Source organism: Paenibacillus hemerocallicola (assembly GCF_006265175.1).
GTDB classification, from domain to species: Bacteria; Bacillota; Bacilli; order Paenibacillales; family NBRC-103111; genus Paenibacillus_AB; species Paenibacillus_AB hemerocallicola.
In genome coordinates, this window is record NZ_VDCQ01000064.1 from 514 (window position 1) to 55,608 (window position 55,095).

General features: G+C 52.2%; 69 protein-coding genes and 1 other annotated feature. Of the genes, 67 read left to right on the forward strand and 2 right to left on the reverse strand.

Annotated features, from left to right (window positions below; translation table 11 throughout):
* Positions 1-121 precede the first annotated feature (121 nt).
* Both FE784_RS31810 and FE784_RS31815 read left to right on the forward strand, forming a co-directional pair.
* Positions 122-847, forward strand: coding sequence for a hypothetical protein (locus tag FE784_RS31810; RefSeq protein WP_139606297.1), 726 nt, complete (start codon positions 122-124; stop codon positions 845-847).
* Positions 831-1,445 (forward strand): hypothetical protein, encoded by a 615-nt coding sequence (locus FE784_RS31815; RefSeq protein WP_139606298.1) that lies wholly within the window; start codon positions 831-833, stop codon positions 1,443-1,445. Before FE784_RS31810 ends, FE784_RS31815 begins: the two co-directional genes overlap by 17 nt.
* Positions 1,446-1,460: 15 nt before the next feature.
* Here FE784_RS31815 and FE784_RS31820 read toward each other — a convergent pair whose 3' ends face one another.
* A complete protein-coding gene (locus FE784_RS31820; protein WP_139606299.1) occupies positions 1,461-2,714 on the reverse strand; it encodes a mannosyltransferase family protein in 1,254 nt (417 codons plus the stop codon).
* 290 nt (positions 2,715-3,004) lie between these two features.
* Between FE784_RS31820 and FE784_RS31825 the strand changes: the two genes are divergently transcribed.
* The 7 genes from FE784_RS31825 to pssA all read left to right on the forward strand — a co-directional run bounded on the left by FE784_RS31825 (position 3,005) and on the right by pssA (position 11,209).
* On the forward strand, positions 3,005-3,466 hold the full coding sequence (locus tag FE784_RS31825) for a CtsR family transcriptional regulator (RefSeq protein WP_138883771.1): 462 nt from the start codon (positions 3,005-3,007) through the stop codon (positions 3,464-3,466).
* A gap of 75 nt (positions 3,467-3,541) precedes the next feature.
* On the forward strand, positions 3,542-4,063 hold the full coding sequence (mcsA, locus tag FE784_RS31830; RefSeq protein ID WP_139606300.1) for a protein-arginine kinase activator protein McsA: 522 nt from the start codon (positions 3,542-3,544) through the stop codon (positions 4,061-4,063).
* 59 nt (positions 4,064-4,122) lie between these two features.
* Positions 4,123-5,142, forward strand: a complete 1,020-nt coding sequence (gene mcsB, locus FE784_RS31835; protein ID WP_139606363.1) for a protein-arginine kinase McsB — start codon at positions 4,123-4,125, stop codon at positions 5,140-5,142.
* 80 nt (positions 5,143-5,222) lie between these two features.
* Positions 5,223-7,649 carry an ATP-dependent protease ATP-binding subunit ClpC gene (gene clpC, locus FE784_RS31840; RefSeq protein WP_139606301.1) on the forward strand — a complete coding sequence of 809 codons (2,427 nt, stop codon included), beginning with the start codon at positions 5,223-5,225 and terminating at the stop codon, positions 7,647-7,649.
* Between the two features lie 159 nt (positions 7,650-7,808).
* Positions 7,809-9,176, forward strand: a complete 1,368-nt coding sequence (gene radA, locus FE784_RS31845; protein WP_139606302.1) for a DNA repair protein RadA — start codon at positions 7,809-7,811, stop codon at positions 9,174-9,176.
* A 98-nt stretch (positions 9,177-9,274) separates the two neighbouring features.
* Entirely contained in the window at positions 9,275-10,351 is a 1,077-nt protein-coding gene (gene disA / locus FE784_RS31850) for a DNA integrity scanning diadenylate cyclase DisA (protein WP_176706669.1), read from the forward strand.
* 99 nt (positions 10,352-10,450) lie between these two features.
* A complete protein-coding gene (pssA, locus tag FE784_RS31855; RefSeq protein WP_139606303.1) occupies positions 10,451-11,209 on the forward strand; it encodes a CDP-diacylglycerol--serine O-phosphatidyltransferase in 759 nt (252 codons plus the stop codon).
* 91 nt (positions 11,210-11,300) lie between these two features.
* On the opposite strand, the gene FE784_RS31860 is transcribed toward pssA, so the two are convergent.
* Entirely contained in the window at positions 11,301-11,696 is a 396-nt protein-coding gene (locus tag FE784_RS31860) for a DUF1573 domain-containing protein (protein ID WP_139606304.1), read from the reverse strand.
* Between the two features lie 164 nt (positions 11,697-11,860).
* Between FE784_RS31860 and FE784_RS31865 the strand changes: the two genes are divergently transcribed.
* The 58 genes from FE784_RS31865 (at position 11,861) to rpsI (ending at position 55,074) form a co-directional block, all read left to right on the forward strand.
* Positions 11,861-12,946, forward strand: a complete 1,086-nt coding sequence (locus FE784_RS31865; RefSeq protein ID WP_139606305.1) for a PIN/TRAM domain-containing protein — start codon at positions 11,861-11,863, stop codon at positions 12,944-12,946.
* Positions 12,947-13,002: 56 nt separating this feature from the next.
* Positions 13,003-13,713 carry a 2-C-methyl-D-erythritol 4-phosphate cytidylyltransferase gene (gene ispD, locus FE784_RS31870; RefSeq protein WP_139606306.1) on the forward strand — a complete coding sequence of 237 codons (711 nt, stop codon included), beginning with the start codon at positions 13,003-13,005 and terminating at the stop codon, positions 13,711-13,713.
* Positions 13,710-14,192, forward strand: coding sequence for a 2-C-methyl-D-erythritol 2,4-cyclodiphosphate synthase (gene ispF / locus FE784_RS31875; RefSeq protein WP_139606307.1), 483 nt, complete (start codon positions 13,710-13,712; stop codon positions 14,190-14,192). The genes ispD and ispF overlap by 4 nt, the downstream gene beginning before the upstream one ends.
* 36 nt (positions 14,193-14,228) lie before the next feature.
* A complete protein-coding gene (gene gltX / locus FE784_RS31880; protein WP_139606308.1) occupies positions 14,229-15,695 on the forward strand; it encodes a glutamate--tRNA ligase in 1,467 nt (488 codons plus the stop codon).
* A 423-nt stretch (positions 15,696-16,118) separates the two neighbouring features.
* A complete protein-coding gene (cysE, locus tag FE784_RS31885; protein ID WP_139606309.1) occupies positions 16,119-16,802 on the forward strand; it encodes a serine O-acetyltransferase in 684 nt (227 codons plus the stop codon).
* Positions 16,783-18,180 (forward strand): cysteine--tRNA ligase, encoded by a 1,398-nt coding sequence (cysS, locus tag FE784_RS31890; RefSeq protein WP_139606310.1) that lies wholly within the window; start codon positions 16,783-16,785, stop codon positions 18,178-18,180. Before cysE ends, cysS begins: the two co-directional genes overlap by 20 nt.
* A 16-nt stretch (positions 18,181-18,196) precedes the next feature.
* Positions 18,197-18,607 carry a Mini-ribonuclease 3 gene (locus tag FE784_RS31895; protein WP_139606311.1) on the forward strand — a complete coding sequence of 137 codons (411 nt, stop codon included), beginning with the start codon at positions 18,197-18,199 and terminating at the stop codon, positions 18,605-18,607.
* A 3-nt stretch (positions 18,608-18,610) separates the two neighbouring features.
* Complete coding sequence (gene rlmB / locus FE784_RS31900) at positions 18,611-19,354, forward strand: 23S rRNA (guanosine(2251)-2'-O)-methyltransferase RlmB (protein ID WP_139606312.1); 744 nt, start codon at positions 18,611-18,613, stop codon at positions 19,352-19,354.
* A gap of 19 nt (positions 19,355-19,373) precedes the next feature.
* On the forward strand, positions 19,374-19,886 hold the full coding sequence (locus FE784_RS31905; protein ID WP_139606313.1) for an NYN domain-containing protein: 513 nt from the start codon (positions 19,374-19,376) through the stop codon (positions 19,884-19,886).
* A gap of 92 nt (positions 19,887-19,978) precedes the next feature.
* Positions 19,979-20,623, forward strand: coding sequence for an RNA polymerase sporulation sigma factor SigH (gene sigH / locus FE784_RS31910; RefSeq protein ID WP_138883756.1), 645 nt, complete (start codon positions 19,979-19,981; stop codon positions 20,621-20,623).
* A gap of 249 nt (positions 20,624-20,872) precedes the next feature.
* Complete coding sequence (gene secE / locus FE784_RS31915; RefSeq protein WP_138883755.1) at positions 20,873-21,082, forward strand: preprotein translocase subunit SecE; 210 nt, start codon at positions 20,873-20,875, stop codon at positions 21,080-21,082.
* An 18-nt stretch (positions 21,083-21,100) separates the two neighbouring features.
* Entirely contained in the window at positions 21,101-21,634 is a 534-nt protein-coding gene (nusG, locus tag FE784_RS31920; RefSeq protein WP_139606314.1) for a transcription termination/antitermination protein NusG, read from the forward strand.
* A gap of 147 nt (positions 21,635-21,781) precedes the next feature.
* Positions 21,782-22,207, forward strand: coding sequence for a 50S ribosomal protein L11 (rplK, locus tag FE784_RS31925; protein WP_139606315.1), 426 nt, complete (start codon positions 21,782-21,784; stop codon positions 22,205-22,207).
* Positions 22,208-22,287: 80 nt separating this feature from the next.
* Positions 22,288-22,980 carry a 50S ribosomal protein L1 gene (rplA, locus tag FE784_RS31930; protein ID WP_139606316.1) on the forward strand — a complete coding sequence of 231 codons (693 nt, stop codon included), beginning with the start codon at positions 22,288-22,290 and terminating at the stop codon, positions 22,978-22,980.
* Positions 22,981-23,044: 64 nt separating this feature from the next.
* Positions 23,045-23,201: a sequence feature (ribosomal protein L10 leader region), on the forward strand.
* 54 nt (positions 23,202-23,255) lie between these two features.
* Positions 23,256-23,765, forward strand: coding sequence for a 50S ribosomal protein L10 (gene rplJ / locus FE784_RS31935; protein WP_139606317.1), 510 nt, complete (start codon positions 23,256-23,258; stop codon positions 23,763-23,765).
* A 40-nt stretch (positions 23,766-23,805) separates the two neighbouring features.
* Positions 23,806-24,168 carry a 50S ribosomal protein L7/L12 gene (gene rplL, locus FE784_RS31940; protein ID WP_139606318.1) on the forward strand — a complete coding sequence of 121 codons (363 nt, stop codon included), beginning with the start codon at positions 23,806-23,808 and terminating at the stop codon, positions 24,166-24,168.
* Between the two features lie 107 nt (positions 24,169-24,275).
* A complete protein-coding gene (locus tag FE784_RS31945; protein ID WP_139606319.1) occupies positions 24,276-24,872 on the forward strand; it encodes a class I SAM-dependent methyltransferase in 597 nt (198 codons plus the stop codon).
* Positions 24,873-25,352: 480 nt separating this feature from the next.
* Positions 25,353-28,889, forward strand: a complete 3,537-nt coding sequence (gene rpoB, locus FE784_RS31950; protein WP_139606320.1) for a DNA-directed RNA polymerase subunit beta — start codon at positions 25,353-25,355, stop codon at positions 28,887-28,889.
* Positions 28,890-28,935: 46 nt separating this feature from the next.
* Positions 28,936-32,556: a DNA-directed RNA polymerase subunit beta' gene (rpoC, locus tag FE784_RS31955; RefSeq protein ID WP_139606321.1), complete on the forward strand. Its 3,621-nt coding sequence runs from the start codon at positions 28,936-28,938 to the stop codon at positions 32,554-32,556.
* A gap of 96 nt (positions 32,557-32,652) precedes the next feature.
* A complete protein-coding gene (locus FE784_RS31960; protein WP_139606322.1) occupies positions 32,653-32,904 on the forward strand; it encodes a 50S ribosomal protein L7ae-like protein in 252 nt (83 codons plus the stop codon).
* 188 nt (positions 32,905-33,092) lie between these two features.
* Positions 33,093-33,512, forward strand: a complete 420-nt coding sequence (gene rpsL / locus FE784_RS31965) for a 30S ribosomal protein S12 (RefSeq protein WP_139606323.1) — start codon at positions 33,093-33,095, stop codon at positions 33,510-33,512.
* 69 nt (positions 33,513-33,581) lie between these two features.
* Entirely contained in the window at positions 33,582-34,052 is a 471-nt protein-coding gene (gene rpsG, locus FE784_RS31970; RefSeq protein ID WP_139606324.1) for a 30S ribosomal protein S7, read from the forward strand.
* Positions 34,053-34,128: 76 nt separating this feature from the next.
* Positions 34,129-36,201 (forward strand): elongation factor G, encoded by a 2,073-nt coding sequence (gene fusA, locus FE784_RS31975; protein WP_139606325.1) that lies wholly within the window; start codon positions 34,129-34,131, stop codon positions 36,199-36,201.
* A 32-nt stretch (positions 36,202-36,233) separates the two neighbouring features.
* Positions 36,234-37,424 (forward strand): elongation factor Tu, encoded by a 1,191-nt coding sequence (tuf, locus tag FE784_RS31980; RefSeq protein ID WP_139606326.1) that lies wholly within the window; start codon positions 36,234-36,236, stop codon positions 37,422-37,424.
* A gap of 465 nt (positions 37,425-37,889) precedes the next feature.
* Entirely contained in the window at positions 37,890-38,198 is a 309-nt protein-coding gene (gene rpsJ / locus FE784_RS31985) for a 30S ribosomal protein S10 (RefSeq protein WP_006212922.1), read from the forward strand.
* Positions 38,199-38,304: 106 nt separating this feature from the next.
* Positions 38,305-38,931: a 50S ribosomal protein L3 gene (gene rplC, locus FE784_RS31990; RefSeq protein WP_139606327.1), complete on the forward strand. Its 627-nt coding sequence runs from the start codon at positions 38,305-38,307 to the stop codon at positions 38,929-38,931.
* 24 nt (positions 38,932-38,955) lie between these two features.
* The gene (gene rplD / locus FE784_RS31995; RefSeq protein ID WP_139606328.1) at positions 38,956-39,579 is read left to right on the forward strand and encodes a 50S ribosomal protein L4; all 624 of its coding nucleotides are present in this window, start codon (positions 38,956-38,958) and stop codon (positions 39,577-39,579) included.
* Entirely contained in the window at positions 39,579-39,869 is a 291-nt protein-coding gene (gene rplW, locus FE784_RS32000; RefSeq protein ID WP_139606329.1) for a 50S ribosomal protein L23, read from the forward strand. Before rplD ends, rplW begins: the two co-directional genes overlap by 1 nt.
* A gap of 26 nt (positions 39,870-39,895) precedes the next feature.
* A complete protein-coding gene (rplB, locus tag FE784_RS32005) occupies positions 39,896-40,726 on the forward strand; it encodes a 50S ribosomal protein L2 (RefSeq protein ID WP_139606330.1) in 831 nt (276 codons plus the stop codon).
* 40 nt (positions 40,727-40,766) lie between these two features.
* A complete protein-coding gene (gene rpsS, locus FE784_RS32010) occupies positions 40,767-41,039 on the forward strand; it encodes a 30S ribosomal protein S19 (protein WP_139606331.1) in 273 nt (90 codons plus the stop codon).
* 36 nt (positions 41,040-41,075) lie between these two features.
* Entirely contained in the window at positions 41,076-41,408 is a 333-nt protein-coding gene (rplV, locus tag FE784_RS32015; protein WP_139606332.1) for a 50S ribosomal protein L22, read from the forward strand.
* A 13-nt stretch (positions 41,409-41,421) separates the two neighbouring features.
* Complete coding sequence (gene rpsC, locus FE784_RS32020) at positions 41,422-42,084, forward strand: 30S ribosomal protein S3 (RefSeq protein WP_138883735.1); 663 nt, start codon at positions 41,422-41,424, stop codon at positions 42,082-42,084.
* A 2-nt stretch (positions 42,085-42,086) separates the two neighbouring features.
* Positions 42,087-42,524, forward strand: a complete 438-nt coding sequence (gene rplP, locus FE784_RS32025) for a 50S ribosomal protein L16 (protein ID WP_139606333.1) — start codon at positions 42,087-42,089, stop codon at positions 42,522-42,524.
* Positions 42,511-42,708, forward strand: a complete 198-nt coding sequence (gene rpmC / locus FE784_RS32030) for a 50S ribosomal protein L29 (protein ID WP_139606334.1) — start codon at positions 42,511-42,513, stop codon at positions 42,706-42,708. The genes rplP and rpmC overlap by 14 nt, the downstream gene beginning before the upstream one ends.
* Positions 42,709-42,732: 24 nt before the next feature.
* Positions 42,733-42,996, forward strand: coding sequence for a 30S ribosomal protein S17 (gene rpsQ / locus FE784_RS32035; RefSeq protein WP_139606335.1), 264 nt, complete (start codon positions 42,733-42,735; stop codon positions 42,994-42,996).
* 39 nt (positions 42,997-43,035) lie between these two features.
* Positions 43,036-43,404 carry a 50S ribosomal protein L14 gene (gene rplN, locus FE784_RS32040; RefSeq protein WP_139606336.1) on the forward strand — a complete coding sequence of 123 codons (369 nt, stop codon included), beginning with the start codon at positions 43,036-43,038 and terminating at the stop codon, positions 43,402-43,404.
* Positions 43,405-43,510: 106 nt separating this feature from the next.
* Positions 43,511-43,864, forward strand: a complete 354-nt coding sequence (gene rplX / locus FE784_RS32045) for a 50S ribosomal protein L24 (RefSeq protein WP_139606337.1) — start codon at positions 43,511-43,513, stop codon at positions 43,862-43,864.
* 32 nt (positions 43,865-43,896) lie between these two features.
* Positions 43,897-44,439 carry a 50S ribosomal protein L5 gene (gene rplE / locus FE784_RS32050; protein ID WP_139606338.1) on the forward strand — a complete coding sequence of 181 codons (543 nt, stop codon included), beginning with the start codon at positions 43,897-43,899 and terminating at the stop codon, positions 44,437-44,439.
* Positions 44,440-44,473: 34 nt separating this feature from the next.
* Positions 44,474-44,659: a type Z 30S ribosomal protein S14 gene (locus FE784_RS32055; protein ID WP_138883731.1), complete on the forward strand. Its 186-nt coding sequence runs from the start codon at positions 44,474-44,476 to the stop codon at positions 44,657-44,659.
* Between the two features lie 33 nt (positions 44,660-44,692).
* Positions 44,693-45,091, forward strand: coding sequence for a 30S ribosomal protein S8 (gene rpsH / locus FE784_RS32060; protein ID WP_139606339.1), 399 nt, complete (start codon positions 44,693-44,695; stop codon positions 45,089-45,091).
* Positions 45,092-45,121: 30 nt separating this feature from the next.
* On the forward strand, positions 45,122-45,664 hold the full coding sequence (gene rplF, locus FE784_RS32065; RefSeq protein WP_139606340.1) for a 50S ribosomal protein L6: 543 nt from the start codon (positions 45,122-45,124) through the stop codon (positions 45,662-45,664).
* Positions 45,665-45,759: 95 nt separating this feature from the next.
* On the forward strand, positions 45,760-46,128 hold the full coding sequence (gene rplR / locus FE784_RS32070; RefSeq protein WP_139606341.1) for a 50S ribosomal protein L18: 369 nt from the start codon (positions 45,760-45,762) through the stop codon (positions 46,126-46,128).
* Between the two features lie 29 nt (positions 46,129-46,157).
* Positions 46,158-46,655, forward strand: coding sequence for a 30S ribosomal protein S5 (rpsE, locus tag FE784_RS32075; protein ID WP_138883727.1), 498 nt, complete (start codon positions 46,158-46,160; stop codon positions 46,653-46,655).
* 12 nt (positions 46,656-46,667) lie between these two features.
* The gene (gene rpmD / locus FE784_RS32080; RefSeq protein ID WP_139606342.1) at positions 46,668-46,850 is read left to right on the forward strand and encodes a 50S ribosomal protein L30; all 183 of its coding nucleotides are present in this window, start codon (positions 46,668-46,670) and stop codon (positions 46,848-46,850) included.
* 62 nt (positions 46,851-46,912) lie between these two features.
* The gene (rplO, locus tag FE784_RS32085) at positions 46,913-47,353 is read left to right on the forward strand and encodes a 50S ribosomal protein L15 (protein WP_139606343.1); all 441 of its coding nucleotides are present in this window, start codon (positions 46,913-46,915) and stop codon (positions 47,351-47,353) included.
* The gene (secY, locus tag FE784_RS32090) at positions 47,353-48,660 is read left to right on the forward strand and encodes a preprotein translocase subunit SecY (protein WP_139606344.1); all 1,308 of its coding nucleotides are present in this window, start codon (positions 47,353-47,355) and stop codon (positions 48,658-48,660) included. The genes rplO and secY overlap by 1 nt, the downstream gene beginning before the upstream one ends.
* A gap of 50 nt (positions 48,661-48,710) precedes the next feature.
* Positions 48,711-49,361, forward strand: a complete 651-nt coding sequence (locus tag FE784_RS32095; protein ID WP_139606345.1) for an adenylate kinase — start codon at positions 48,711-48,713, stop codon at positions 49,359-49,361.
* A complete protein-coding gene (gene map, locus FE784_RS32100) occupies positions 49,361-50,125 on the forward strand; it encodes a type I methionyl aminopeptidase (RefSeq protein WP_139606346.1) in 765 nt (254 codons plus the stop codon). Before FE784_RS32095 ends, map begins: the two co-directional genes overlap by 1 nt.
* On the forward strand, positions 50,125-50,445 hold the full coding sequence (locus tag FE784_RS32105) for a KOW domain-containing RNA-binding protein (protein WP_139606347.1): 321 nt from the start codon (positions 50,125-50,127) through the stop codon (positions 50,443-50,445). Before map ends, FE784_RS32105 begins: the two co-directional genes overlap by 1 nt.
* A 2-nt stretch (positions 50,446-50,447) precedes the next feature.
* The gene (gene infA, locus FE784_RS32110) at positions 50,448-50,666 is read left to right on the forward strand and encodes a translation initiation factor IF-1 (RefSeq protein ID WP_110843848.1); all 219 of its coding nucleotides are present in this window, start codon (positions 50,448-50,450) and stop codon (positions 50,664-50,666) included.
* A gap of 57 nt (positions 50,667-50,723) precedes the next feature.
* Entirely contained in the window at positions 50,724-50,837 is a 114-nt protein-coding gene (rpmJ, locus tag FE784_RS32115) for a 50S ribosomal protein L36 (RefSeq protein WP_022738894.1), read from the forward strand.
* A gap of 20 nt (positions 50,838-50,857) precedes the next feature.
* On the forward strand, positions 50,858-51,226 hold the full coding sequence (gene rpsM, locus FE784_RS32120) for a 30S ribosomal protein S13 (protein WP_139606348.1): 369 nt from the start codon (positions 50,858-50,860) through the stop codon (positions 51,224-51,226).
* A gap of 18 nt (positions 51,227-51,244) precedes the next feature.
* On the forward strand, positions 51,245-51,643 hold the full coding sequence (rpsK, locus tag FE784_RS32125) for a 30S ribosomal protein S11 (protein ID WP_139606349.1): 399 nt from the start codon (positions 51,245-51,247) through the stop codon (positions 51,641-51,643).
* A 126-nt stretch (positions 51,644-51,769) separates the two neighbouring features.
* Positions 51,770-52,714 carry a DNA-directed RNA polymerase subunit alpha gene (locus FE784_RS32130; RefSeq protein ID WP_139606350.1) on the forward strand — a complete coding sequence of 315 codons (945 nt, stop codon included), beginning with the start codon at positions 51,770-51,772 and terminating at the stop codon, positions 52,712-52,714.
* Between the two features lie 71 nt (positions 52,715-52,785).
* Entirely contained in the window at positions 52,786-53,154 is a 369-nt protein-coding gene (rplQ, locus tag FE784_RS32135) for a 50S ribosomal protein L17 (RefSeq protein ID WP_139606351.1), read from the forward strand.
* Positions 53,155-53,286: 132 nt separating this feature from the next.
* Positions 53,287-54,045, forward strand: coding sequence for a tRNA pseudouridine(38-40) synthase TruA (truA, locus tag FE784_RS32140; protein ID WP_139606352.1), 759 nt, complete (start codon positions 53,287-53,289; stop codon positions 54,043-54,045).
* Positions 54,046-54,224: 179 nt separating this feature from the next.
* Positions 54,225-54,662, forward strand: coding sequence for a 50S ribosomal protein L13 (gene rplM / locus FE784_RS32145; RefSeq protein ID WP_139606353.1), 438 nt, complete (start codon positions 54,225-54,227; stop codon positions 54,660-54,662).
* A gap of 19 nt (positions 54,663-54,681) precedes the next feature.
* Positions 54,682-55,074, forward strand: coding sequence for a 30S ribosomal protein S9 (gene rpsI / locus FE784_RS32150; RefSeq protein ID WP_138883714.1), 393 nt, complete (start codon positions 54,682-54,684; stop codon positions 55,072-55,074).
* The last annotated feature ends 21 nt before the right edge of the window (positions 55,075-55,095 follow it).

Below are 55,095 nucleotides of genomic sequence, written 5' to 3' on the forward strand. Positions count from 1 at the left end.
CAAAGCCTTTTTGGATATTGCATCCGAGAGGGCTTTTTTGTTTTCATGAATATCCACTCCGTTTTATTTTCTGGAAACTTTTTGTGGGATTTAACAGTCTCATATATGTGAGGTGATTCCAATGGACAAAGAACCGGAAAGACCCGATAGCTCCCGCCGCCCCACTCGAATCGCCCGAGTTGGCGTAATTGTTTTGACTGCAGGCATCGTAGGAGTTCTATTGCTTGTTGCGGCGTGCAGCGAGCAGTCACAACCGGCAGAGGAGGCTGCATCCGCCAGCAACGGATTACCGAAGCAAGCAGCGGATAAAAAAATCGAACAGCAGCAAGGAAGGGAAGAACAACTAAACGAAGGTTTGTATCTCGTGAAGAACGGAAGAGACGTTGGCAAAGGGCCGGTATCCGCAATGTACACAACGGTCGGCGGTGTTCGGCTAGGCGATACGCAGGAACAAGTGCTGGCTTTACTGGGCGAACCCAGCGAGCGGTCGCAAGCCCGCAGTACTCCATATCCCCTGTGGCACTACATGGATCAGGATTTATACATCATGTTTTACCGAAATGGGGAGAACGAATCGGCAGGTGGAGTAATTTCCGTTCGCCTCGGTGGCCGTTCAACCTTAAAGTTGAACGATCGTCGGTCCGCTCCTTCGATCGCCATAGGCGACGGATTGGATCGAGTGCTGGAGCTGTACCGCCCCATAGGCGGAACTCCGGACGAAGGTGCGGTGCGAAATTTCTGGGTTCGGGGGGAAGATCGGGCACAGACCGGATTATATAAGCCGTCTGTACATGTACTTCATGAAAGAAGGACGTATTACGAGTATTTCATTGGAAAACGAAGATGAAGATCCCGGTCTGTCGCCTCTGGCCGGTACCGTCAACGGTAAAATCCCGAGAGCGGCCGCCAAGTCCGAATATGGCGAGCTATACGTTATTCCTGACACCACGGAAAAAATCGATCTGCTGGGCGCACCTTCATGCATGGGGAGGGAAAACGACTATCGATTCGAAGGGGCTTATCGCGCTTATTTTCAAACATCGGATGGAACGGCAACATCGTTGTCGGCGACTCCGATACCGGTCCTGATTTATCCTTCGCTCGAGCAAATATCGATATCGAAGCTTCAATTCGGTACGTTCGAAGCGTTTTACTTCATTCCGGAGTACGCCGATTGTCACGGGTTGACGTTTTATTTGTACGGGGCAAACGAAGAGGGTGCATTTCCATTTCGATTCGAGCTGGAGAATGGAGCCGCCTCCGATACGTTTTACGTGCTTCCTTCCGATAAGCCGCGAATGGAAGACGGAATGCTGGTAACGTATGGAGGCGGGGGTGCGGGCACTGACGGCTACTTGAAATATACGTTCAAGCCCGATTTGGCGAACAAAACGATGATTTTGCTCCGCAAGGAGCAGATTGCGCAAAAGCCGGCTTTGGAGTAACAGGCTCAAGCCGCATTAAGCCATGAAATAATAATCGTTGAAAAACCCGATTGTCGTGATCACATTTGTAACGACAAATAACATTTGATACGCAAACAGTACATTTTCGCGCTTGTCCGTCAATTTGATCAGATAGAGGAAGAATGGGATGCAGATCATCAAATAACGGACGACGCTCGCCAAATACCAGGGTTGGCTGGAGAAAGGGATTACGATTAGCAAAGCCCCGTATACCCACATGAGCAGCTGTTTCGGATCCCGGAACAGCTTTTTCCATTGCGTAATCAAGAATGCCAGGTACACAAGAAATACCGCCGTAGAAATGACGAACGCGATAAAACCGTTATCCCATCCGCCGGGAGCCATGAAATAAGGCTTTGTGAAGTAATTGACGTAATTTTCGAACGGGATGGCCGTTAACCGGTACCACGAAACTTGCTCATGGAATGGAGCCAGAACATCTCCGGTCAGCCACTTCATATATACTAGATAGGCGCCCATCGGTATCAGAGACAGAAGCGAGTACAACGCGTACCGGATGTATCGTTTCGAGAATGTGAAACCGACGTCCAGCACGACCGTACCCATGACGAAAAACAAGTTGATAAAGCCGGGCACCCGGGTTACAGTCGAGAGACTCGCGGCCAAAAATGCGAGCGCATATCGCTTATCCGATGCATAATAGATGGAAGCCGCAGACAAGAGCAGGAACAAGCTTTCCGTATACGGCAGCGAATAAAAAAGAGAAGTAGGAAAGATGAGCATCAAAATGAGCATCGTTCTCGCCTTATTCTCGCTCAATTGCTGCTGCAAACCGATCGCATAAATGTAAACGAGCGCGAAAAACAACAGGATGTTGGAAAGAATGCCGCCGATAATAGCCGGGTTGACAGCCCCGAGCAAACTAACCGCTTGTCCGATCACGGATAAAATAATCGGGTAAAGAGGGAAGAACACCCAGTTGGCGGGCGGATGCGGTTCGTCTATGCGATAGTCGTCGTAACCGTTTGCCGCAATGTTCAAATAAGCGAAGCTGTCGAATTTGACGAATTGCTTCAAGGTAAAAAGCTTGGTGTCGGATAAATCAAACGGGAGCTTCATGGCGTAATCCGGCATCACTCCCGGATACTGCTGTTCGTATGCCGAGGGCTCCGTGTAAGTGGAAAACAAATTGTTGCCGACATATCCGGTGAATAAAAGCATCACCCTGCTGATAAGAAGAAGCAGAAGCAGGGAGAGCATCAATTTCCCAGTCAAACCTTTGATCAACTCGTTCTAATCCCCTTTCTATGTACCCGCTATGCGGCTCGCCATAATAACGGAATCGAAAATAAACATGAATTGGTCGATTCCTCCCCGGTAAACGGGGGTAAAAGTGTATATACTTATTATCATACATTTCACGACGCTTTGCCGCAAAAAGTTATCGATACGATACTTGGCAAATCGGAAAAAAGCGGGTATAATAAATCTAAAGTCAAAGAAAGTCAAAGTCAGAATGTTTGAACTTTCCGACTTTTTCGAGCCGGCCGTACAACTTTCATTTGGGAGGTCTTTGGATGCGTAATGTCTCCGATATCATCGAACAATATCTGAAGAACATTTTGCAGCAAAGCCCGGGTGGAGTCGTCGAGTTGCAGCGAAGCGAGTTGGCCGACCGGTTCCAGTGCGTGCCTTCGCAGATTAATTATGTGATCAGTACGAGGTTTACGCTGGAGAAAGGTTATTTGGTCGAAAGCAAAAGGGGCGGCGGAGGTTATATCCGCATTCAACGAGTGGAGCTGCCATCCAAGGAAGCGATACACGTGCATATTTTCAGCACGGTCGGATTGCAAATCGATCAGGCTTCGGCCGAAGGCATCGTGTACCAGCTGGAGGAAGGCTGCCTGATTACGGCACGCGAAGCCAATTTGCTCAAGGCGGCTATTTCAAGAGACGTCTTAAACCTCAAGCTTCCGCTAAGAGACGAAGTTCGGGCAAGATTGCTGAAGGCGATGCTGACTACGCTGCTCAGCAAGTAGTTAGACTAGTTAGACGATTACTCGTATACATCATTCGATCCAGTCGCGATCTATGCAAAGGAGGGGACATTAACCGTGCTCTGCCAAGAATGCAATAAGAAACCGGCAACGTTACATTTTACAAAAATTATTAACGGGGAGAAGACCGAATTCCACATTTGCGAATCGTGCGCCCGCGAGAAGGGCGAGCTTATCCCTGGGACTGCTAACGGCTTCTCGATCCATAACCTGCTGTCGGGACTGCTGGATTTCGACCCGAGCCAAGCCGCGGTCGGAACGAAGCCGCAAACGCTGCGCTGCGATAAATGCGGCTTAACTTATAGCCAGTTCAGCAAGCTGGGCCGTTTCGGATGCAGCTCGTGCTATGAGCATTTTTCCGAAAGATTGGATCCATTGTTCAAAAGAGTTCACGGCAACAATGTTCACGTAGGCAAGGTGCCTAAGCGAACAGGGGGCCTTATTCAATATAAGCGGGAAATCGATAAGCTGAAGCATGATATGCAGAAGCACATAACCCGCGAGGAATTCGAGCAGGCGGCGAACATCCGCGATCAGATTCGCGAGCTGGAAACGAAGCTCAACGGTTCGAACGTATAGGGAAGGAGGCGTCGATATTGGATCGATCGAACATTTTCGTTCAAGCGCTCAGCGAATGGATGAGGGGAAATAGCCCGGAGTCGGACGTAGTGATCAGCACCCGTATCCGGCTTGCCCGTAATTTGCGAAGTCTTCCTTTCCCGATGCTGGCCACGAACGCCCAATCCAAAGAAGTGCTGGATCAAATCGTTCCGGTACTGAACAGCGATGATTTGCAGCAAATAAGCGGGTTCGATCTGTTTACTCTGGATCAGCTGGGCGAACTGCAGAAGAGGGTGCTCGTCGAGAAGCATCTGATCAGCCCCAACCTGGCGGACGAATCCCGCAATGGCGCCGTCATGATCAACGAGAACGAATCCGTGAGCATTATGGTGAACGAAGAGGACCATTTGCGCATACAGTGCCTCTGTCCGGGATTTCAAATTCGGGAAGCTTGGGATTTGGCCAACCGGATCGACGATATTTTCGAATCGCAGGTCGATTACGCTTTTGAAGAGCGTCGAGGCTTTATGACCAGCTGCCCGACGAACGTAGGTACGGGGATCCGGGCATCCGTCATGATGCATTTGCCCGCGCTTGTCCTTACCCAGCAGATGAACCGGATTTTGCAGGCGATCAATCAGGTCGGTCTTGCCGTGCGGGGCATTTATGGGGAAGGCAGCGAAGCGATCGGCAATGTATTCCAGGTGTCGAATCAGATTACGCTCGGCCAATCCGAGGAGGAAATCATCGACAATTTGCACAGCGTGGCCAAACAAATCATCGAGCATGAAAGGGCGGCCCGCCAAAAGCTGCTGGGAGAATCCAAAATGCGCATTACGGATCGGGTCAAACGGTCGTACGGGATTTTATCCCATGCCGCCATTATGGATTCCAAGGAAGCCGCGCAGCGGTTGTCCGATGTCCGGCTCGGTGTCGATCTGGGGCTTCTGAAGAACGTCTCGCCGCACGTGCTCAATGAGCTTATGGTGATGACTCAGCCCGGGTTTTTGCAGCAGTACGCCGGGGCCAAGCTATCGGCTGACGACCGTGATATCCGAAGGGCCGAATTGATTCGGGAGAAAATACTCAGCTCATGATTAAGCGGCAGAGCAACGAGATAACAAGTTGAGATCAACTTTTAAATATATATACTTTCTAATTTTCGGAGGTGTTTTTCATGATGTTTGGCAGATTTACGGAACGCGCGCAAAAAGTATTGGCACTGGCGCAAGAAGAAGCCGTACGGCTTGGTCACAACAATATCGGCACGGAGCATATCCTGCTCGGTCTGATCCGCGAAGGCGATGGCATTGCCGCCAAAGCATTGGTCGCTCTGGGACTGAGCTTGGAGAAAATCCAGGACGAAGTGGAATCCCTCATCGGAAGAGGGCAGGAACAGCCGAGCAACATCGCGTATACGCCCAGAGCGAAAAAAGTAATCGAGCTATCGATGGATGAAGCCCGCAAGCTCGGTCATACCTATGTCGGTACGGAGCATATTCTTCTCGGTCTGATCCGTGAAGGCGAAGGCGTCGCCGCCCGCGTGCTGAACAATTTGGGCGTCAGCCTGAACAAGGCCCGCCAACAAGTGCTTCAACTGCTCGGCAGCAGCGAAGCCGTCTCTTCCAGCCATTCGGCGCCGGCTAACGTCAATACGCCTACGCTCGACGGGCTCGCCCGCGATTTGACTGCGTATGCCAAGGAAGGGAACTTGGATCCGGTTATCGGACGAAGCAAAGAAATCGAGCGCGTCATTCAGGTATTGAGCCGCCGCACGAAAAATAATCCGGTGCTCATCGGGGAACCGGGCGTCGGCAAAACGGCGATTGCCGAAGGATTGGCGCAAAAAATCGTAAACAACGAAATTCCCGAAACGCTTCGCGACAAACGGGTCATGACGCTCGATATGGGTTCGGTCGTAGCGGGCACCAAGTATCGCGGGGAGTTCGAGGATCGCTTGAAAAAAATTATGGATGAGATTCGCGCGGCGGGGAACATCGTCCTGTTCATCGACGAGCTGCATACGCTGATTGGAGCGGGCGGTGCGGAAGGCGCAATCGACGCGTCGAACATTTTAAAGCCGGCTCTGGCAAGGGGCGAGCTGCAGTGCATAGGGGCGACGACGCTCGACGAGTACCGCAAATATATCGAGAAAGACGCCGCGTTGGAGCGCCGGTTCCAGCCGATCACCGTAGATCAGCCTACGCCGGAAGAAGCGATCCAAATTCTTCATGGTCTTCGCGATCGTTACGAAGCGCATCATCGCGTGAAAATTACGGATGAAGCGATCGAACAGGCGGTCAAACTGTCGGACCGGTACATCTCCGACCGATTCCTGCCCGACAAAGCAATCGACTTGATCGACGAGGCGAGCTCGAAGGTGCGGCTCCGCTCGTACACGATCCCGCCGAATTTGAAGCAGTTGGAAACGCAGCTGGATAATATACGCAAGGAAAAAGATGCGGCCGTGCAAAGCCAGGAGTTCGAGAAAGCGGCATCGCTCCGGGATACCGAGCAAAAAATGCGCGATGAGCTCGATTCCACGAAAAATGAGTGGAAGGAAAAGCAAGGCCGCACCGATTCCGAGGTGACTCCTGAAGATATCGCGCAAGTCGTCGCCAGCTGGACCGGAATTCCGGTCGTCAAAATGGCCGAAGAAGAAACCGAACGTTTGCTGAAGATGGAAAGCATCCTTCATGAGCGCGTGATCGGCCAAGATGAAGCCGTCAAGGCGGTTAGTCGCGCCATCCGCAGAGCACGGGCGGGCTTGAAAGATCCGAAGCGTCCGATGGGCTCCTTCGTCTTCCTCGGCCCGACAGGCGTAGGGAAAACGGAGCTGGCCAGAGCGCTGGCGGAATCGCTCTTCGGGGACGAGAATGCGGTTATCCGGATCGATATGTCCGAGTATATGGAGAAGCATTCGACTTCGCGTCTCGTCGGAGCGCCTCCGGGATATGTCGGTTACGAGGAAGGCGGGCAATTGACCGAGAAAGTGCGCCGCAAGCCTTATTCGGTCGTATTGCTCGACGAAATCGAGAAAGCCCACCCGGAAGTATTCAACATTTTGCTGCAGGTGCTGGAGGACGGCAGATTGACGGATTCCAAGGGCCGCACGGTCGACTTCCGCAATACGCTGATTATTATGACATCCAACGTCGGCGCGGATATGATCAAGAAAAATTCGACGCTCGGCTTTACGGCTGCAGCCGATGCCGGACGCGACTACACGAATATGAAAGACAAGGTTATGGGCGAGCTGAAGAAAAGCTTCCGTCCGGAGTTCCTGAACCGGATCGACGAAATTATCGTGTTCCATTCCTTGGACGAAGAGCATATCGGTCGTATCGTAAGCCTGATGTCCGACGAGCTGAGCAAACGTCTGCGCGAGCAAAACGTCGAGTTTACATTAACCGACAAAGGAAAGGCGTTCTTGGCCAAGGAAGGCTTCGACCCGACTTACGGTGCGAGACCGCTTCGCCGGGCCATACAGAAGCATATTGAAGACCGTTTGTCCGAGGAGCTGCTGAGGGGATCGATTTCCAAAGGCGATACGCTAACGATCGACGAAGTAGACGGCGAATTGGTCGTAACGAAAAACGGATAAGGCGAAGTACGATAGAAATGAAAAGGCATTTTGGCTGTCCCGACGGATGGCCGAAATGCCTTTTGTTCGTTCAACTTGTAAATTGATTGTATGCGGGGTTTTCATTGGTACGGCGAAATGGTACACTTTGGATACTATTGATCGATGAGGGAAGCGCTTATGTCGAAAGTGAAAACGAAATTTTGTTGCCAGGAATGCGGATACGAAACCCCGAAATGGCTTGGCAAATGCCCGGGCTGCAACGCATGGAACAGTATGGTCGAGGAAGTGGAGATGACCGGCAAAGCAAAAGGATTCCAATCCTCCTTGACCCAGACGAAAGAAAAGGCGACTTCGATCATACATATAGAAAGTAGTCACGAAAAACGAATATTGTCCCAGATGAACGAATTGAACCGTGTATTGGGCGGAGGAGTCGTCCCGGGTTCTTTGATTTTGGTGGGTGGGGACCCGGGTATCGGCAAATCGACGCTGCTGCTGCAAATGTCTCATCATATGGCTACGGTAGGCTTGAAGGTGCTGTATATATCGGGGGAAGAGTCGGTCCGCCAAATCAAGCTCCGGGCGGATCGATTAAACGCCTTGTCCGAACGTTTGTTCGTTCTGTGCGAGACGAGCGTCGAACAAATCGAGGAAGCGATCGAAAACGTACAACCCGATTTCATGGTCGTCGACTCGATCCAAACCGTATTCCACCCGGCTGTCACATCGGCTCCCGGAAGCGTTGCGCAAGTTCGCGAATGTACGGGGCATTTTATGAGAATAGCTAAAATAAAAGGTATCGCTACCGTCCTCGTTGGTCACGTAACGAAAGAAGGGGCGATCGCCGGACCTCGGCTGCTGGAGCATATGGTCGATTGCGTGCTTTATTTCGAAGGCGAGCGGCACCATTCGTACCGACTGCTGCGGGCGGTCAAAAACCGGTTCGGCTCCACGAACGAGATAGGTATTTTCGAAATGATCGAAGACGGCCTCCGAGAAGTGACCAACCCGTCGGAGCTGTTTTTATCCGAACGTCCGCTTGGCGTATCGGGCTCTACCGTGGTTGCCAGCATGGAAGGCACCCGGCCGGTTCTAGTCGAGCTTCAAGCGCTCGTATCCAGTACGAATTTCCCTAGCCCGCGGCGGATGTCAGCGGGAATCGATCATAACCGGCTCTCGCTAATTATTGCCGTTTTGGAGAAGCGGGTCGGGATGTTTTTGCAAAATCAGGACGCTTATTTGAATGTGGCGGGCGGCGTCAAGCTGGACGAACCGGCAGTCGATCTGGCTGCGGCGGTAGCCATAGCCTCGAGCTTCAAGGACCGGCCCACCCAGCCGTTCGATGTCGTGTTCGGCGAAATCGGGCTTACCGGCGAAGTGCGGGGAGTATCGCGTATCGATCAGCGGGTGAAGGAAGCGCAGAAGCTCGGATTTAAACGCATCATTATGCCGCGCAAAAGCATGAAAGGGTGGACACCGCCCCAAGGCATCGAAATCATCGGCGTCGAGACGGTATCGGAAGCGCTGACGGCCGCTTTGGAATAAACGAAGTACACTGGGTCCCCAAAAAGTAACCGGCATAAGCTACGGAGCTGCGCGTCACTTTTTGGGGAGGGAACAGGGAGCGATAAGGGGGATAAGAAGTGAAGGACGATACGAAGCGGGACGTCATGACGCAAATTTTGCAGTTGGTCGCTCCCGGCACACCGTTTCGCGAAGGGTTGGAAAACGTGCTTCGAGCCAAGACCGGCGCTTTGATCGTAGTCGGCTACAGCCCGGGAGTCATGGAGATCGTAGACGGGGGCTTCTCGATAAATTGCGATTTCTCGCCAAACTACTTATACGAGCTCGCCAAAATGGACGGGGCGATCATTTTAAGCGAAGACATCAAGCGCATTTTGTATGCCAACACGCAGCTTATCCCGAATTCCTCGATATCCTCGATCGAGACGGGCATCCGACACAGGACGGCGGAACGGGTTGCCAAGCAAACCGGGAAGCTGGTCGTATCGATTTCGCAGCGCAGGAACATCATTACGGTATATCAGGGCAATTTGCGCTATGCGCTTAAAGATATCGGCGTCATTTTGACGAAAGCGAATCAAGCGATTCAGACGTTGGAGAAGTATAGGTCCGTGCTGGACCAATCTTTGACCAATTTGGGCGCGTCCGAGTTCGAGGAGCTCGTTACACTGTACGAGGTGGCGGGTGTCATCCAGCGGTTTGAAATGGTCCTTCGCGTCAAAATGGAAATCAAGCGGTACATCAACGAGCTCGGAACCGAAGGCCGTCTGATAAGCATGCAGCTGGATGAGCTTGTCGGCAGCATCGAGCACGAGGCCGTACTCCTGATCAAAGACTACTGCCGGGAATGCAGCGAGGAGAAAATCAAAGAAGTGTCGGGCGGCTTAAGACGTCTCAATTCCGAGGAGCTGCTGGATCAGCAGCATATCGTGCGAATGCTCGGCTACCCCCCTACGAATACGATGCTGGAAGAAAACGTTTCTCCGCGCGGGTACCGGATGTTGCATAAGCTGCCGCGACTGCCTGCGATTATTATCCAAAATTTGGTGGAGCGATTCGAACGGCTCCCGCACATGGTTATGGCGACGATCGAGGAGCTGGACGAGGTGGACGGCATCGGAGAGGTGCGGGCCCGGGCGATCAAGGAAGGGCTGAAGCGGATCCAAGAGCAATTGTTCATTGACAGACATATTTAATTTGTCTACAATCGTAAGATAGGGTTCGCATTGCCCGAGAGCGCGGAGGATGCTTCGCATCACTTTGGGGTATAGTAAAGGGTAGAGGTGGAGCCTTTCATGATTAGAAATTCAATTCCCAGCATATTTACGGTAGGAAATTTGTTTCTGGGGATTATCGCAATCATTTTGGCGTTTAATTCCGGCACCGACAACAAAAACGCCGAGCTTGCCGCCATCTTCGTTATCGTGGCCATGCTGCTGGACGGTTTGGACGGACGGGTCGCTCGGGCTTTAAATGCACAGAGCGAATTCGGCAAAGAGCTTGATTCGTTATCCGACGTTATTTCGTTCGGCGTTGCGCCGGCTTTTATTATGTATGTAGTAGCTTTTCAAAGCATGGATGCTTCCGCCTTGGCATGGATCGTGACGGCCATATTCCCGATCTGCGGAGCGCTCCGTCTGGCCCGCTTCAACGTCATTGCCGGGACGCCCGGATACTTTATCGGATTGCCTATTCCGGCTGCGGGAAGCGTACTTAGCACATTGGCGCTGTTTCACAACGAGATTCCGTCCGCGATTTTGCTTGCCAGTACGTTGGTTCTGTCGTTTTTGATGGTCAGCACGGTGAAATATCCGAACTTCAAAAAGGTCGGCATCCCGAAGACGGCTATTTGGCTGACGCCGATCATCGTCGCCGGAGCGGTGACGCTTGCCATCATTTATCCGGGCCTGCTGTCGAAGCTCATATTTATACCGCTTGTTATTTACGCATTGTATGGCTTGAACGGGCTAAAAAAAAACGCTAGACGTTTATTTCGCCGCAGAAAGCGGAGGAACTCGGCCGACGAACCGACCAAGTCCAAGACTCACGGATAATTTGCGCAGCGTTATTCCATATGGAGCGTGAAAATAAAAAGCATTTATTTTCTGAATGTCAGAAAATAAATGCTTTTTTTGTTGCCCTTTGCTACGACAGGTTGAACAAGCCGAGCGTCGAGCATTTTTGCGATTCCTTGGCAATGATGTCGTCCAGGTCCAAGTCGAGCAAATTGCACAAAGAGGACAAATAGAACAAATGTTTGCCCAGCTGGACCGTTATCGCGTCGACGCAGTTTTCGCACAGATTCCCGTTGATGTGGGTTTGGATCAGCTCTTTGGCTTCTTCCAGCGTCAGTTCGTCCTGATAAGGCTGTTTGTTCGCTTGCAGCGAAATACAGCCGCATTCGGTGACCGATTTAATGACGCTTCTGTTGACGGACGCGCTCGATTGTTGCGATTTGGACAAGACGTCCAATAAACTTCGGTGACGGAGTAGCAAATCGGAAACTTGCTCTTGAAACTGCTTTAATGTTAAGCCGCTCATTCCATTCACCCCGAATTCCCATATTCTCACTATGATTCATTATAAAAGAATCGGGCGGAAAGTTCAATTTACAGGAAAAAGTTTACTTGTCCGGATTAGGTCCGGGCAAATTGGATCATAATTGGTAATGGGAATAAACAACCCTATTTTGGAGGTGAACCCTTATGGCAAAAAGGCAACTGCAGGTTGTTCTGGCATTGATGGGCGGATTGCTGGGATATCAATGGTACGAAGCGATCGAGCAATTTTTGTTAAGATTTGTGAGCCCTTTGTTTGGAATCGAGCACATTGCGGGGCCGGCATACTGGTCAATCTGCATCGGCGCCTGTCTGTTTTACGGCGCAGCCGCATGGCTGTTCGGGTATGGAGCGGAACGGATACGAAATTTGGAGGACCGCGTCGTCAAAACTCCTACTTTGGATTTGCTGTCGGGGTTGATGGGCTTGATCCTGGGACTTATCATTTCCGCGCTTCTGCTTCCGGCGCTGACCAAGGCCGGTTGGGTCGGTACGCTGCTTATGTATACGATAACCGGGCTTCTCGGCGTATACGGTTTCCGGATCGGATATCAGAAACGGGAAGATTTGTTGAACGTGCTCACATCGGGCTTCAGCAATAAGAAAAAAGGGGCTCCGCAAAAGGACGAGCACAAAATATTGGACACGAGCGTCATCATTGACGGCCGTATCGCTGACATTTGCAAAACCGGATTTATCGAAGGTACGCTGGTCATTCCGGAATTCGTGCTGGAGGAGCTTCAGCACATCGCCGATTCCTCCGATTTGCTGAAGCGCAACCGCGGACGGCGGGGGTTGGACATTTTGAACAAAATCCAAAAAGAGCTCGACGTCAAAGTGCTCATCTATGAGGGCGATTTCGAAGAAATATCCGAGGTGGACAGTAAGCTGGTCCGGCTGGCCAAAGTTTTGCAGGGCAAAGTCATCACGAACGATTTCAACCTGAACAAAGTATGCGAGCTGCAAGGCGTATCGGTGCTGAATATCAACGATTTGGCCAATGCGGTCAAACCGGTCGTGCTGCCGGGCGAAGAAATTCTCGTGCAAGTGATCAAGGACGGCAAGGAGCACGGTCAGGGCGTCGCTTATCTGGACGACGGCACGATGATTGTGGTGGAAGGCGGAAGAGAGTATATCGGCGCCACCATCGAGGTGCTCGTAACCAGCGTTCTGCAAACTTCGGCGGGACGGATGATTTTTGCAAAGCCGAAACTGTTGGAAAAAGCGCAGTAAAACGATTATGATAGAAGTTGATTGTCATCGTTATACAGCGGGGTAGGGAAGCGGAAATGGCGAGAAACGGCGTCGTCATCGTGGCGGCGGGTAAAGGGACACGGATGGGAACGTCCGATAGCAAGCAATATTTGCCGCTGCGCGGCAAACCGATACTGGTACATACGCTGGAGAGGTTTCAGCGAATGCCGCAAATCGAGGCGATCGTTCTCGTAACGGGGAGCGGCGACATCGAACGCTGTACGGCATACGTCGAACAATATTCGCTTGCGAAGGTCGTCGCCGTTACGGCGGGCGGAGATGAGCGTCAGCACTCGGTACGTATCGGCCTGGAACGGCTGCCGGTAGGGCTGGAAGTGGTTGCCGTCCATGACGCGGTCCGGCCGTTCGTAACGGAAGCGAGAATCGCGGAATGTTTGCATAAAGCATATGAGGCCGGAGGGGCCGTACTGGCCGTGCCGGTCAAAGATACGATCAAGGTGGTCGATTCATCCGGTCGGATCGAATCGACGCCGGAGCGAAAGAGCTTGTGGGCGGTGCAAACCCCACAGGCTTTTCGTCTTGATTTGCTGGAGCAAGCGCATCGGCAGGCCGAACGGGACGGCTTCGTCGGAACCGACGATGCGATGCTCGTGGAGCGGCTCGGCCATTCGGTCCATGTCGTCGAAGGGGATTACACGAACATCAAAATTACGACGCCGGACGATCTGCTGCTGGCGGAGCGCCTTTTACAGGAACAACAAGGGGAGAGGGATGAACAGGCATGATTCGGATCGGACAAGGCTTTGACGTGCACCAATTGGTGGAAGGACGCAAATGCATCATCGGCGGCGTGGACATTCCGTACGAGAAAGGGCTGCTCGGTCATTCCGACGCGGATGTGCTGCTGCATACGGTAAGCGACGCGATATTAGGGGCGCTGGGCCAAGGGGATATCGGCAAACATTTTCCGGATACCGATCCGGCTTACAAGGACGCCGACAGCGTCAAGCTGCTGGAGCACGTCTGGGACATCGCGAAAAAAATGGAGTACCGGCTGGGCAATATCGACTGCACGATCATAGCGCAGAAGCCGAAGATGGCGCCCTATATCCCGCAAATGGTAGAAGTCATCGCCAGAGTGCTGGAAGCGGACGTCTCCCGGGTCAACGTCAAAGCGACCACGACCGAGAAGCTCGGATTCACCGGGCGGGGGGAAGGTATTGCCGCGCAAGCGGTTGTCTGTTTGCAGAAAGTTGTGCTATGATCGTTTGAAAAAAGCGACACAAGAAGGAGCATTTCCATGACTAGACCGATTCGCGTCCGTTACGCGCCGAGCCCGACCGGCCATCTGCATATCGGGAACGCCCGGACGGCCCTGTTCAATTATTTGTTCGCACGGCATCATAACGGCAAGTTCATAATCCGCATCGAGGATACCGACATCAAGCGCAACGTGGCGGGCGGGGAAGAAAATCAGCTCACCTATTTGAAATGGCTGGGCGTCGATTGGGACGAAAGCATCGATGTCGGCGGCCCGTTCGGACCTTACCGCCAAACCGAGCGGCTCGATCTGTACCGCAAATACGCCGAGCAGCTCATGGCGGCAGGCAGAGCTTACTATTGCTACTGTACCGAAGAGGAGCTGGAGAAGGAGCGGGAGGAGCAGACCGAACGCGGCGAAACTCCGCGATACTCGGGCAAGCACCGGAGCCTGACGGACGAGCAGCGCGCAGCCTATGAAGCGGAGGGACGCGTGCCGAGCATCCGCTTCCGCGTCGAGGAAGGCAAGTCGTATACGTTCAACGACCAGGTCAAAGGCGACATTACGTTCGAATCGGACGGGATCGGCGATTTTGTCATCGTCAAGAAGGACGGCATAGCGACTTACAACTTCGCTGTCGTCATCGACGACTATTTAATGGAGATTTCGCACGTGCTGCGCGGAGAGGATCATATTTCCAACACGCCGCGTCAACTGATGATATACGAAGCGCTCGGCTGGGAGCCTCCGCAGTTCGCCCATATGACGCTCATCGTGAACGAACAGCGGAAGAAGCTGAGCAAGCGGGACGAGTCGATCATCCAGTTCATCGAGCAATACGACCAGCTGGGCTATTTGCCGGAGGCCATGTTCAACTTTATCGCGCTGCTCGGCTGGTCTCCGGAAGGCGAGAACGAAATTTTCTCGCGCGAACAACTGATCGCCGCTTTCGATGCTGACCGGCTGTCCAAGAGCCCTGCCGCTTTCGACACGAACAAGCTGAGCTGGATGAACAACCATTATTTGAAAAAGGCCGATTTGGAGCGGGTGACGTCGCTGGCCATTCCGCATTTGCAGAAGGCCGGACTGCTTCCGGAAACGTTCGATTCCGCCAAGCGGGAGTGGGTGCAAGCTCTCGTGGCGCTTTATCAGGAACAGATGAACTGCGCCTCCGATATCGTGCCGCTTACCGGGATGTTTTTCCGTGATGAGCCGGAATATGACGAGGAGGGCCGCGCTTTGCTGGGAGAAGCGCATGTTCCCGAAGTGCTGCGGAGCTTTCTCGGATTGGCGGAACAGTCGGAACCATTTACTCCTGAAGCGATTCAAGCGTTGCTGAAAAGCGTCCAGAAGGAAACCGGCCATAAAGGAAAGCAGCTGTTCATGCCCGTGCGAGTTGCCTTGACCGGACAAATGCACGGCCGCGATTTGAACCAGACGCTGGCGCTGCTCGGACAATCCCGAGTCGTGGGCCAGCTTCGAAAGCTGTTGTCACAAATCGGCTGATATTGTATACTTGGTTTAATTTCAATGCGATGTTGATCTTGATAAAGGCATCGATCGGGAAAGTACGTAACGGTCGGGTTTTCCAGAGAGGGTAATCGGCGAGCGATTCGCCGGCTGCAAGTTGCCCATTCCCGCCGCTGACGGAAATGCGCCCGTGAGCCGCACGGCCGAGCTGCGTCAACGCAGGGTAGGCGTAGCCGTCTATCCGCGTTAAGGATGACAAGAGGGATCGCCCTTGTCTCGCTGCTGCCGCCGCGGACATTCGACGATCCAAGCAGAGTGGAACCGCGTACCCACGTCTCTGCAGCCTAGAGCTGCAGGGGCGTTTTTTGTTAATAACTGTCTTTACAAATCGGGGTCTCAGGGAAACGTGCGGATGAGGCTAGTAGGTTCGCTTTCCCGGGATACAAAGTGGGTGAGTCCATGTTTCGCAGCATGAAATCGGATATACGGGCCGTATTCGACAACGATCCGGCCGCTCGCAGCGTTTTCGAGGTGGTGTTTACGTATTCGGGCCTGCATGCCATATGGGCGCATCGGCTGGCGCATTGGTTATTTCGGCGCAAATGGTTTACGATCGCGAGAATCATCTCGCAGATTAGCCGGTTTATGACCGGGATCGAAATTCATCCAGGCGCGCGAATCGGCAGACGGCTGTTCATTGACCACGGCATGGGCGTCGTGATCGGGGAAACATGCGAAATTGGCGACGATGTGGTATTGTATCAGGGAGTCACCTTAGGCGGAACCGGCAAAGAGAAAGGGAAGCGCCATCCGACGATCGGCAACAACGTGTTCATATCGTCCGGAGCCAAAGTGATGGGGTCTTTTAAGGTCGGCGACAATTCGAAAATCGGGGCAAATTCGGTCGTTCTGGCCGAGGTGCCGCCGAATAGTACGGTCGTCGGCGTCAAAGCCCGTATCGTCAAACGGGACGGAGTCAGTCTGAACAAGCTCGATCACGACAAGCTGTCGGATCCGGTCATCGAGCTGTTCCGAAACATGGAGAAGCAGATCGAGGACTTGAAGACGGAAGTGGAACGTCTGCAAGAAGAGGTGCAGCGACAAAACGGAGGGGTTCAATCGTATGAGTCTAAAAGTGTATAACACGATGACTCGGGCTAAAGAAACGTTCGTACCGATCGCACCGGGCGAAGTCAAAATGTATGTGTGCGGTCCGACCGTGTACGACTATATTCATATCGGGAACGCGAGACCCGCTATTTTCTTCGATGTCGTACGCCGCTACTTGGAGACGAGCGGGTATAACGTCCAATATGTGGTCAATTTTACCGACGTTGACGACAAGCTCATCCGCAAATCGGAGCAGACCGGCGAATCGGTTCCGGACATCGCGAAGAAATACATCGCCGCTTACTATGAAGATATCGAAGCGCTCGGCATCCGCAAAGCGGACGTCAATCCGAGAGTGACCGAAAACATAAGTGAAATCGTGGAGCTCATCCGGGAATTGGTCGACAAAGGGTTCGCTTACGAAAGCGGCGGCGACGTCTATTTCCGCACCGAGAAATTCGCCGAATACGGCAAACTGTCCCATCAGAACCTGCACGAGCTGCAGTTCGGCATCCGGATCGAGGTCGGCGAGCGCAAAGAAAATCCTCAGGATTTCGTATTATGGAAAGGGGCGAAGCCTGGCGAGATTCATTGGTCCAGCCCTTGGGGAGAAGGACGCCCCGGTTGGCATATCGAATGCTCCGCGATGGCGCGCAAATATTTGGGAGAGACGATCGATATACACGGCGGCGGCCACGATCTGCAATTCCCCCATCACGAATGCGAAATCGCCCAGTCCGAGAGCATAAGCGGGAAGCCCTTGGCGAATTATTGGATGCATAACGGTTACATCCATATCAACAACGAGAAAATGTCCAAGTCGCTCGGCAACGGCATCAACGTCAAAGAACTGGTAAAACAGGTCAAGCCGCAAACGCTGCGCTTTTTGTTTTTGTCCACCCATTACCGGAATCCGTTAAATTTCAGCGAAGAAGGGCTGGAGCAGGCCGGGAACGGACTGGAACGGATCGAGAACGGGGTGGCCAACCTCCGTCACCGGCTGGGAAGCGCTTCGGAAGGGGACGTGGACGCCCGGGTAGCGTCGGCGGTCGAACGGATCAAAGCCGAGTTCCGATACAGGATGGATGACGATTTCAACACGGCGGATGCCTTGACCGCGGTATTCGACTTGATCGCCGAAAGCAACGGTTATTTGGCTGCCGCTGATGTGACGGCTTCTACGCTCGGTCTGCTGCTCTCCGCTCTTCAGGAGTTGGATACGGTTTTGGGCATACTACCCGAGGAACGGAACGAGTTGCTGGACGAAGAGGTCGAGCAGTTGATTGTCGAACGAACGGAAGCGCGCAAAACGAAAAATTGGGCGCGGGCCGATGAAATCCGCGAATTGCTGACGGCGAAGGGCATTCATCTGGAAGATACGCCCCAAGGCCTTCGTTGGCGCCGGAAATGACGGTGAAGCTGCTGTAATGGACACGAATTTATTTCTGTATGAGCCGGCGAAAAACCCGGCGCAGCTGAACCCGCTAGTGCTCGCATATATGGGCGACGCGGTGTTCGAGATGGCCGTCAGGCAGTACGTCGTCTCGCGGCCCAACCACAGGCCGAACCATCTGCACCGCGAGGCGGTCAAGTTTGTATCGGCCAAAGCGCAAGCCAGAGCGTTGCAGGCTCTCATGGAGCATCTTACGCCCGAGGAGACGGATATCGTGAAGCGCGGTCGGAACGCCAAGTCGGGTACGATACCGAAAAACGCGGACGTTCTCGATTACCGCCATAGCACGGCATTCGAATGCTTGATCGGATATTTGTACTATACGAAGCGGTTCGATCGGCTGGGGCAGCTGCTCGGGCTGATCCTAGAGGAACCGGAGGGATAACGGATGGAAGAATGGATTGCGGGCAAACATTCCGTATTGGAAGCGCTCCGCTCGGGGCGCACGATCCACAAAATTTGGATCTCCGAGCAGGCACAGAAGCACCATACGCTGCCGATCATAGCGGAAGCGAAAAAACAAAGCATCGTCATCCAGTTCGCCGATAAGCGCAAGCTGGATGCTCTTGTCACCGACGTTCCGCATCAGGGCGTCGTGGCGCAAGTTACAGCCCACGATTACGTCGAAGTGGCCGACTTGCTGGAGATAGCGCGGACCCGCGGGGAAGCCCCGTTTCTGATCATTCTGGACGAAATCGAGGACCCTCATAATTTGGGCTCCATTCTTCGAAGCGCGGATTGTACCGGGGTACACGGCGTCATCATTCCGAAGCGGCGTTCCGTCGGCTTGACCGCGACGGTGTCCAAAACGTCGGCGGGGGCCGTAGAATACGTGCCGGTAGCGCGGGTGACCAATATCGCCCAGACGATCGAGGCGCTGAAGGAAGAAGGCGTATGGGTCGCGGGTGCGGACGTGGAAGCGACGCAGCTCGTATACGCGGCGGATTTCAAAATGCCGCTCGCGATCGTCATCGGCAATGAAAGCCGGGGTATCGGAAGACTGATCAAAGACAAATGCGATTTTCTCGTCAAGCTGCCGATGTCCGGACAAATAAACTCGCTGAATGCATCGGTAGCCGCATCCGTGTTGATGTACGAAGTCGTTCGCCAACGCGGCGCAACGGTTTCGTAGCCGGCCGGTCCATGGAGAGATGAAACAGGTTGTCATCGTAGACGGATATAACATTATCGGGGCTTGGGGAGAGCTGCAGAAGCTGAAGGAGCACAGTCTCGAGGAAGCGCGGGACCGGTTGATCGATATGCTTGCCGATTACAAGGCTTACAAGGGACATAAAGTGTATGTCGTATTCGACGCGCATCAGGTGCCGGGCCTTGGCGGCAAGTACCGCCAGCTGCAGATCGAAGTGCTGTATACGCGGGAGAAAGAAACCGCCGACGAACGGATCGAGAGACTGGTAGCGGATTTGCGGGGAAGAAGGGTGCAAATCTATGTCGCCACCTCCGATTCGGTCGAGCAGCACGTTACGTTCGGCCAAGGAGCCCTCCGCCTGCCGGCAAGGGAGCTTCTGTTTACGATCCGGGAGATTCGCAAAGAAATCCGCAGCAAGATTCAGGAAACGTCAGCCCCGGCCAAAAACTCGGTCGACAGCAAGCTGTCCGACGAGCTCCGCGAGAAGTTCGAAAAGTGGCGGCGCGGCCTATAGCGCGGTTGACGATAATAGATTACATAATGTATACTAGTCCTATCTTTTGTTGCAGCAACGCTGTTGTTTAGCTTGCAGTCGGAGGGATACGGGTGAGCATCGACCTCAAAGAGCTGAGAATGCACGAATACGACCTGATGTCCGACGAAGAAGTGGTCGAATCGGTCCGCGTTGGCAGCAGCGAAGCGCTTGAATATTTGATTAACAAGTACAAAAATTTCGTCAGGGCCAAAGCCCGCTCCTACTTTTTGATCGGAGCCGACCGCGAGGATATCGTTCAGGAAGGCATGATCGGCTTATACAAGTCCATCCGCGATTTCCGCGAGGACAAGCTCGCGACCTTCAAAGCTTTTGCCGAGCTGTGCATTACCCGGCAAATCATTACCGCGATCAAAACCGCCACCCGGCAAAAACATATCCCTTTAAACTCCTACGTTTCTTTGGACAAGCCCATTTATGATGAAGATTCGGATCGCACTCTGCTGGACGTCATATGCGGTTCGCGTGTAACCGACCCCGAAGAGCTGATCATCAATCAGGAAGAGTTCAGCGGGCTGGAAGACAAGATGGGCGAAATATTGAGCGATTTGGAGCGCAAAGTGCTGATGCTTTACTTGGACGGACGGTCGTATCAGGAAATCGCCGTCGATTTGGACCGACACGTCAAATCGATAGACAATGCGCTGCAGCGCGTCAAGCGCAAGCTGGAACGCTATCTCGAAGTTCGCGACGTATAAGAGGCATTCTTTCATTCCGCTTCGGAGAAAGAGTGCCGTTTCTATTTTTGCAGTTTGCTAGAACGCCTCAGGTTTATAATTGGAGTGGGATGGAAAAACTGGTATGAGCGATTAGGCGCGACACACACGAGGGCGTTTTCTTGACACGCCTCGAAGACTATGATAAATTAGATCAGGTAGCCCTCTTTTCGGGATTTTTTTTGTTATGTCTGCGAAAAATCGGCTAGCCGCAGGTTTGGAGGGGTAATCGTGACGTTTTTGCAAAGAATGAAGCAAGGTTTTGGTACAACCTTTTCCTTCTTTACTGACAGCTGGGCGGAGCTGAAGAAGGTTAAGTGGCCGAGCCGTAAGGAGCTCATCAGTTACACTCTCGTAGTGATTGCGACGTGCACGTTTGTAACCATCTACTTTTGGCTGATTGACCTCGGGCTGAGCGAAATCCTGCGCCTGTTCGACTAATGGGGGCTGGGTGACGATATGGAAAAAAGATGGTACGTCGTACATACCTATTCCGGGTATGAAAACAAAGTCAAGGCAAACTTGGAAAAACGCGTCGAATCGATGAACATGCAGGATAAAATTTTCCGCGTTCTCGTTCCAATGGAAGAAGAGATCGTGAACAAGGACGGCAAGAAAAAAACCGTCATGCGGAAAGTATATCCCGGCTATGTGTTAGTCGAGATGATTCAGACGGACGATTCCTGGTACGTTGTGCGCAATACGCCAGGGGTGACCGGATTTGTCGGATCCACCGGTTCCGGCTCGAAACCTACCGCGCTTTTGCCGGAAGAAGTCGATGCGATCCTGAAACATATGGGCATCGAGAACCCGAAGCCGAAGATCGATTTCGAGCTGAAGGAGACCGTCCGCGTCAAGGTAGGACCATTTGCCAACTTCGTCGGTACGGTCGAAGATATTTTGATCGACAAGGCGAAGCTTAAAGTGCACGTCAACATGTTTGGACGGGAAACCCCGCTTGAGTTGGAATATACCCAAGTGGAAAAGATATAAAAATTTTTGATCGGAACTTTCTATTCGAAGACCGATCAAATATGGAATCTGTCTGGTTTCTGGGTCTATCTATCGGATAGGCCTTCACTCGTGGGAGGTGCCGCAAGGCTCCGCTCGCACCACATTATGCGCAAGGAGGTGTGTCGCATGGCTAAAAAGGTTATTAAAATGGTTAAGCTGCAAGTTAACGCTGGTAAAGCAAACCCGGCGCCGCCAATCGGTCCGGCACTCGGTCAAGCAGGGGTCAACATTATGGCTTTCTGCAAAGAGTTCAACGCCCGTACCGCGGATCAAGCAGGCTTGATCATTCCGGTTGTTATTACGGTGTTCGAGGACCGTTCTTTCACGTTTGAAACGAAGACTCCTCCGGCTGCCGTTCTGTTGCGCGTAGCCGCCAAGATCGATAAAGGATCAGGCGAACCGAACAAGAAAAAAGTAGCTACCGTGAAGCGTGACGTAGTCCGTCAAATCGCCGAGCAAAAAATGCAAGACCTCAATGCAGCTTCCGTTGAAGCCGCAATGCGGATGATCGAAGGAACAGCCCGCAGCATGGGCGTTGTCATCCAAGACTAATCGCTATTTGTTTTTCGCGGACTTGTGCCGCAACAGTGGGAGGATTTTCCGCTAACACCACAAAAGGAGGACGTATTACAATGGCAAAACGCGGCAAGAAGTACCAAGAAGTTGCCAAACTGGTTAATGCGGACGCCAGCTATGAGCCGGCAGAAGCGATTGATTTGGTTAAAAAGGCAGCTCCCGCCAAGTTCGACGAAACCGTCGAAGTTGCCGTTCGTCTCGGGGTCGACCCGAAGAAGCAAGACCAAGCCGTCCGCGGCGTAGTCGTGCTTCCGAACGGAACGGGTAAAACGAAACGGGTCCTCGTATTCGCAAAAGGCGACAAGGCGAAAGAAGCCGAAGCAGCCGGCGCGGATTTCGTAGGAGATCAAGATTTGATCAGCAAAATCCAGCAAGGCTGGTTCGATTTCGACGTCTGCGTAGCTACGCCGGACATGATGAGCGAAGTCGGTAAACTCGGCCGTCTGCTCGGGGGCAAAGGCTTGATGCCTAACCCTAAAGCCGGTACGGTAACGTTTGATGTGGCGAACGCCGTGAAGGAAATCAAGGCAGGTAAAATCGAGTACCGTCTCGACCGTGCCGGACAAATTCACGCTCCGATCGGCAAAGTATCCTTTGGCGCCGAACAACTGCAAGAAAACTTCCGCGCTCTCGTGGAAGCTCTTGTCCGTGCGAAGCCGGCTGCAGCTAAAGGCATATATTTGCGCAACATCGCCGTTTCGTCCACGATGGGCCCGAGCGTACGCGTAAACCCGCAAACGTTCAGATAAACCGCGTCGGCAAGTAATTGCCATTTGCATTACGCGAATAAACGTGGTAATCTGTTGTAGGTTCAAAAAACGAATATGTTTACCGTAGACAGTAGGTGCCGCGAGGCTTAATGTCCTACCGAGGTGTTGCGATACAATCCGGTTCGCTTTCCCGTTCGCGAGAAAGTTGTAGCGGAACGTCATGCCTCCGTCTAAGCAACGGAGGCTTTTTACGTAACATCGATCGGGAGCATCCCGCTCATGATAGTGAAGCGAGTTTACAGGAGGTGTAACAAATGCCAAACGCAAATGTACTTCAAGAGAAACAACTAGTCGTTACCGAGGTGGCGACGAAGCTGCGCGATAGCGCGAGCACGATCGTGGCCGACTATCGCGGTCTGAACGTGGCTCAAGTAACCGAGCTGCGCAAGCGTCTTCGCGAAGCGGGCATCGACTTCCAAGTTTTGAAGAACTCGTTGGTTCGCCGCGCTACCGCGGAAGCCGAACTGACTGATTTGGACAGCGTACTGACCGGCCCGACGGCCGTTGCTTTCAGTAAGGACGATGTCGTGGCTGCGGCCAAAATTTTGAGCGAATTCGCCAAGAAAAACGATGCGCTCAAAGTAAAAGGCGGCATTGTCGAAGGTCGAGTCGTAGACGTCGACCAAATTAAAGAGCTGGCGAATCTTCCTTCCCGCGAAGGACTTCTGTCCATGCTCCTCAGCGTGCTTCAAGCGCCGATTCGCAACTTCGCGCTTGCGGTTAAAGCGGTCTCGGACAAGCAAGAAGGCGGAGCGCAAGCTTAATCGGATTACAAAATTCAACTAATAATCGGAGGGTTACCCCATGAGCAAAGAGCAAATCTTGGAAGCCATCAAAGGCATGACCGTTCTCGAATTGAACGGTCTCGTTAAAGCAATCGAAGAAGAATTCGGCGTAACGGCTGCTGCACCTGTAGCGGTTGTAGCCGGCGGCGCAGTTGCAGAAGTAGAAGAGCAAACCGAATTCGACGTTATTTTGCTCGAAGCTGGCGCTTCCAAAATCAACGTTATCAAAGTCGTTCGCGAAATTACGGGTCTCGGCCTGAAAGAAGCGAAAGATGTCGTAGACGGCGCACCGAAGCCGATCAAAGAAAAAGTTTCCAAAGGCGATGCCGACGCTTTGAAAGCGAAGCTCGAAGAAGCAGGCGCAAAAGTAGAAGTGAAGTAATTGGAACCTTGGGAGATCCCCTTCGGAGCATAACGCTTCGGAGGGGATCTTTTTAACGCGGCATAATCGCTCAAGTTGAGAAGCTATTTCAGCGGGGAGGGTGGAGCATGGCGGATCACTATTACTCGAAAAAGCCGTCGGCGGCCAGTGACAGGCAGGCGGTTCGAACGACGCTGCGCGGCAAAGCTTTCGAGTTTGCGACCGATGCAGGCGTGTTCTCCAAGGAAGGGATCGATTTCGGGAGCCGTCTGCTGATTGATACGATGGACATCTCGGAAACCGACGAAGTGCTCGACGTCGGCTGCGGGTACGGTCCGATCGGCCTGACCGCCGCGTCCCTCGCGAGCCGGGGGCGGGTAACGATGGTAGATATTAATGAGAGAGCCGTGAAGCTGGCAAAAGAAAACGCAGGAAAGAACGGCATAACCAACGCGGATATCTTGCAGGGTGATTTGTTCGAGTCGCTGGAAGGAAAGACGTATACGAAAATTTTAACAAACCCGCCGATCCGGGCGGGCAAGCAGGTGGTGCATCGCATTTTCGAAATGGCTTATCAGCATCTGGTCGAAGGGGGTCAGTTGTGGATCGTCATTCAGAAAAAGCAAGGCGCTCCGTCGGCGCTCGCTAAGCTCGAGTCTTTGTTCGGAATGGTAGATGAAGTGGCCAAGGACAAAGGCTACCGTATCTACTGCGCGACGAAGTAGGCTTCGGAGGCACAGCTTCACTTTCGGGAAATGTTTTCGGGGCCCCCAAAAAGTAGTCGGATTTAAGCGTCGAAGAATTGCTTCACTTTTTGGGGATTGTTTCAGGGGGCTCCCCGAAAAGTATTCGGACTAAGCATCGAAGGCAAACTTCACTTTTTGGGGATGAGGATACGCCCGAGTAAGTTGTATTTGACTCGCGTTTCCCGTTGTGGTAATATTATAAAATGTCAGTATTAAGCTGGGCGCTGTGTCTTTATTTCGCTAAAATGTCAAGTCTTTTTTTGGTGGACATGAATAAATTTTAGCTTGTGAGGTATAATGTTTGCATTTTGGGAAAATCTACTTAAATGTGAACATTGGAAGGCTGCCACGATACCGCGGAAAAAAGGTCTCTCTGCAATGCCGTAAGGCTTTCAACGAGGCTTTTCTTCTTTTTTTGCTTGCAGTATTTTTCGAGTCGATGTGAGGGGTGAAGGAAAGTTGGCGGGTCATACTGTTCAATACGGACGTCGCAATCGCAGAACGTACGCACGGATTAATGAAGTGCTGGAAGTCCCGAACCTGATCGAAATCCAGCAAAAATCGTACCAGTGGTTTTTGGACGAAGGTTTGCGCGAAATGTTTCAGGATATTTCGCCGATTCAGGATTTCACGGGTAACTTGGTACTGGAATTCATCGATTACAGCTTGGGCGAGCCCAAATATTCCGTCGATGATTCAAAGGAACGTGACGTCACGTACGCAGCTCCGCTGCGCGTCAAGGTGCGTTTAATCAATAAAGAAACCGGCGAAGTGAAGGAGCAGGAAGTGTTCATGGGCGATTTCCCGCTCATGACGGATACCGGTACCTTTATTATTAACGGTGCCGAACGGGTTATCGTCAGTCAGCTCGTTCGTTCCCCCAGTGTTTATTTTAGCACAAAAGTCGACAAAAACGGTAAGAAAAGTTACACGGCTACCGTCATACCGAATCGGGGCGCTTGGCTCGAGCTGGAGACGGATGCGAAGGACATTATCTACGTGCGGATCGACCGGACGCGCAAAATTCCGGTTACGGTGCTGCTGCGCGCACTCGGCTTCGGAACCGATGCGGAGATCATCGATTTGCTCGGGGACGACGAGTATATTCGCAATACGCTGGACAAAGACAACACCGATACGACGGATAAAGCTCTCATCGAAATTTACGAGCGTCTCCGTCCGGGCGAGCCTCCTACGCTGGATAACGCGAAGAGCTTGCTGATCGCCCGTTTCTTTGACCCGAAACGCTACGATCTGGCGAATGTCGGCCGTTACAAAATCAATAAAAAGCTGCATATTAAAAACCGTCTGTTCAACCAGAGACTGGCCGAAACGCTGGCCAACCCGGAGACGGGCGAAATTATCGCGGAAGCCGGTCAAATGCTGGACCGTCGTCTGCTCGATCAAATTTTGCCTTATCTCGAAAAGGACGTCGGTTTCGTAGAATTCGGCGTAAGCAGCGGAGTTCTCGACGCGGACCGCATTCCGATGCAGGCTATTAACGTCTATTCCCCGCAGGAAGAGGGCAAGATCGTCAAAGTCATCTCCAACGGGATCATCGATAAATCGATTAAAAATATTACGCCGGCGGATATCATATCGTCGATCAATTATTTCATCAACCTGCTGCACGGCATCGGCAGTACGGACGATATCGACCACTTGGGCAACCGGAGATTGCGTTCTGTCGGCGAATTGCTGCAAAATCAGTTCCGTATCGGCTTGTCCCGGATGGAGCGCGTCGTAAGGGAACGGATGTCGATTCAGGACGCCAATGTCATCACGCCGCAAGCGCTGATCAACATCCGTCCGGTAATTGCCTCGATCAAGGAATTTTTCGGAAGTTCCCAGCTGTCCCAGTTCATGGATCAGACGAATCCGCTTGCCGAATTGACGCATAAGCGCCGTCTGTCCGCACTCGGCCCGGGCGGTTTGACACGCGAACGCGCCGGCATGGAAGTCCGCGACGTCCACCATTCCCACTATGGCCGGATGTGCCCGATCGAGACGCCGGAAGGTCCGAACATCGGTCTGATCAACTCCTTGTCATCGTTCGCCCGCATCAACGAATATGGCTTCATCGAAGCCCCGTATCGCTGGGTGGATCCGAAAACGGGTCAAGTAACGGAGCAGATCGGCTATCTGACGGCCGACGAAGAAGACAATTATGTAATCGGACAGGCGAATGCCGAATTGAATGAAGACGGTACGTTCGCGAACGATACGGTAATCGTGCGTTATAAGGACGATATTTTGACGCTGCCGAAAGAACGCGTCGACTATATGGACGTTTCGCCGAAGCAGGTCGTATCCGTGGCAACGGCGCTTATACCGTTCTTGGAAAATGACGACTCCAACCGCGCGCTAATGGGATCGAACATGCAGCGGCAGGCCGTTCCGCTTCTTATTCCCAAATCGCCTTTGGTCGGTACGGGAATGGAGCATAAGAGCGCCAAGGATTCCGGGGTATGTATCGTTAGCAAGCATGACGGTATCGTGGAGCGCGTGTCGGCGAACGAAGTATGGGTGCGCCGCCGGGCGATGGTCGACGGACGCCTTGTAGAGGGCGACCTGATCAAGCATAGACTCCACAAATTTATTCGTTCCAACCAAGGAACATGCATTAACCAACGTCCGATCGTGAATAAAGGCGACGTGATCAAGGCGGGCGACATTTTGGCCGACGGACCGTCAACGGAAATGGGCGAGCTTGCGCTTGGCCGCAACGTCGTCGTAGCGTTCATGACCTGGGAAGGCTACAACTACGAGGATGCCATTCTGCTCAGCCAGAAGCTGGTCAAGGAAGATGTCTATACTTCGATTCACATCGAAGAATACGAGTCCGAAGCCCGCGATACGAAGCTTGGACCTGAAGAAATTACGCGCGACATTCCAAACGTCGGCGAGGATGCGCTCCGCAATCTTGACGAGCGCGGCATAATCCGCGTCGGTGCGGAAATCGGCGCCGGTGATATTCTGGTCGGCAAAGTAACGCCGAAGGGCGTGACCGAGCTGACTGCGGAAGAGCGACTCCTCCATGCGATCTTCGGGGAGAAGGCGCGCGAAGTCCGGGATACGTCGCTTCGCGTTCCTCACGGTACCGACGGCATCGTTGTCGATGTCAAAGTGTTTACCCGCGAGAACGGCGACGAACTGCCGCCTGGGGTCAATCAACTCGTTCGTGTTTATATTGCCCAAAAACGTAAAATATCCGAAGGCGATAAAATGGCCGGACGCCACGGCAACAAGGGCGTTATCGCGCGCATTTTGCCGGAAGAGGATATGCCCTTCCTTCCGGACGGCACGCCGGTTCAAGTCGTGCTTAACCCGCTGGGGGTTCCATCGCGGATGAATATCGGCCAGGTGCTCGAGGTGCATCTCGGGATGGCGTCGCTTCGTCTCGGTATCCATACCGCTACGCCGGTATTCGATGGAGCGCGCGAGTACGACGTATTCGATACGATGGAAGAGGCCGGCATGCAGCGCAACGGCAAAACGATATTGTATGACGGCCGTACGGGCGAACCGTTCGAGCGGGAAGTTACAGTCGGCGTCATGTATATGATCAAGCTGGCGCACATGGTTGACGATAAAATCCATGCCCGTTCCACCGGTCCATACTCTCTCGTAACGCAGCAGCCGCTCGGCGGTAAGGCGCAGTTCGGCGGACAGCGTTTCGGGGAAATGGAAGTTTGGGCGCTTGAAGCATACGGCGCTGCCTATACGCTGCAAGAAATTTTGACTGTCAAATCCGATGACGTCGTCGGACGCGTCAAAACGTACGAGTCGATCGTCAAAGGCGAGAACGTGCCGGAGCCTGGCGTTCCGGAATCGTTCAAAGTATTGATCAAAGAGCTGCAAAGCTTGGGTATGGACGTCAAAATTTTGTCGGAGAACGAAGAAGAGATCGAGATGAAGGAACTGGACGACGAAGACGACGTCTCCGGCGACAAGCTCAATCTCAACTTGGAAGGTTCCGAAGCGGGAATCGAATGATTCGGCGTGATCGGTTCGGCAGCATACACTGGAGGAGGGTTGCTCCTTGTTGGACGTAAACAATTTCGAGTACATGAAGATAGGTCTCGCTTCGCCCGATAAAATCCGTTCTTGGTCCCGGGGGGAAGTCAAGAAGCCGGAAACGATCAACTACCGGACGTTGAAGCCGGAAAAAGAAGGCTTGTTCTGCGAGAAAATATTCGGACCGACGAAAGACTGGGAATGTCACTGCGGGAAGTATAAGCGCGTCCGTTACAAAGGGGTCGTCTGCGACCGCTGCGGCGTCGAAGTTACGCGGGCGAAAGTACGTCGCGAACGCATGGGCCATATCGAGCTCGCCGCTCCCGTATCGCACATCTGGTACTTCAAGGGCATTCCAAGCCGTATGGGTCTGGCGCTCGACATGTCTCCTCGCTCCCTTGAAGAGATTATATACTTCGCATCTTATGTCGTGACCGATCCGGGCGATACGCCTTTGGAGAAAAAGCAGCTGCTGTCCGAGAAGGAATACCGCAGCTATCGGGAGAAATACGGCTACGCCTTCCAAGCCGGAATGGGCGCCGAAGCGGTGAAGAAGCTGCTTCAGGATATCGACATCAACAAGGAAGTCGACCAGCTCAAGGAAGAGCTGCGCACGGCCCAAGGGCAGCGCCGCAACCGTGCGATCAAGCGTCTGGAAGTCATGGAGGCGTTCCGCAATTCCGGCAACGAGCCGGACTGGATGGTGCTTGACGTGCTTCCGGTTATTCCTCCGGAGCTTCGGCCTATGGTTCAGCTCGACGGCGGCCGTTTTGCGACATCGGATTTGAACGACCTGTACCGCCGCGTTATTAACCGGAACAACCGGCTGAAGCGACTGCTTGATCTCGGCGCTCCGGATATTATCGTACAGAATGAGAAACGGATGCTGCAGGAAGCCGTCGACGCTTTGATCGACAACGGCCGTCGCGGACGCCCTGTTACGGGCCCGGGAAACCGTCCGCTTAAATCGCTCAGCCATATGCTTAAGGGCAAGCAAGGGCGTTTCCGTCAAAATCTGCTCGGTAAACGGGTCGACTACTCTGGCCGTTCCGTTATCGTCGTAGGACCAAGCTTGAAGATGTATCAGTGCGGGCTGCCGAAGGAAATGGCGCTCGAGCTGTTCAAGCCTTTCGTTATGAAAGAACTCGTTAACAAAGGGCTCGCTCATAATATCAAGAGTGCGAAACGCAAAGTAGAACGAGTCAGCCCGGAAGTTTGGGACGTTCTCGAAGAAGTGATCAAGGAGCATCCGGTTTTGCTGAACCGTGCGCCTACGCTTCACCGTCTCGGGATTCAGGCGTTCGAGCCGATTCTCGTGGAAGGCCGCGCGATCAAGCTGCATCCGCTCGTCTGTACGGCTTATAACGCGGATTTCGACGGCGACCAGATGGCTGTTCACGTTCCTTTGTCGGCTGAAGCGCAAGCGGAAGCACGCATTCTGATGCTTGCCTCGGGCAACATTTTGAATCCGAAAGACGGTAAGCCTGTCGTTACGCCTTCGCAGGACATGGTATTGGGCAGCTTCTACTTGACTATGGATAACCAAGAGGCCCAAGGAACCGGTACGATTTTCCGCAACGTTCATGAGGCGGTTTCGGCTTACCAACGCGGAGCGGCATCCTTGCACGCCCGTGTCGCCATACCTGCAAAAGTGTTGAACAAGGCGAGCTTTACGGCCAAGCAGCAAGAAGCGCTGCTCGTTACGACAGTGGGGAAAATCATATTCAACGAAATTTTCCCGACCGACTTCCCTTACATTAATGAAGCGACGAAAAATAATTTGTTCAATGGCATCTCTGACGAATATTTCATATTCGAAAAGGGCGCAGACGTACGGGAGTTTATCAAAAACGCACCTTCACGCGGAGCCGTTGGCAAAGACTACCTCGGCACGATTATCGGGGAATGCTTCCGTAAGTACCATACGATGGAAACATCCATCATTTTGGATAACATCAAGCAAAACGGGTTTACGTATTCGACTCGCGCGGGTATTACCGTAGCCGTCTCCGACGTTATCGTACCGAAGGAGAAGGAAGTCATCCTCGGGGAATCCGAAGAGAAGGTCAAGATCGTCATGCAGCAATACCGTCGCGGTCTTATAACCGATGACGAACGGTACGATCGCGTTATTACGATCTGGAGTGAAACGAAGGATCGCATAACCGAAGTGCTCATGAAGTCGCTCGACAAGTTCAATTCGATCATGATGATGGTGGAATCGAAAGCCCGGGGTAACAAATCGCAGATTACCCAGCTCGGCGGTATGCGGGGTCTCATGGCTACGCCGTCCGGACGGATCTACGAATTGCCGATCAAATCGAATTTCCGCGAAGGCTTGACCGTCTTGGAATACTTTATCTCGACACATGGCGCACGGAAAGGTTTGGCCGATACGGCGCTCCGTACGGCAGACTCCGGTTACTTGACGCGCCGTCTCGTCGATGTGGCCCAGGATGTCATTGTACGCGATGAAGATTGCGGAACGGACAAAGGCTTTGTCGTCAGCAAAATCCAAGACGGCAAAGAGGTTATCGAGGACCTGTACGACCGTATCGAAGGGCGTTATTCGTTCGAGACGGTACGGCATCCGCAAACCGGTGAAATCATTGTCAGCCGCAACGAGTTGATCGAGTCTGCGAAGGCCGATGCGATCATTGCGGCGGGCGTGCAAAAAATTCAAATTCGTTCCGTACTCAGCTGCCGGACTCGTCATGGCGTGTGCAAAAAGTGCTACGGCCGCAACTTGGCTACGGGCACGCATGTTGAAATCGGCGAAGCGGTCGGAATTATTGCCGCTCAATCCATCGGTGAGCCGGGAACCCAGCTTACGATGCGTACGTTCCATACCGGGGGCGTTGCAGGGGACGATATTACCCAAGGTTTGCCGCGTATTCAGGAGCTGTTCGAGGCGCGCAATCCGAAGGGCCAAGCGACGATTACCGAGATTGACGGCAAAGTAAAAGATATTCGTGAAGGCAAGGACCGTCGCGAGATCGAAATCGAAGGAGAAGCCGAGTCCAAAACGTATTCGGTCACCTACGGTTCCCGTATTCGCGTCGCGATCGGCCATCAAGTCGAAGCTGGCGACGAATTGACCGACGGTTCGATCGATCCGAAGGAAATGCTGCGCATTAAAGGCATTCGCGGGGTGCAGAACTACATCCTGCAGGAAGTGCAGCGCGTATACCGGAACCAGGGCGTTGAAATCAACGACAAGCATATCGAGATTATGATCCGCCAAATGCTTCGCAAAATACGGATCATAGACAGCGGCAGCACCATTCTGCTGCCTGGCTCGTTCGTCGATATGCACGAGTACGAGGAAGCGAACCGTCAGGTGCTGTTCTCCGGGGAAGAGCCTGCCGTTGCCAAGCCGGTGCTGCTCGGGATTACGAAAGCATCTCTCGAGACCGACTCGTTCTTGTCTGCGGCATCCTTCCAGGAGACGACGCGCGTCTTGACCGATGCGGCAATCAAAGGAAAAGTCGACCAACTGCTCGGTCTGAAAGAAAACGTCATTATCGGCAAGCTCATTCCGGCCGGTACGGGTATGGCCCGTTATCGGAGCATCCGGGTGAACGATCCGAACGTGGTAGAGTCGGATTCCGAACAAGAGTTGGAAACGGTAGCCGTCGAGTCTTGAGTCTTTCGTTCTTGACACCGCATTTTCGAAATGCTAAACTATCAAAGTGTGTGCCGAAGCCCCGTTTTCACTCCTGTACTTTGGAGGATAAGCGCGATGTCTTATGATAAAGTAAAACAGGCGGAGAACATTTCGATAGGCACGAAACAAACGACAAGAATGGTGGAGCTGGGTAAAGCTTCGGAAGTTTTTGTCGCGAAAGATGCAGATCCGAGAATAACAGCCAAGATCGTGAACCTGTGCAAGAAAATGGGGGTTCAAGTAACATATGTCGACTCGATGAAGCAGCTTGGCAAAGCGTGCGGAATCGAAGTCGGTGCGGCGATGGTAGCCGCAGTGAACGAATAATTAAGAAGCACGGCGGAATAACAGGTATTCCTCGAGCTTACAACATGTTTTTGTCGCCTGCGAATCGCGATCATGCGGGAAGGCGGGCGGCAAAAACATTTCGTTTGCCTAAACGCGAACCACCTGGATCTGTGGACTTGAATCGGAGCATGGCAGCCTAATAGCAAGAATGGGAAGGAGGTGGCGACATGCCAACTATTAACCAATTGGTACGCAAAGGCCGCAAGGCGAAAATCACCAAGTCGAAATCGCCCGCTCTTCAAAGAGGGTTCAACGCCCTGAAACGCGAATCGACCGACTTGAGCGCTCCGCAAAAACGCGGCGTCTGCACTCGCGTAGGCACGATGACGCCGAAGAAACCGAACTCCGCACTGCGGAAGTACGCTCGCGTACGCTTGACTAACCGCGTTGAGGTGACGGCTTACATTCCGGGTATCGGACATAACCTGCAAGAGCACAGCGTCGTATTGATCCGCGGTGGCCGGGTTAAAGACCTTCCGGGTGTACGTTACCATATCGTTCGCGGCGCATTGGATACTTCCGGCGTCAACAACCGGAAACAAGCCCGTTCCAAATACGGAACGAAACGTCCTAAAGTGAAGAAGTAAGAACGAAGAGCAATCGACCGCTTTATAGCGGAATGAAATGGATGAAACTCGCAAGAAAGGGGGATAACTATGCCTCGTAAAGGTCCAGTTCCGAAAAGAGACGTATTGCCGGATCCGATTTACAGCAGCAAGCTCGTTACCCGACTTATCAACCGTATCATGATCGACGGAAAGCGCGGAGTTGCACAAACGATTTTGTACAACGCGTTCAACCTGATCAAAGATCGTTCCGGTAAAGAGCCGATGGAAGTATTCGAGGCGGCGATCAAGAACATCATGCCTGTGCTTGAAGTAAAAGCTCGCCGCGTCGGCGGTTCGAACTATCAAGTTCCGGTGGAGGTTAAACCGGAGCGCCGTACGGCACTCGGTCTTCGTTGGTTGGTCCATTATTCGCGCCTTCGCGGCGAGAAAACGATGGAAGAGCGTTTGGCGGCAGAAATTTTGGACGCCAGCAACAACACCGGAGCTTCCGTGAAAAAACGGGAAGATACGCACAAAATGGCGGAAGCGAACAAAGCTTTTGCACACTATCGCTGGTAATCTGCTAGAAAGGCTTCTTTACGGAAGTCTTTCTACATAAACCCAAGTGAACTACATCTTGAAAGGAGAAGATCATATGCCAAGAGAGTTCTCCTTAGCAAAGACGCGCAACATCGGGATTATGGCGCATATCGATGCCGGCAAGACTACCACCACCGAGCGGATTCTGTTTTTCACAGGCCGTACCCACAAAATCGGCGAAGTGCACGAAGGTGCAGCAACGATGGACTGGATGGAGCAGGAGCAGGAGCGCGGAATCACGATTACGTCCGCAGCAACGACCTGTCAGTGGAAAGAACACCGGATCAACATTATCGATACGCCAGGACACGTAGACTTCACGGTTGAAGTCGAACGTTCCCTGCGCGTTCTTGACGGCGCGGTTGGCGTATTCAGTGCCAAAGAAGGCGTTGAGCCCCAATCCGAGACCGTCTGGAGACAAGCGGATCGCTACGGTGTACCGCGGATCGCCTACGTCAATAAGATGGATATCATCGGCGCCGATTTCCTCGGCGTTATTGGCCAAATGCGCGATCGGCTGAAAGCCAATGCGGTAGCTATTCAACTTCCGATCGGGGCCGAGGCCGATTTCAAAGGCATCATCGACCTGGTCGAGCAAGTTGCTTACATCTTCAAAGACGATCAAGGCAAATTCGAAAAAGAAGAGATCCCGGCAGAATTCCTTCCGAAAATTGCCGAGCTTCGGACCGAGCTTGTCGAGAAAGTTGCTGAATTGGACGAAGATCTGACGATGAAGTATCTGGAGGGAGAAGAAATCTCCATTCCAGAAATCAAAGCAGCTCTGCGCAAAGGCGTATGCGAAGTGAAAATCTTCCCGGTCATTTGCGGATCGTCCTATAAAAACAAAGGAGTTCAGCTTATGCTGGACGCCGTTGTCGACTACTTGCCGGCGCCGATCGACGTACCGGATATCCGCGGAACGCTCGAAGACGGCACCGAAGTCGTTCGCAAATCCAGTGACACAGAGCCGTTCTCGGCGCTGGCGTTCAAGATTGCGACTGACCCGTATGTAGGTAAGCTGACGTTCTTCCGCGTTTACTCGGGCGTTCTTCAATCCGGCTCGTACGTATTGAATGCGACCAAAGGCAAACGTGAACGGATCGGACGTATTCTGCAGATGCACGCCAACAGCCGTCAAGAAATTAGCGAGGTTTACTCGGGCGATATCGCGGCTGCCGTAGGTCTGAAAGATACGATTACCGGCGATACGTTGTGCGATGAGAAAAATCCGGTTATTCTGGAGTCGATGAACTTCCCGGATCCGGTAATCTCCATCGCAGTAGAACCGAAGACAAAAGCCGACCAAGACAAGATGGGCGTAGCCCTCTCCAAATTGGCCGAAGAAGATCCGACTTTCCGTTACTATACGGACGAAGAGACCGGCCAGACGATCATCCAAGGTATGGGCGAGCTCCACTTGGAAATTATCGTTGACCGCATGCTTCGCGAGTTTAGAGTGGAAACGAACGTAGGTAAGCCGCAAGTAGCTTATCGCGAAACATTCCGCTCCCCGGCGAAAGTCGAAGGGAAGTTTGTTCGCCAATCCGGCGGTCGCGGTCAGTACGGTCACGTATGGATCGAGTTCGAACCGCTCGAACCGGGAACAGGCTTCGTATTCGAGAACAAAATCGTCGGTGGCGTAGTGCCGAGAGAGTATATTCCTGCCGTTCAAGCCGGTATTGAAGAATCGATGAAGAATGGCGTTCTTGCCGGATATCCGCTCGTGGACTTGAAAGCCCGTATCGTTGACGGCTCTTACCACGATGTCGACTCCAGTGAAATGGCGTTCAAAATCGCCGGTTCCATGGCGCTTAAGGCAGCGAAAGACAAATGTAATCCGGCCATTCTTGAGCCGATTATGAAAGTGGAAGTTACCGTTCCCGACGAGTACATGGGCGACGTAATGGGCGATTTGAACTCCCGCCGCGGCCGTATCGAAGGCATGGATTCCCGCGCTGGCGCTCAAGTTATCCGTTCCAAAGTACCGCTCGCCGAAATGTTCGGCTACTCCACAACACTCCGTTCGCGTACTCAAGGACGCGGCGTATATTCGATGGAAATATCCCATTATGAAGAAGTGCCTAAGAGTATTGCAGAAGAAATTATTGCAAAGAACAAGGGCGCATAATCATAATCTCTATTTAAGGAGGAATTGTAGTCATGGGAAAAGCGAAATTTGAACGTAATAAGCCGCACGTTAACATCGGTACGATCGGTCACGTCGACCATGGTAAAACAACGCTGACGGCTGCAATCACAACTGTTTTGGCGAAAAGATACGGTGGTAGCGCCGTAGCGTTCGACCAAATCGACAAAGCTCCGGAAGAGCGCGAGCGCGGTATCACGATCTCGACGGCACACGTTGAGTACGAAACTCCGAACCGTCACTATGCACACGTTGACTGCCCAGGACACGCCGACTATGTTAAAAACATGATCACCGGCGCAGCTCAAATGGACGGCGCGATTCTGGTTGTATCCGCAGCTGACGGCCCTATGCCGCAAACTCGCGAGCACATCCTGCTCTCCCGCCAAGTAGGCGTTCCTTACATTGTCGTATTCCTGAACAAATGCGACATGGTTGAAGACGAAGAATTGCTCGAGCTCGTTGAGATGGAAGTTCGCGACCTGCTGAACGAGTATGAATTCCCGGGCGACGACACGCCGATCATCCGTGGTTCCGCTCGTGAAGCATTGCAAAATCCGGACGGCGAATGGGCTAACAAAATCATTGAGCTGTTCGAGCAAGTCGACACTTACATCCCTACGCCTGAGCGCGATACCGACAAGCCTTTCTTGATGCCTGTCGAGGACGTGTTCACGATCACTGGCCGCGGTACCGTTGCAACTGGTCGCGTAGAACGCGGTGTAGTAAAAGTTGGCGACGAGATCGAAATCGTCGGTATTGCTGAAGACACACGGAAATGCGTCGTTACTGGCGTAGAAATGTTCCGCAAGCTGCTTGACTCTGCTCAAGCGGGCGACAACATCGGTGCTTTGCTCCGTGGCGTTGAGCGTAAAGATATCGAGCGCGGACAAGTTCTGGCAAAACCGGGTTCGGTTAAGCCGCACACGAACTTTTCGGCTCAAATCTACGTCCTGACTAAAGAAGAGGGCGGCCGTCATAAGCCTTTCTTCACAGGCTACCGTCCGCAGTTCTACTTCCGGACTACTGACGTTACCGGTATCATCAACCTGCCGGAAGGCACGGAAATGGTTATGCCAGGCGACAACATCACCGTAACGGTTGAACTGATCAACCCGATCGCTATCGAAGAAGGTACTCGCTTCGCAATTCGCGAAGGCGGCCGTACGGTAGGCGCAGGCGCGGTTGCAACAATCGCGAAGTAAGCTTCGCTTCTATATAATAGAAGAAACAGTCCTCGACGGAAACGTCGGGGACTTTCTTTTCCCTTCCCTCAAGGGATGGAAAGCGACAAAAATAACGAGAATCGAAGGGATGAACCGCGGAGGGATGAGATAAATAGAGCGGAGAGGCGCTTTGCGATGAGCCTCCTTTGAACTCGCATCGCAACCATCGTTCAATCAAGGGATGCGAGTTCAACGAGAGGCTGGAGCTTATTTATTCATCCCGTCTTGATACGCTTCAACGCCCGATTCTCCTTTTTGAAAATTCCTGTGAAAATTTCTTGCTTTCCGTCCCGATTTTTTATATAATAGTGAGCGTTGGTCTGTGACGTTGCGATGATGCGAGAGGTTGCTGACACACCCGGCCCCTTTGCCATGGCGGGATGTCAGGAGATTTTCGCGGAGTATGTCCGATAATCAAATTGGGCGATAGAAGGAGGGAACAATATGGCAAAGCAAAAGATTCGTATCCGCTTAAAGGCGTACGATCACAGAGTACTCGATCAATCCGCAGAGAAAATCGTCGAAACGGCGAAACGTTCCGGTGCAGGAGTGTCCGGTCCGATTCCGCTGCCGACTGAAAAGCAAATCATTACGATTTTGCGCGCGGTGCACAAGTACAAGGATTCCAGAGAGCAGTTCGAAATGCGCACGCATAAGCGTCTGATCGACATCGTGAATCCGACTCCGCAAACGGTCGACGCTTTGATGCGCTTGGATCTGCCGTCTGGTGTAGATATCGAAATCAAACTGTAACATCTGTTTGAAGCAAAGCAAAGGTGCTTAACCGCGAGATAGCGGAAACATTTGTTGCATGTACGCAATTGAACAAAGCAAACGTATGACGAAAAGAGGTGTCAACATGAAAGGTATCTTAGGGAAAAAACTGGGTATGACTCAGGTGTTTGCCGCTGACGGTACGGTCGTTCCTGTAACGGTAATCCAAGCAGGACCTTGCGTCGTTCTTCAAAAGAAAGACCAGGACAACGACGGATACGAAGCGATTCAAATCGGCTTCGACGACAAGAAAGAAAAGAACGCAACTAAACCTGCGATTGGCCATGCGAAAAAAGCCAATGCCGCACCTAAGCGCTACATCAAGGAGATTCGCGGAGCGAGCCTTGGCGAGTATGAAGTTGGCCAGGAGCTTAAAGCAGATCTCTTCGCCGAAGGCGAATATGTTGACGTGACGGGTACTTCCAAAGGTAAAGGAACAGCCGGTGCGATCAAACGTTGGGGCTACTCCCGCGGACCGATGTCTCACGGCTCGAAATATCACCGCGGCGCCGGATCTCAAGCCATTGCGCGTACGAGTAACAAAGTGCCGAAGGGCAAGAAAAATGCCGGTCGTCTTGGTCACGAAACGATTACGATTCAAAAATTGCAAGTTGTTAAAGTCGATGTAGAGCGCAACGTGATTCTGGTGAAAGGCTCCATTCCGGGACCGAACAACAGCTACGTCAGCGTGAAATCGACCGTAAAGCAATAAGGTAGCGAGAAAGGAGGAACACACATGCCAAAAGTAGCACTGTATAACGTGAGCGGAGCGCAAGTGGGCGAAGTCGAACTCGCCGATGCCGTTTTCGGTATCGAGCCGAACGTACACGTCGTTCATTCCGCAGTCGTATTGCAACAAGCTTCCCTGCGTCTTGGTACGCACAAAACGAAGGGTCGTTCGGAAGTTCGCGGCGGCGGTCGCAAACCTTGGAAGCAAAAAGGAACAGGCCGCGCTCGTCAAGGCAGCATCCGTTCTCCGCAATGGAAAGGCGGCGGCGTCGTTTTCGGACCGACTCCTCGCAGCTACGGCTTCAAACTTCCGAAGAAAGTGCGTCGTCTTGCTATCAAATCCGCGCTTTCCTCGAAAGTGATCGACAGCGACATCATTGTTTTGGATCAATTGTCTTTGGCTCAACCGAAAACAAAAGAATTTGCGGCGATCTTGGGCAATCTGAAAGTGGAACGCAAAGCTTTGGTTGTTACCGGAAGCTACGATGACAATGTGGCATTGTCCACGCGCAACATCCCGGGGGTAAAGTTCGTTTCCGCCGAAGGAATCAGCGTGCTTGACGTGCTCGCACACGACAAATTGATCATCACGAAGGATGCAGTTCAGAAAGTAGAGGAGGTGCTTGCGTAATGAAGAACCCACGCGATATTATCAAGCGCCCGATTATTTCTGAGAAATCCAGCGACTTGATGAGCAACAACACGTACGTTTTCGAAGTTGACAGACGTGCGAACAAGACGGAAATCAAGTTGGCGATCCAGGATATTTTCAAAACGAAAGTCGAGAAAGTAAACACGATGATCGTTCCGGCTAAACCGAAACGTTACGGCCGCTATTCCGGATATACGTCCGAATGGAAAAAAGCGATCGTTACTTTGGATAAAGACAGCAAGCCGTTGGAATTTTTTGAGACGGTCTAATTTTATGTGGCAAGGAGGGAAACAACGTGCCTATCAAATCGTTTAAACCGACTTCGCCGTCCAAACGGCAAATGACGGTTTCTACTTTCGAAGAGATTACGGCGTCCAAGCCGGAGAAGTCTTTGCTTGCTCCTCTTATGGTCAAGGCTGGCCGTAACAACCAAGGTAAGATTACGGTTCGTCATCAAGGCGGCGGACATAAACGCAAATACCGCATTATCGATTTCAAACGTATCAAAGACGGAATACCAGGCCGCGTTGCCACGATCGAATACGATCCGAACCGTACGGCCAATATCGCGCTGATCAACTATGCTGACGGAGAAAAACGTTACATTATCGCTCCTAAAGGCTTGAAAGTTGGCGACACGATTTTTTCCGGTCCCAATGCGGACATCAAAATCGGAAACGCGCTTCCGCTCGAGAACATTCCGGTCGGTTCCGTTATCCATAACATCGAGCTGAAACCAGGCAAAGGCGGCCAATTGGCACGCGCTGCAGGTACGGGAGCTCAATTGCTCGGTAAAGAAGGCGAATATGTTTCGATCCGTTTGTCTTCGGGCGAAATGCGCCGCATTTTGAAAGCATGCCGCGCTACGATCGGTACAGTGGGCAACGAAGACCACGAGCTGCTCAATATCGGTAAAGCCGGACGTAACCGTTGGCTGGGCAAACGCCCGACAGTCCGCGGGGTTGTCATGAACCCTGTCGATCACCCGCACGGTGGTGGCGAAGGCCGCGCTCCGATCGGACGCAAATCGCCAATGTCTCCTTGGGGCAAGCCTACGCTCGGATACAAAACGCGCAAGAAGAAAAAAGCATCCAACAAATACATCATCCGTCGCCGCACGAAGTAAGGACGGTTGGCTTCGGTTGGATGAAAGGAGGATTTCGTAAATGGGCCGCAGTTTGAAAAAAGGACCTTTCGTGGATGACCACTTGATGAAAAAAGTCGAGGCTATCGGTCAGAAAAAAACCGTGATCAAAACTTGGTCTCGTCGGTCGACCATTTTCCCGCAATTCGTCGGGCATACGTTCGCCGTATACGATGGCAGAAAGCATGTACCGGTCTATGTAACGGAAGACATGGTTGGACACAAGTTGGGCGAATTCGCACCGACTCGTACGTATAAAGGGCACGACGACGACAAGAAAACCGGCAAACGGTAATAAAGATACAGCTTATGTTTGAGAGGAGGTACTTCCATGCAAGCAAAGGCACATGCGAATCACATTCGCATCGCTCCTCGTAAAGTGCGACTTATTATCGACTTGATCCGGGGCAAGCAAGTAGGCGATGCAATTGCTATTCTGCGCAACACCCCGCGTTCCGCTTCTCCGGTCGTGGAAAAATTGCTGAATTCGGCTATCGCGAACGCCGAGCATAACTTCTCGCTCGACCCGAACAAACTGGTCGTCGAGGAAGCTTACGTCAATCAAGGTCCGACGTTGAAACGGATTCGTCCGCGTTCGCAAGGTCGGGCGTTCAAAATTTTGAAACGGACCAGCCACATTACTTTGGTGGTATCTGAAAAATAAGGAGGGATAAAGTGTGGGTCAAAAGGTAAGCCCAGTAGGCCTCAGAATTGGTGTCATCCGTGATTGGGAATCCAAGTGGTATGCCGATAAAGAATTCGGTACATTGCTGATGGAAGACGTCAAAATCCGTGAATATCTGAAAAACAAGCTGAAAGATTCGGCTGTTTCCCATATCGATATCGAGCGTGCTGCAAACCGCGTCAACGTCACGATTCATACGGCCAAGCCTGGTATGGTAATCGGTAAAGGCGGAGCGGAAGTCGAAGTGATCCGCAATCACATCTCCAAAATGTCGGGCAAAAAAGTCCACATCAATATTGCGGAAATCAAAAATCCCGAGCTCGACGCGATTTTGGTCGCCGAAAGCATCGCCCAACAGCTGGAACGCCGCATTTCGTTCCGTCGCGCGATGAAGCAAGCGATCCAACGTACGATGAGAGCAGGAGCGAAAGGAATCAAAACCGGAGTAAGCGGTCGTCTCGGCGGCGCGGAAATCGCGCGGAGCGAAGGCTACAGCGAAGGTACGGTTCCTCTGCATACATTGCGTGCCGATATTGACTACGGTACGGCGGAAGCACATACGACTTACGGACGGATCGGCGTTAAAGTCTGGATCTATCGCGGCGAAGTTCTTCCGACAGCGAAGAAAAAGGACGTTCAGGAAGGAGGAAACTAATCATGTTGTTGCCAAAACGCGTCAAACACCGCAAAGAGCAACGCGGTAAAATGAAAGGCCGCGCCAAAGGCGGTACGGACATCGCGTTCGGCGAATACGGATTGCAGGCCCTTGAGCCGGCTTGGGTAACCAACCGTCAAATCGAAGCTGCACGTATCGCCATGACCCGTTATATCAAGCGGGGCGGTAAAGTATGGATTAAAATTTTCCCTTCCAAGCCGATCACGCAAAAGCCGCTTGAGGTACGGATGGGTAGCGGTAAAGGTAACGTCGAGAAATGGGTGGCTGTTGTTAAGCCGGGCAAGATTTTGTTTGAACTGGCTGGGGTGAGCGAAGAAATCGCGCGCGAAGCGATGCGCCTAGCTTCCCATAAGCTCCCGATCAAGACGAAATTTGTGAAACGAGAAGAAGTGGGTGGTGAAGCAAATGAAAGCCAGTGAATTTCGCAACCTGACCACTGCTGAAATCGAGCAAAAGATTTCCGGATTCAAGGAAGAGTTGTTCAACCTCCGTTTTCAATTGGCAACGGGCCAACTGGACAATCCGATTCGACTTCGTGAGCTTCGCAAGGAGATTGCCCGCGCGAAGACCGTGATACGGGAAAGAGAACTCGGGATTAGCTAAGAACCTTAGAGAGGAGGGCAATCGATGGAGCAACGCAACGAACGCAAAGTGCAGATCGGTAAAGTCGTAAGCGACAAAATGGACAAAACGATCGTTGTCGCCGTTGAAACTTACAAGAAGCACAGCTTGTACCATAAACGTATTAAATATACGAAGAAGTTCAAGGCGCACGACGAAAACAATGAAGCCAAAATCGGCGATACGGTCAAAATCATGGAGACTCGCCCGCTGTCGAAAGACAAACGGTTCAGACTCGTGGAAATCGTCGAAAAAGCGATTCTTGTATAATTCGGACGACACACACACATTTGAAAGGAGGGCAATCCGATGATCCAACCATTTACACGACTGACTTCCGCCGACAATTCCGGCGCCAAGCAACTGATGTGTATCCGTGTTCTTGGCGGCACAGGCCGTCGCGTAGGTCACATTGGTGATTTGATCATTTGCTCTGTGAAAGAAGCAACACCAGGCGGCGTTGTCAAGAAAGGCGACGTAGTCAAAGCGGTTATCGTGCGTACGAAGCGCTCTACCCGTCGTAAGGACGGTTCCTATATCCGGTTCGACGAAAATGCTGCGGTAATTGTAAAAGACGACAAGAGCCCGCGCGGAACCCGTATTTTTGGTCCAGTCGCACGCGAGCTGCGCGATAAAGATTTTATGAAAATCGTATCTCTGGCACCGGAAGTTATATAAGCTTCAGGCCAGCGAAACTGTATGGACATGTGCTCCCGAACAGTGCCTGGACTAAAGTGCGGAGCTGCACTCCCTTCCGGGGGCGAGTATTGGAGGTGTAACGAAGATGCCGAAAGCGAAAAAACTGCTTGAGTCCCACAACCACAAGCTTCATGTAAAAAAAGACGACACGGTAATCGTCATTACCGGCAAAGATAAAGGCAAAAAAGGTCGCGTCATCGCCGCATATCCGCGTGAAAACCGCGTTCTCATCGAAGGTGTGAACATGGTGAAGAAGCACCAAAAGCCGAACCAGCAAAACCCGCAAGGCGGAATTCTCAATCAGGAAGCGCCGATTCACGTGTCCAACGTGATGCTGCTCGACCCGAAAAGCGGACAACCGACTCGCGTAGGTTACAAAGTGCTGGATAACGGCGATAAAGTGCGCGTAGCGAAAAAATCGGGCGAAGTGATCGACTAATTTATTCGGCTTAGAAAGGAGGTCCATCCTTAATGGCAACCAGAATGAAAGATCGTTTCTTGAACGAAGTGACTCCTGCGCTGATGCAGAAGTTTAACTATACGACGGTTATGCAAGTTCCGAAAGTCGAGAAAGTCGTCATCAACATGGGTGTAGGCGACGCGGTGGGGAACTCCAAAATCATCGATACGGCTGTGAACGATATGCAAATTATCGCCGGTCAAAAACCGGTAGTAACTCGCGCCAAAAAATCGATCGCAGGCTTCAAAGTTCGCGAAAATATGCCGATCGGCGTTAAAGTTACGCTGCGCGGCGACCGGATGTATTATTTCCTCGACAAGCTGTTCAACATCGCGATGCCTCGCGTGCGCGACTTCCGCGGCGTTTCGAACAAAGCTTTCGACGGACGCGGCAACTATACGCTCGGTATCAAGGAACAACTGATCTTCCCTGAGATCGAGTATGACAAAGTAGATAAAGTTCGCGGTATGGACATCGTTATCGTCACAACCGCCAAGACGGACGAAGAGTCCCGTGAGCTGTTGGAACAACTCGGAATGCCGTTCGTGAAATAAGATCGGAAATCTGGTAGAGTTCGGAGGTGTAACAGTGGCAAAAACTTCGATGATCATCAAGCAGCAGCGCAAACCGAAATTTGCGGTTCAAGCCTATACGCGCTGCGAGCGCTGCGGTCGGCCGCATTCCGTACTGCGCAAGTTCAAAATTTGCCGTATCTGTTTCCGTGAATTGGCTTATAAAGGTCAAATTCCTGGCGTGAAAAAAGCAAGCTGGTAATCAAACCGTCTTTCGGAAGGAGGTTCGCAACTAATGGTTATGTCAGATCCAATTGCAGATATGCTTACACGCATCCGCAATGCCAACATCGTGCGTCATGAAACGGTGGAAGTTCCCGCTTCGAAAATCAAAAGAGAAATTGCTGAGATTTTGAAGAAAGAGGGCTTTATCCGCGACGCTGAATATATCGAAGACAGCAAGCAAGGGATTATCCGTATGTTCCTGAAATACGGCCCAAATCAAGAACGCGTTATCACCGGCCTGAAACGCATCAGCAAACCGGGCCTGCGCGTTTACGCGAAAAGCCAGGAAGTGCCGAAGGTTCTCGGCGGTCTCGGACTCGCCATCCTGTCCACTTCCAAAGGCGTTATGAGCGACAAAGACGCCCGCCAGTCGAAATCCGGCGGCGAAGTGATTTGCTACGTATGGTAATCCACATCGCGTAAGAATGGAGGTGCAACAATGTCTCGTATTGGTCGTAAACCCATTACGATCCCGTCAGGGGTAAATGTTTCGTTAGATAATACGCTCATTACGGTTAAAGGTCCGAAAGGGACGCTGAGCCGCGAGCTGCATAAAGATATGAAAATCGTTGTGGAAGGTACCGCTATTAACGTAGAACGTCCTTCCGACAATAAACTGCACCGCTCCCTTCACGGTACGACCCGCAGCGTGATCAACAACATGGTTAGCGGCGTAACGGAAGGCTTCTCGAAATCTTTGGATCTCGTAGGTGTCGGTTACCGCGCCAACAAGGCGGGCAACAAGCTGGTATTGAACGTCGGGTACTCTCACCCGGTTGAAATCGTACCGGAAAACGGAATCGAATTCGATGTTCCGTCCAACACGAAAATTATCGTGAAGGGCATCGATAAAGAGCTTGTCGGAGCAACGGCTGCGAAAGTCCGTTCCGTACGCGAGCCGGAGCCTTATAAAGGCAAAGGAATCAAGTACGAAGGCGAGCGCATTCTCCGCAAGGAAGGCAAAGCGGGCAAGAAAAAGTAAGGTTCGCCTTACGGCCGCATGATCCGATAAGGGTCGCTTAAACGACTAAGAAGCCGCAGAGCGCTTCTTGGCATAAGGGAAGGAGTGAACACCCGATGATTACAAAAGGCGATAAAAACAAAGCCCGTCAGAAAAGACATCTGCGCGTACGCAAGAAGATCGAAGGCACGCAGGCTCGTCCGCGTTTGAATATTTTCCGTTCCTCCAAGCATATGTACGCTCAACTCATCGACGATGTGAATGGCGTAACGATCGCAGCCGCATCGACGCAAGATAAGGAATTGAAAGGCCAGTTCGAGAACGGCGGCAACACCGAAGCAGCTCAAAAAGTCGGCGCACTCGTCGCACAGCGTGCAAAAGAAAAAGGCATCAATCAAGTGGTCTTCGACCGCGGCGGATACTTGTACCACGGACGCGTTCAAGCGCTGGCGGATGCAGCCCGCGAAGCAGGACTCGAGTTCTAAACGAAATCTTTAACAAGGAGGTAAGCGACTTGCGTGTAGATCCCAATACATTGGACCTTAAAGAAAAGTTGGTCAACCTGAACCGCGTAGCGAAGGTTGTTAAAGGCGGACGCCGTTTCAGCTTTAGCGCACTTGTCGTCGTCGGCGACGGCAACGGTTGGGTAGGCGCCGGAATCGGCAAAGCGGGAGAAGTACCGGATGCGATCCGCAAAGGTATCGAAGACGCTAAGAAAAACCTGATTCACGTTCCGATCGTAGGCACTACGATTCCGCATCAGGTCATCGGTCATTTCGGTGCCGGCCGCGTACTGTTGAAGCCTGCATCGAAAGGTACGGGAGTAATTGCTGGTGGTCCGGTTCGCGCCGTTTTGGAACTGGCCGGCATCGGCGACATTTTGACGAAATCGCTCGGATCTTCCAACTCCATCAACATGGTTAATGCGACATTGGAAGGTTTGCAACGTTTGAAGCGGGCTGAAGATGTAGCTAAGCTTCGCGGTAAAACGGTTGAAGAGCTTCTCGGTTAAGGAGGGATTCGGATGTCCAAGCAATTGCAAATTACGCTTAAGCGCAGTTTGATCGGCCGCCCGGAAAGCCAACGTGTAACCGTCAGAACGCTCGGTTTGCGGAAGCTGAATTCGACAGTCGTTCATAACGACGTGCCGTCGATCCGTGGCATGATCAACCAAGTAAGCCACTTGCTCGAAGTTAAAGAAGTGTAAGAAAAGCCTATCACTACGAACGTTCAAGTTCGTTTTAACAATCTTGTTGAGGAGGTGCACCGATGAAGTTACACGAACTTTCACCTGCACCGGGTTCGAAGAAAACTCGCAACCGTGTAGGTCGCGGGATCGGAAGCGGAAACGGCAAAACTTCAGGTAAAGGTCACAAAGGTCAAAACGCACGCTCCGGCGGCGGCGTTCGCCCGGGCTTCGAAGGCGGACAGAACCCTCTGTATCGTCGTTTGCCGAAGCGCGGTTTCAACAATCGCTTCCGTACGGAATACGCGATTGTGAACCTGAGCGATTTGAATCAATTTTCCGCGGGAACGGAAGTCACACCGGAACTGCTATTGCAAACGGGTGTTGTGAAAAACCCGAAAGACGGCATTAAGATTTTGGGTAACGGCGAGCTTGCTGTCCAGCTGACAGTTAAAGCGAATAAGTTCTCTCAATCTGCCGTCGAAAAGATTCAAGCTGCCGGCGGTAAAACCGAGGTGATTTGATGTTCAAGACGTTGTCCAACATCATGAAGGTGCAAGATCTGAGAAGAAGAATCATATTTACTCTTCTCCTCCTGATCGTGTACCGAATCGGCGCTTTTATTCCAGTGCCGAACATCGATTCGGAAATACTGAAAAGCATCGATCAATCGAGCAGCGGGGGCGTATTCGGCTTGCTGAATACTTTCTCCGGCGGCGCCTTGTTCCAGTTCTCGATATTCGCACTCGGGATTATGCCGTACATCACGTCCTCCATCATCGTGCAGCTTCTGTCGATGGACGTCGTACCCCGGTTTGCGCAGTGGGCGAAAGAAGGCGATGTCGGCAGAAAGAAACTGGCTCAAATTACCCGGTATGGCACTATCGTGCTCGGCCTGATCCAGGCTTACAGCGTAGCGTTCGGCTTTAACCGGCTGTACGGCATGCAGTTGGTTACGGATGCCGGGTTCACGACTTATCTGCTGATCGCAATCGTGTTGACGGCAGGTACGGCCTTCCTGATGTGGCTCGGCGAGCAAATTACCGAACATGGCATCGGAAACGGGATTTCCATCATCATCTTCGCCGGTATTATCGCCTCGATTCCGAACGGCATCAACATGATCTATTTGAACATGTTCGCCGAATCGGCCGAGGGAGCTTTGTTCCTGAACATTTTGAAAGTCCTGATCATCCTGCTGGTCGTTGTGGCCATCGTGGTCGGAGTTATCTATGTTCAGCAAGGCGTACGCAAAATTCCGGTTCAATATGCGAAGCGCGTAGTCGGACGTAAAATGTACGGCGGTCAATCGACGCATATCCCGCTCAAAGTCAATGCGGCGGGCGTCATACCGGTAATCTTCGCTTCGTCTCTGCTCGTCTTTCCTCCGACGATCGCGCAATTTTGGCGCGGCAACGTCGTAGCGGACTGGATTATCAACAACTTGTCGTACACCGCTGCATTAGGTATGGTACTGTACGTGCTGTTGATTATCGGTTTCACGTACTTCTACACGTTCGTGCAAATCAATCCGGTACAAATGGCCGATCAGATGAAGAAAAACGGGGGTTACATCCCGGGAATTCGTCCAGGCAAAACAACCGCGACTTACTTGACGCGCGTCATGACCCGCATCACGCTGTCCGGCGCGATTTTCCTGGCGCTTATTTCGATTTTGCCGGTGTTCTTCACCAACCTGGCGGGACTTCCGCAGCAAGTAACGATCGGCGGCACTTCGCTGCTAATCGTGGTCGGTGTTGCGCTGGAAACGATGAAGCAGATTGAAAGTCAATTGATTAAACGCCACTACAAAGGGTTTATCAATAAATAACGCATGTAGGATGTTTTCTTTAACGGAAACTTCCAGGGAGGGTGCGTACTTTGAACATTCTTTTCATGGGTCCTCCGGGAGCCGGCAAAGGAACTCAAGCCGAACGAATCGTAGACGAGTTTCGCGTTCCGCATATTTCTACGGGCGACGCGTTTCGTCTCGCGATGAGTCAGGGGACTCCGCTAGGCGTTCAGGCCAAGAGCTTTGTCGATCAAGGCTTGCTGGTACCGGACGAGATTACGAACGGAATCGTCAGAGAGCGTCTGGAGAAATCGGATTGCGACAACGGATTCCTGTTAGACGGATTCCCGAGAACGATCGCGCAGGCAGAAGCGCTTGACGATATGTTGGCTTCAATGGGGAAACGGATCGATCACGTCATCAATTTGAAGGTCGATCGCGATTTGCTGCTCGGACGTTTGACCGGCCGGCGCATTTGCAAATCGTGCGGCTCTACCTATCACGTGCTGTTCAATCCTCCTAAGGTCGAGGGTGTATGCGACAAATGCTCCGGCGAATTGTACCAGCGTTCGGACGACACCGAGGAGAAGGTAGGCACGCGGTTGGATGAGTACAACAATAAAACCGCTCCTTTGCTCGAGTATTACGGAAACAAAGATTTGCTGCGCGAAGTGGACGGTCAACAAGACATCGATGAGGTAACGGCTGGAATTTCTTCCTTGCTGCGAGGTCAAGCCTGATGATCATTTGTAAGTCCGAAGCTGAACTTGTCCTTATGCGGCAAGCCGGCCGGATCGTCGCGGAGACGCACCGGTTGATGGCCAAAGCGGTTCAGCCTGGCATTACAACCAAGGAATTGGATCAAATCGCGGAAACATATATTCGCAGCCAGGGGGCTACTCCATCTTTCAAAGGCTATAACGGTTTTCCTGCCAGCATCTGTGCTTCGGTTAACGAGCAACTGGTTCACGGATTTCCCGGCGACAGAAAGCTGAAGGAAGGCGACATCATTACGATCGATATCGGAGCGCAGTACAAAGGATACCATGGCGATTCGGCGTGGACTTATCCGGTGGGCCACATTTCCGAAACGGCCCGCAGGCTGCTTGAAGTTACGGAGCGTTCGCTGTATGCGGGATTAGCAAAGGCGAAAGCGGATGTCCGCCTGTATACCATCTCGCATGCCATTCAGACATGCGCAGAGGAAGAAGGCTTTTCGATCGTGCGCGAGTATGAGGGGCACGGAATTGGTCAAAACTTGCATGAGGAACCGGAAATTCCCAACTACGGCATGCCGGATCGGGGGCCGCGCTTGAAAGCGGGCATGGTGCTTGCGATCGAACCGATGGTAAACGTCGGCGAACGGTATGTTAGGACGTTGGAGGACAATTGGACGGTCGTCACCGCCGATGGTTCGTTATGTGCGCATTTCGAGCATACGATCGCCATTACCCCCGACGGATACGAGATCTTGACCAAATCCGAAGGAATGGGTGAACGTTGATGGATGGAACCGGGGTACACGCGACTCAGCCGGAAATCGGCAGAATCGTCAAGGTGCTTCGCGGCCGTGAACAGGAAGGTTACGCGGTAATCGTCCGGATCATCGATGCTCGGTTCGTATGGATTGCCGACGGAGACAAGCGCAAGTTTGATCAACCAAAAAAGAAAAACCTGCTTCATCTGGAGCTGCTTGAGTTCGTGAGCGGCGAGGTAGCCGACAGCATTATGGAGACGGGGCGTGTAACCAATGGAAAGCTGCGTTACGCGTTGAACAAGTTTTTGGAAAGCGGGCAATCCGAAGCGCATGAGAAAGGAGAATGACCGTGGCCAAAGAAGATGTGATTGAGGTAGAAGGCAAAGTAATCGAACCTCTCCCGAACGCGATGTTCAAGGTGGAGCTCGAAAACGGACATCAAGTGCTGGCCCACGTTTCGGGCAAAATCCGGATGCATTTCATCCGCATTTTACCGGGGGATAAAGTTACTGTAGAGTTATCGCCATATGATTTGAGCAGAGGCCGGATCACGTATCGGTTTAAATAAAAAGATTGTTGTTCACGAAGCAGCTTTCTTCCAGAAAGCTCTCAGGAGGTAATAATAATGAAGGTAAGACCGTCGGTCAAACCGATCTGCGAAAAATGCAAAGTTATTCGTCGCAAAGGCGCCGTCATGGTCATTTGCGAAAATCCGAAGCATAAGCAAAAACAAGGATAAAAGGAGGTGCACGAACACTAATGGCTCGTATAGCTGGAGTAGACTTGCCCCGTGACAAACGCGTGGAAATCGCGCTGACGTATATTTTCGGGATCGGCAAAACGACGTCCCAAAAAATCATTGCCCAAACCGGCATCAATCCGAACACCCGCGTTCGCGACCTGACGGAGGACGAAGTAAGCAAAATCCGTGAGAACATCGACAAATCGCAAAAGGTGGAAGGCGACCTTCGCCGTGAGATTGCCCTGAACATCAAGAGGCTCGTTGAAATTGGCTGCTATCGCGGTATTCGTCATCGTCGCGGCTTGCCGGTTCGCGGTCAACGCACCAAAACAAACGCTCGTACGCGTAAAGGACCACGTCGTACCGTAGCGAATAAGAAGAAATAATAAGGGGGGATAACTCTCATGGCAAAGCCTAAAAAAGCAGTAGCACGCACAAAACGTCGTGACCGTAAAAATATTGAATCCGGAGTGGCTCATATCCGCTCGACGTTTAACAATACGATCGTAACGATTACCGATCCTCACGGCAATGCGATTTCTTGGGCAAGCGCAGGAAACCTGGGCTTCAAAGGTTCGCGTAAAAGCACTCCGTTCGCCGCTCAAATGGCTGCCGAATCCGCAGCGAAAGCAGCTATGGAACATGGTATGAGAAGCGTTGAAGTTATGGTTAAAGGACCGGGCGCTGGCCGCGAAGCCGCGATCCGTTCGCTTCAGGCTGCAGGCCTCGAAGTCAACCTGATCAAAGACGTTACTCCGGTTCCGCATAATGGCTGCCGTCCGCCGAAACGTCGTCGTGTCTAATTGTGGTTCCTATAGTATAAATATCAGAAACATGTGAATAATGGTTGTGGACGATAGGCATACTATACTATTTTGCGCATGCAGGGAATCCGGAGGGAAACGACGTTTTTAAGGAGGGTTAAGTTCATGATCGAAATTGAAAAGCCAAAAATCGAAACCGTTGAACTGAGCGAAGACGGCAAATACGGCAAGTTCGTGATCGAACCGCTGGAGCGCGGATACGGCACAACGCTCGGGAACTCCTTGCGCCGCATCCTGCTTTCTTCGTTGCCGGGCGCGGCTGTCAATTCCGTTCAAATCGACGGTGTGCTGCACGAGTTTTCGACAGTGCCGGGCGTGAAGGAGGATGTAACGGAGGTTATCCTGAACTTAAAGGGATTGTCTTTGAAAATACATTCCGACGAGGAAAAGGTACTGGAAATCGATGCCGAAGGCGAAGGCAATGTCGTTGCAGGCGATATCCGCGCGGACAGCGATGTGGAAATCCTTAATCCGGATTTGCATATTGCGACTCTCGCTGCGGATGCGAGACTGCATATGCGCATTCACGCCGGTCGCGGCAGAGGCTATGTGCCTGCCGATCGCAACAAGAGAGAGGATCAGCCGATTGGAGTAATCCCGGTAGACTCGATCTATACGCCGATCTCCCGCGTCAATTACAGTGTCGAAAACACCCGTGTCGGTCAAGTCACGAACTACGACAAACTTACCCTCGAAGTGTGGACCGATGGAAGCATTCGACCGGAAGAAGCCGTCAGCCTCGGTGCTAAAATTTTGACCGAGCATTTGCTGCTGTTTGTCGGACTGACCGACGAAGCAAAAGATGCGGAAATTATGGTTGAAAAAGAAGAAGACAAGAAAGAAAAAGTGTTGGAGATGACCATCGAAGAGTTGGATCTTTCGGTGCGTTCCTACAACTGCTTGAAACGTGCGGGTATTAATACCGTACAAGAGCTGATCACGAAAACCGAAGAGGATATGATGAAGGTCCGCAATTTGGGCCGCAAATCTTTGGAGGAAGTTCAAGAGAAGCTGGAAGAGCTCGGTCTCGGCTTGCGCGCGGAAGATTAATCCGTTAATCTTCTATTGCGGTGCAGCCGTTCTTGGTTCAACCGACGATTACAGAAGGAGGGGAAAGACAGATGGCATACCAAAAATTAGGTCGTGACACGAGCGCCCGTAAAGCGTTGTTCCGGGATCTGGTAACTGACCTGTTCTTATACGAACGAATCCAAACTACCGAAGCCAAAGCAAAAGAAGTTCGTTCCATTGCGGAAAGGCTGATTACGCTGGCCAAGCGCGGCGATCTGCATGCGCGCCGTCAAGCAGCTGCCTTCGTACGTCGCGAACAGCTGGAAGGTCAGGATAACGACGCGATCCAGAAGCTATTCTCTGAACTCGCGACTCGCTATTCGGAGCGTCCAGGCGGATACACCCGTATCCTGAAGCTCGGGCCTCGCCGCGGCGATGCAGCTCCTATGGTTTTCTTGGAATTGGTGGATCGAGCTTAATCGACCGGATGAAAGGGTGGACAGAATCGATGATTCTGATGAAGCCCTTTTTTTGTCTCGGCAAGGTGAAGGTGGCTAGTCAAGCGGCTGTTCCCCAACTATCGCTCCGAAGGGAAGATTGCCTGAAGCGTTATGAGGAATTTGATCATGACCGTAAGCTACGATGGGACCAACTATTTCGGTTTTCAAGCCCAACCGGGCGGGAATACGATTCAAGACCGGATCGAGAAAGCTATCTGGCATCTTACGGGAGAGAACATCACCATCACCTCGTCGGGGCGAACCGATGCGGGGGTCCATGCAAGAGCGCAAATTTTCAACTTTCACACCGCGTCCTCCATTCCGCTCGAGCGGTGGGCATTCGCGCTTAATTCGCGTCTGCCTCCGGACATTCGCATTCTGGAGGCGCGTATGGCGGATCCGGAATTCCACGCGCGCAGATGGGCAAAGAGGAAGACGTACCGGTACACGATCGACAACAATCGCACCCCGGATGTGTTTCAACGACATTTGCAGTACCATCATCCGACCCCGCTCGACGTGGAAGCGATGCGCCATGCGCTCCAGACGTTGATTGGCGAACATGATTTCACGTCGTTCTGCTCCGTGGGATCTACCAAGCTTTCACATGTGCGAACGATATTCGATGCCGTAATCGAAAGGCATTCGAATACAGAGTTTGCGGCATCTCCCGGACTTATTCATATTACTGTCACCGGCAGCGGTTTTCTGCAACATATGGTTCGCATCATCGTCGGCACGCTGCTGCAGGTTGGGGAAGGCAAACGGAATGCAGCGGATATGGAAGCCGTTCTGAAAGCCAAGGATCGTTCACGCGCGGGACCGACGGCGATGTCTCACGGTTTGATGCTGTGGGAAGTCGTATATTGAAGACGCATGAAGGGGTAGCGGAAAAGAAACTTGCGCTACGCCCGGAAATGTTGTAATATATTATTTGGCTTTCATAACGGGCCTCCCACGCCCCACGTTATGAAAGAAAGACGATTTGACCTAACGTAACCTATGAATATGTATGCTTTGACGGAGATTTATTTAGGAGGACATTGCGAATGCGTACCACATATATGGCTAAGCCCAATGAAGTTGAAAAGAAATGGTACATTATCGATGCAGCCGGCCAAACTCTTGGACGCATGGCCAGCGAAGCGGCGTCGATTCTGCGTGGCAAAACGAAACCGGAGTACACTCCGCATATCGACACAGGCGATTTCGTTATCATTATCAACGCTGACAAAGTCGTGTTGACCGGTAAAAAATTGCTGCAAAAAAAATATTACCGCCATTCGCAATACCAAGGCGGTTTGAAAACGACTACGGCTCAAGAAATGCTGAACAACAAACCGGATCGTATGGTAGAACTGGCCGTTTTCGGCATGCTGCCGAAAAACCGTTTGGGCGACAGCTTGAAAACGAAGCTGAAAGTGTACGCCGGCTCGGAGCACCCGCATCAAGCACAACAACCTGAAGTATGGCAACTTCGCGGATAATTAGAGGGAGGACCTGTTCATGGCACAAGTTCAATACTATGGAACCGGCCGTCGGAAACACTCGGTAGCTCGTGTACGTCTCGTACCGGGCGAAGGCCAAATCGTGATCAATAATCGTCCGTTGGATGAATACTTCGGACTGGAAACGTTGAAGCTGATCGTTAAACAACCGTTGACATTGACGGAAACGGGAAGCCGTTATGACGTTATCGTTATCGCTAACGGCGGCGGCACGACCGGCCAAGCCGGAGCAATCCGTCACGGCATCTCCCGTGCGCTCTTGAAAGCAGATCCGGAATATCGCGGTTCGTTGAAACGCGCCGGGTTCCTGACGCGCGATCCGCGCATGAAGGAACGTAAAAAGTACGGCTTGAAAGCAGCTCGTCGTGCGCCTCAGTTCTCCAAACGTTAATTGGGTTCGACAGAACAAAAA

Excerpts from the sequence above, each read along its gene's own strand:
- FE784_RS31810 (WP_139606297.1), top strand. The coding sequence starts at position 122 with ATGGACAAAGAACCGGAAAGACCCGATAGCTCCCGCCGCCCCACTCGA.
- FE784_RS31825 (WP_138883771.1), top strand. The coding sequence starts at position 3,005 with ATGCGTAATGTCTCCGATATCATCGAACAATATCTGAAGAACATTTTG.
- mcsB (WP_139606363.1), top strand. The coding sequence starts at position 4,123 with ATGAGGGGAAATAGCCCGGAGTCGGACGTAGTGATCAGCACCCGTATC.
- clpC (WP_139606301.1), top strand. The coding sequence starts at position 5,223 with ATGATGTTTGGCAGATTTACGGAACGCGCGCAAAAAGTATTGGCACTG.
- radA (WP_139606302.1), top strand. The coding sequence starts at position 7,809 with ATGTCGAAAGTGAAAACGAAATTTTGTTGCCAGGAATGCGGATACGAA.
- pssA (WP_139606303.1), top strand. The coding sequence starts at position 10,451 with ATGATTAGAAATTCAATTCCCAGCATATTTACGGTAGGAAATTTGTTT.
- FE784_RS31860 (WP_139606304.1), bottom strand. The coding sequence starts at position 11,696 with ATGAGCGGCTTAACATTAAAGCAGTTTCAAGAGCAAGTTTCCGATTTG.
- FE784_RS31865 (WP_139606305.1), top strand. The coding sequence starts at position 11,861 with ATGGCAAAAAGGCAACTGCAGGTTGTTCTGGCATTGATGGGCGGATTG.
- ispD (WP_139606306.1), top strand. The coding sequence starts at position 13,003 with ATGGCGAGAAACGGCGTCGTCATCGTGGCGGCGGGTAAAGGGACACGG.
- ispF (WP_139606307.1), top strand. The coding sequence starts at position 13,710 with ATGATTCGGATCGGACAAGGCTTTGACGTGCACCAATTGGTGGAAGGA.
- gltX (WP_139606308.1), top strand. The coding sequence starts at position 14,229 with ATGACTAGACCGATTCGCGTCCGTTACGCGCCGAGCCCGACCGGCCAT.
- cysE (WP_139606309.1), top strand. The coding sequence starts at position 16,119 with ATGTTTCGCAGCATGAAATCGGATATACGGGCCGTATTCGACAACGAT.
- cysS (WP_139606310.1), top strand. The coding sequence starts at position 16,783 with ATGAGTCTAAAAGTGTATAACACGATGACTCGGGCTAAAGAAACGTTC.
- FE784_RS31895 (WP_139606311.1), top strand. The coding sequence starts at position 18,197 with ATGGACACGAATTTATTTCTGTATGAGCCGGCGAAAAACCCGGCGCAG.
- rlmB (WP_139606312.1), top strand. The coding sequence starts at position 18,611 with ATGGAAGAATGGATTGCGGGCAAACATTCCGTATTGGAAGCGCTCCGC.
- FE784_RS31905 (WP_139606313.1), top strand. The coding sequence starts at position 19,374 with ATGAAACAGGTTGTCATCGTAGACGGATATAACATTATCGGGGCTTGG.
- nusG (WP_139606314.1), top strand. The coding sequence starts at position 21,101 with ATGGAAAAAAGATGGTACGTCGTACATACCTATTCCGGGTATGAAAAC.
- rplK (WP_139606315.1), top strand. The coding sequence starts at position 21,782 with ATGGCTAAAAAGGTTATTAAAATGGTTAAGCTGCAAGTTAACGCTGGT.
- rplA (WP_139606316.1), top strand. The coding sequence starts at position 22,288 with ATGGCAAAACGCGGCAAGAAGTACCAAGAAGTTGCCAAACTGGTTAAT.
- rplJ (WP_139606317.1), top strand. The coding sequence starts at position 23,256 with ATGCCAAACGCAAATGTACTTCAAGAGAAACAACTAGTCGTTACCGAG.
- rplL (WP_139606318.1), top strand. The coding sequence starts at position 23,806 with ATGAGCAAAGAGCAAATCTTGGAAGCCATCAAAGGCATGACCGTTCTC.
- FE784_RS31945 (WP_139606319.1), top strand. The coding sequence starts at position 24,276 with ATGGCGGATCACTATTACTCGAAAAAGCCGTCGGCGGCCAGTGACAGG.
- FE784_RS31960 (WP_139606322.1), top strand. The coding sequence starts at position 32,653 with ATGTCTTATGATAAAGTAAAACAGGCGGAGAACATTTCGATAGGCACG.
- rpsL (WP_139606323.1), top strand. The coding sequence starts at position 33,093 with ATGCCAACTATTAACCAATTGGTACGCAAAGGCCGCAAGGCGAAAATC.
- rpsG (WP_139606324.1), top strand. The coding sequence starts at position 33,582 with ATGCCTCGTAAAGGTCCAGTTCCGAAAAGAGACGTATTGCCGGATCCG.
- fusA (WP_139606325.1), top strand. The coding sequence starts at position 34,129 with ATGCCAAGAGAGTTCTCCTTAGCAAAGACGCGCAACATCGGGATTATG.
- tuf (WP_139606326.1), top strand. The coding sequence starts at position 36,234 with ATGGGAAAAGCGAAATTTGAACGTAATAAGCCGCACGTTAACATCGGT.
- rpsJ (WP_006212922.1), top strand. The coding sequence starts at position 37,890 with ATGGCAAAGCAAAAGATTCGTATCCGCTTAAAGGCGTACGATCACAGA.
- rplC (WP_139606327.1), top strand. The coding sequence starts at position 38,305 with ATGAAAGGTATCTTAGGGAAAAAACTGGGTATGACTCAGGTGTTTGCC.
- rplD (WP_139606328.1), top strand. The coding sequence starts at position 38,956 with ATGCCAAAAGTAGCACTGTATAACGTGAGCGGAGCGCAAGTGGGCGAA.
- rplW (WP_139606329.1), top strand. The coding sequence starts at position 39,579 with ATGAAGAACCCACGCGATATTATCAAGCGCCCGATTATTTCTGAGAAA.
- rpsS (WP_139606331.1), top strand. The coding sequence starts at position 40,767 with ATGGGCCGCAGTTTGAAAAAAGGACCTTTCGTGGATGACCACTTGATG.
- rplV (WP_139606332.1), top strand. The coding sequence starts at position 41,076 with ATGCAAGCAAAGGCACATGCGAATCACATTCGCATCGCTCCTCGTAAA.
- rplP (WP_139606333.1), top strand. The coding sequence starts at position 42,087 with ATGTTGTTGCCAAAACGCGTCAAACACCGCAAAGAGCAACGCGGTAAA.
- rpmC (WP_139606334.1), top strand. The coding sequence starts at position 42,511 with ATGAAAGCCAGTGAATTTCGCAACCTGACCACTGCTGAAATCGAGCAA.
- rpsQ (WP_139606335.1), top strand. The coding sequence starts at position 42,733 with ATGGAGCAACGCAACGAACGCAAAGTGCAGATCGGTAAAGTCGTAAGC.
- rplN (WP_139606336.1), top strand. The coding sequence starts at position 43,036 with ATGATCCAACCATTTACACGACTGACTTCCGCCGACAATTCCGGCGCC.
- rplX (WP_139606337.1), top strand. The coding sequence starts at position 43,511 with ATGCCGAAAGCGAAAAAACTGCTTGAGTCCCACAACCACAAGCTTCAT.
- rplE (WP_139606338.1), top strand. The coding sequence starts at position 43,897 with ATGGCAACCAGAATGAAAGATCGTTTCTTGAACGAAGTGACTCCTGCG.
- rpsH (WP_139606339.1), top strand. The coding sequence starts at position 44,693 with ATGGTTATGTCAGATCCAATTGCAGATATGCTTACACGCATCCGCAAT.
- rplF (WP_139606340.1), top strand. The coding sequence starts at position 45,122 with ATGTCTCGTATTGGTCGTAAACCCATTACGATCCCGTCAGGGGTAAAT.
- rplR (WP_139606341.1), top strand. The coding sequence starts at position 45,760 with ATGATTACAAAAGGCGATAAAAACAAAGCCCGTCAGAAAAGACATCTG.
- rpmD (WP_139606342.1), top strand. The coding sequence starts at position 46,668 with ATGTCCAAGCAATTGCAAATTACGCTTAAGCGCAGTTTGATCGGCCGC.
- rplO (WP_139606343.1), top strand. The coding sequence starts at position 46,913 with ATGAAGTTACACGAACTTTCACCTGCACCGGGTTCGAAGAAAACTCGC.
- secY (WP_139606344.1), top strand. The coding sequence starts at position 47,353 with ATGTTCAAGACGTTGTCCAACATCATGAAGGTGCAAGATCTGAGAAGA.
- map (WP_139606346.1), top strand. The coding sequence starts at position 49,361 with ATGATCATTTGTAAGTCCGAAGCTGAACTTGTCCTTATGCGGCAAGCC.
- FE784_RS32105 (WP_139606347.1), top strand. The coding sequence starts at position 50,125 with ATGGATGGAACCGGGGTACACGCGACTCAGCCGGAAATCGGCAGAATC.
- rpmJ (WP_022738894.1), top strand. The coding sequence starts at position 50,724 with ATGAAGGTAAGACCGTCGGTCAAACCGATCTGCGAAAAATGCAAAGTT.
- rpsM (WP_139606348.1), top strand. The coding sequence starts at position 50,858 with ATGGCTCGTATAGCTGGAGTAGACTTGCCCCGTGACAAACGCGTGGAA.
- rpsK (WP_139606349.1), top strand. The coding sequence starts at position 51,245 with ATGGCAAAGCCTAAAAAAGCAGTAGCACGCACAAAACGTCGTGACCGT.
- FE784_RS32130 (WP_139606350.1), top strand. The coding sequence starts at position 51,770 with ATGATCGAAATTGAAAAGCCAAAAATCGAAACCGTTGAACTGAGCGAA.
- rplQ (WP_139606351.1), top strand. The coding sequence starts at position 52,786 with ATGGCATACCAAAAATTAGGTCGTGACACGAGCGCCCGTAAAGCGTTG.
- truA (WP_139606352.1), top strand. The coding sequence starts at position 53,287 with ATGAGGAATTTGATCATGACCGTAAGCTACGATGGGACCAACTATTTC.
- rplM (WP_139606353.1), top strand. The coding sequence starts at position 54,225 with ATGCGTACCACATATATGGCTAAGCCCAATGAAGTTGAAAAGAAATGG.
- rpsI (WP_138883714.1), top strand. The coding sequence starts at position 54,682 with ATGGCACAAGTTCAATACTATGGAACCGGCCGTCGGAAACACTCGGTA.